The 56775-nt window shown below is 69.1% G+C and carries 53 protein-coding genes, 1 tRNA gene and 1 pseudogene (1 of these 55 only partly in view); 6 read left to right on the plus strand and 49 right to left on the minus strand.

The window, feature by feature from the left end; genetic code table 11:
• The 3 genes from AC3EUJ_RS26690 to AC3EUJ_RS26700 form a co-directional block, all read right to left on the minus strand.
• Window positions 1-1696 (minus strand): P-loop NTPase family protein (locus AC3EUJ_RS26690; RefSeq protein WP_488180969.1); only part of this gene is annotated, 1696 nt, incomplete at its 3' end.
• A gap of 221 nt (window positions 1697-1917) precedes the next feature.
• A complete protein-coding gene (locus AC3EUJ_RS26695; protein WP_431965619.1) occupies window positions 1918-2241 on the minus strand; it encodes an STAS domain-containing protein in 324 nt (107 codons plus the stop codon).
• A gap of 189 nt (window positions 2242-2430) precedes the next feature.
• Entirely contained in the window at window positions 2431-3279 is an 849-nt protein-coding gene (locus AC3EUJ_RS26700) for a 3-hydroxyacyl-CoA dehydrogenase family protein (protein ID WP_431965621.1), read from the minus strand.
• A 242-nt stretch (window positions 3280-3521) separates the two neighbouring features.
• On the opposite strand from AC3EUJ_RS26700, the gene AC3EUJ_RS26705 reads away from it, so the two are divergent.
• On the plus strand, window positions 3522-4094 hold the full coding sequence (locus AC3EUJ_RS26705) for a cob(I)yrinic acid a,c-diamide adenosyltransferase (protein ID WP_431965623.1): 573 nt from the start codon (window positions 3522-3524) through the stop codon (window positions 4092-4094).
• Window positions 4095-4104: 10 nt separating this feature from the next.
• Here AC3EUJ_RS26705 and AC3EUJ_RS26710 read toward each other — a convergent pair whose 3' ends face one another.
• A complete protein-coding gene (locus AC3EUJ_RS26710; RefSeq protein ID WP_431965625.1) occupies window positions 4105-4656 on the minus strand; it encodes a hypothetical protein in 552 nt (183 codons plus the stop codon).
• 135 nt (window positions 4657-4791) lie between these two features.
• Between AC3EUJ_RS26710 and AC3EUJ_RS26715 the strand changes: the two genes are divergently transcribed.
• Both AC3EUJ_RS26715 and AC3EUJ_RS26720 read left to right on the plus strand, forming a co-directional pair.
• Window positions 4792-5994, plus strand: a complete 1203-nt coding sequence (locus AC3EUJ_RS26715; RefSeq protein ID WP_431965627.1) for a sensor histidine kinase — start codon at window positions 4792-4794, stop codon at window positions 5992-5994.
• The gene (locus AC3EUJ_RS26720) at window positions 5991-6641 is read left to right on the plus strand and encodes a response regulator (RefSeq protein WP_431965629.1); all 651 of its coding nucleotides are present in this window, start codon (window positions 5991-5993) and stop codon (window positions 6639-6641) included. The genes AC3EUJ_RS26715 and AC3EUJ_RS26720 overlap by 4 nt, the downstream gene beginning before the upstream one ends.
• A gap of 11 nt (window positions 6642-6652) precedes the next feature.
• Here AC3EUJ_RS26720 and AC3EUJ_RS26725 read toward each other — a convergent pair whose 3' ends face one another.
• The 25 genes from AC3EUJ_RS26725 to AC3EUJ_RS26845 form a co-directional block, all read right to left on the minus strand.
• Complete coding sequence (locus AC3EUJ_RS26725) at window positions 6653-7099, minus strand: DUF2550 domain-containing protein (protein WP_431965631.1); 447 nt, start codon at window positions 7097-7099, stop codon at window positions 6653-6655.
• Between the two features lie 99 nt (window positions 7100-7198).
• Window positions 7199-7579 carry a F0F1 ATP synthase subunit epsilon gene (locus AC3EUJ_RS26730; protein WP_431965726.1) on the minus strand — a complete coding sequence of 127 codons (381 nt, stop codon included), beginning with the start codon at window positions 7577-7579 and terminating at the stop codon, window positions 7199-7201.
• A gap of 123 nt (window positions 7580-7702) precedes the next feature.
• Window positions 7703-9145, minus strand: a complete 1443-nt coding sequence (gene atpD / locus AC3EUJ_RS26735; protein WP_431965633.1) for a F0F1 ATP synthase subunit beta — start codon at window positions 9143-9145, stop codon at window positions 7703-7705.
• Window positions 9146-9147: 2 nt separating this feature from the next.
• A complete protein-coding gene (locus AC3EUJ_RS26740; protein WP_431965635.1) occupies window positions 9148-10065 on the minus strand; it encodes a F0F1 ATP synthase subunit gamma in 918 nt (305 codons plus the stop codon).
• 2 nt (window positions 10066-10067) lie between these two features.
• Window positions 10068-11639 (minus strand): F0F1 ATP synthase subunit alpha, encoded by a 1572-nt coding sequence (atpA, locus tag AC3EUJ_RS26745; protein ID WP_431965637.1) that lies wholly within the window; start codon window positions 11637-11639, stop codon window positions 10068-10070.
• Between the two features lie 89 nt (window positions 11640-11728).
• Window positions 11729-12544 carry a F0F1 ATP synthase subunit delta gene (locus AC3EUJ_RS26750; RefSeq protein ID WP_431965639.1) on the minus strand — a complete coding sequence of 272 codons (816 nt, stop codon included), beginning with the start codon at window positions 12542-12544 and terminating at the stop codon, window positions 11729-11731.
• Window positions 12541-13086: a F0F1 ATP synthase subunit B gene (locus tag AC3EUJ_RS26755; protein WP_431965641.1), complete on the minus strand. Its 546-nt coding sequence runs from the start codon at window positions 13084-13086 to the stop codon at window positions 12541-12543. The genes AC3EUJ_RS26750 and AC3EUJ_RS26755 overlap by 4 nt, the downstream gene beginning before the upstream one ends.
• Before the next feature lie 43 nt (window positions 13087-13129).
• Window positions 13130-13372, minus strand: coding sequence for an ATP synthase F0 subunit C (gene atpE / locus AC3EUJ_RS26760; protein WP_018563527.1), 243 nt, complete (start codon window positions 13370-13372; stop codon window positions 13130-13132).
• Between the two features lie 78 nt (window positions 13373-13450).
• Window positions 13451-14281 (minus strand): F0F1 ATP synthase subunit A, encoded by an 831-nt coding sequence (atpB, locus tag AC3EUJ_RS26765; protein ID WP_431965728.1) that lies wholly within the window; start codon window positions 14279-14281, stop codon window positions 13451-13453.
• A gap of 210 nt (window positions 14282-14491) precedes the next feature.
• Window positions 14492-14905, minus strand: coding sequence for a Cg1360 family ATP-synthase-associated protein (locus AC3EUJ_RS26770; protein ID WP_431965643.1), 414 nt, complete (start codon window positions 14903-14905; stop codon window positions 14492-14494).
• A gap of 255 nt (window positions 14906-15160) precedes the next feature.
• A complete protein-coding gene (locus tag AC3EUJ_RS26775) occupies window positions 15161-16468 on the minus strand; it encodes an MraY family glycosyltransferase (protein WP_431965645.1) in 1308 nt (435 codons plus the stop codon).
• Between the two features lie 118 nt (window positions 16469-16586).
• Window positions 16587-17888, minus strand: a complete 1302-nt coding sequence (locus tag AC3EUJ_RS26780; protein WP_431965647.1) for a serine hydroxymethyltransferase — start codon at window positions 17886-17888, stop codon at window positions 16587-16589.
• A gap of 131 nt (window positions 17889-18019) precedes the next feature.
• On the minus strand, window positions 18020-18652 hold the full coding sequence (locus tag AC3EUJ_RS26785; protein ID WP_319136372.1) for an arsenate reductase/protein-tyrosine-phosphatase family protein: 633 nt from the start codon (window positions 18650-18652) through the stop codon (window positions 18020-18022).
• Window positions 18649-19296 (minus strand): L-threonylcarbamoyladenylate synthase, encoded by a 648-nt coding sequence (locus AC3EUJ_RS26790; protein WP_431965649.1) that lies wholly within the window; start codon window positions 19294-19296, stop codon window positions 18649-18651. Before AC3EUJ_RS26790 ends, AC3EUJ_RS26785 begins: the two co-directional genes overlap by 4 nt.
• A gap of 31 nt (window positions 19297-19327) precedes the next feature.
• Window positions 19328-20173 carry a peptide chain release factor N(5)-glutamine methyltransferase gene (gene prmC / locus AC3EUJ_RS26795; RefSeq protein WP_431965651.1) on the minus strand — a complete coding sequence of 282 codons (846 nt, stop codon included), beginning with the start codon at window positions 20171-20173 and terminating at the stop codon, window positions 19328-19330.
• Window positions 20174-20189: 16 nt separating this feature from the next.
• Window positions 20190-21269 (minus strand): peptide chain release factor 1, encoded by a 1080-nt coding sequence (prfA, locus tag AC3EUJ_RS26800; RefSeq protein ID WP_431965653.1) that lies wholly within the window; start codon window positions 21267-21269, stop codon window positions 20190-20192.
• 115 nt (window positions 21270-21384) lie between these two features.
• Window positions 21385-21609, minus strand: coding sequence for a 50S ribosomal protein L31 (gene rpmE / locus AC3EUJ_RS26805; protein WP_431965655.1), 225 nt, complete (start codon window positions 21607-21609; stop codon window positions 21385-21387).
• Between the two features lie 123 nt (window positions 21610-21732).
• A complete protein-coding gene (locus tag AC3EUJ_RS26810) occupies window positions 21733-22857 on the minus strand; it encodes an LCP family protein (RefSeq protein ID WP_431965657.1) in 1125 nt (374 codons plus the stop codon).
• Window positions 22858-23113: 256 nt separating this feature from the next.
• The gene (gene rho, locus AC3EUJ_RS26815; protein WP_431965659.1) at window positions 23114-25042 is read right to left on the minus strand and encodes a transcription termination factor Rho; all 1929 of its coding nucleotides are present in this window, start codon (window positions 25040-25042) and stop codon (window positions 23114-23116) included.
• Window positions 25043-25439: 397 nt separating this feature from the next.
• Entirely contained in the window at window positions 25440-26363 is a 924-nt protein-coding gene (thrB, locus tag AC3EUJ_RS26820) for a homoserine kinase (RefSeq protein ID WP_431965661.1), read from the minus strand.
• 261 nt (window positions 26364-26624) lie between these two features.
• Window positions 26625-27713 (minus strand): threonine synthase, encoded by a 1089-nt coding sequence (gene thrC, locus AC3EUJ_RS26825; protein WP_431965663.1) that lies wholly within the window; start codon window positions 27711-27713, stop codon window positions 26625-26627.
• A gap of 7 nt (window positions 27714-27720) precedes the next feature.
• Window positions 27721-29013 (minus strand): homoserine dehydrogenase, encoded by a 1293-nt coding sequence (locus AC3EUJ_RS26830; protein ID WP_431965665.1) that lies wholly within the window; start codon window positions 29011-29013, stop codon window positions 27721-27723.
• 126 nt (window positions 29014-29139) lie between these two features.
• Entirely contained in the window at window positions 29140-30531 is a 1392-nt protein-coding gene (lysA, locus tag AC3EUJ_RS26835; RefSeq protein WP_431965667.1) for a diaminopimelate decarboxylase, read from the minus strand.
• A gap of 19 nt (window positions 30532-30550) precedes the next feature.
• The gene (gene nrtL / locus AC3EUJ_RS26840; protein ID WP_431965669.1) at window positions 30551-31534 is read right to left on the minus strand and encodes an ArgS-related anticodon-binding protein NrtL; all 984 of its coding nucleotides are present in this window, start codon (window positions 31532-31534) and stop codon (window positions 30551-30553) included.
• Window positions 31535-31600: 66 nt separating this feature from the next.
• A complete protein-coding gene (locus tag AC3EUJ_RS26845; protein WP_431965671.1) occupies window positions 31601-32077 on the minus strand; it encodes a response regulator in 477 nt (158 codons plus the stop codon).
• Window positions 32078-32283: 206 nt separating this feature from the next.
• Here AC3EUJ_RS26845 and AC3EUJ_RS26850 point away from each other — a divergent pair.
• Window positions 32284-32355: transfer RNA gene (locus AC3EUJ_RS26850), tRNA-Arg, on the plus strand.
• A gap of 562 nt (window positions 32356-32917) precedes the next feature.
• Here AC3EUJ_RS26850 and AC3EUJ_RS26855 read toward each other — a convergent pair.
• From AC3EUJ_RS26855 to AC3EUJ_RS26925, 15 genes and pseudogenes are all read right to left on the minus strand, one after another.
• Window positions 32918-33076 carry a hypothetical protein gene (locus AC3EUJ_RS26855; RefSeq protein ID WP_431965673.1) on the minus strand — a complete coding sequence of 53 codons (159 nt, stop codon included), beginning with the start codon at window positions 33074-33076 and terminating at the stop codon, window positions 32918-32920.
• Window positions 33077-33172: 96 nt separating this feature from the next.
• Entirely contained in the window at window positions 33173-35539 is a 2367-nt protein-coding gene (locus tag AC3EUJ_RS26860) for an N-6 DNA methylase (RefSeq protein WP_431965675.1), read from the minus strand.
• 404 nt (window positions 35540-35943) lie between these two features.
• Window positions 35944-37316, minus strand: a pseudogene (locus tag AC3EUJ_RS26865) (site-specific integrase).
• Window positions 37313-37486 carry a helix-turn-helix transcriptional regulator gene (locus tag AC3EUJ_RS26870; protein ID WP_026251821.1) on the minus strand — a complete coding sequence of 58 codons (174 nt, stop codon included), beginning with the start codon at window positions 37484-37486 and terminating at the stop codon, window positions 37313-37315. The pseudogene AC3EUJ_RS26865 and the gene AC3EUJ_RS26870 overlap by 4 nt, the downstream one beginning before the upstream one ends.
• Window positions 37487-37506: 20 nt before the next feature.
• A complete protein-coding gene (locus AC3EUJ_RS26875; protein ID WP_431965677.1) occupies window positions 37507-38961 on the minus strand; it encodes a replication initiator in 1455 nt (484 codons plus the stop codon).
• Entirely contained in the window at window positions 38958-39239 is a 282-nt protein-coding gene (locus AC3EUJ_RS26880) for a SpdD protein (protein ID WP_431965679.1), read from the minus strand. The genes AC3EUJ_RS26875 and AC3EUJ_RS26880 overlap by 4 nt, the downstream gene beginning before the upstream one ends.
• A gap of 14 nt (window positions 39240-39253) precedes the next feature.
• Complete coding sequence (locus AC3EUJ_RS26885; protein WP_431965681.1) at window positions 39254-39448, minus strand: hypothetical protein; 195 nt, start codon at window positions 39446-39448, stop codon at window positions 39254-39256.
• 9 nt (window positions 39449-39457) lie between these two features.
• Window positions 39458-39649, minus strand: a complete 192-nt coding sequence (locus AC3EUJ_RS26890; protein ID WP_431965683.1) for a mobile element transfer protein — start codon at window positions 39647-39649, stop codon at window positions 39458-39460.
• Window positions 39649-39834, minus strand: a complete 186-nt coding sequence (locus AC3EUJ_RS26895; RefSeq protein WP_319138528.1) for a hypothetical protein — start codon at window positions 39832-39834, stop codon at window positions 39649-39651. Before AC3EUJ_RS26895 ends, AC3EUJ_RS26890 begins: the two co-directional genes overlap by 1 nt.
• A gap of 16 nt (window positions 39835-39850) precedes the next feature.
• A complete protein-coding gene (locus AC3EUJ_RS26900) occupies window positions 39851-40474 on the minus strand; it encodes a DUF2637 domain-containing protein (RefSeq protein ID WP_431965685.1) in 624 nt (207 codons plus the stop codon).
• 82 nt (window positions 40475-40556) lie between these two features.
• A complete protein-coding gene (locus AC3EUJ_RS26905; protein WP_431965687.1) occupies window positions 40557-41930 on the minus strand; it encodes an FtsK/SpoIIIE domain-containing protein in 1374 nt (457 codons plus the stop codon).
• A 5-nt stretch (window positions 41931-41935) separates the two neighbouring features.
• Window positions 41936-42289 (minus strand): SCO3933 family regulatory protein, encoded by a 354-nt coding sequence (locus AC3EUJ_RS26910; protein ID WP_431965689.1) that lies wholly within the window; start codon window positions 42287-42289, stop codon window positions 41936-41938.
• Between the two features lie 137 nt (window positions 42290-42426).
• Window positions 42427-43155: a GntR family transcriptional regulator gene (locus tag AC3EUJ_RS26915; RefSeq protein ID WP_431965691.1), complete on the minus strand. Its 729-nt coding sequence runs from the start codon at window positions 43153-43155 to the stop codon at window positions 42427-42429.
• 101 nt (window positions 43156-43256) lie between these two features.
• Complete coding sequence (locus AC3EUJ_RS26920; protein WP_431965692.1) at window positions 43257-43703, minus strand: ATP-binding protein; 447 nt, start codon at window positions 43701-43703, stop codon at window positions 43257-43259.
• A 279-nt stretch (window positions 43704-43982) separates the two neighbouring features.
• Window positions 43983-44723, minus strand: a complete 741-nt coding sequence (locus AC3EUJ_RS26925) for a GntR family transcriptional regulator (RefSeq protein ID WP_431965694.1) — start codon at window positions 44721-44723, stop codon at window positions 43983-43985.
• A gap of 94 nt (window positions 44724-44817) precedes the next feature.
• Here AC3EUJ_RS26925 and AC3EUJ_RS26930 point away from each other — a divergent pair, with 94 nt between their 5' ends.
• Entirely contained in the window at window positions 44818-45903 is a 1086-nt protein-coding gene (locus tag AC3EUJ_RS26930; RefSeq protein ID WP_431965730.1) for a DUF1152 domain-containing protein, read from the plus strand.
• Window positions 45904-46412: 509 nt separating this feature from the next.
• Window positions 46413-47435 carry an IS110 family transposase gene (locus AC3EUJ_RS26935; protein ID WP_431965696.1) on the plus strand — a complete coding sequence of 341 codons (1023 nt, stop codon included), beginning with the start codon at window positions 46413-46415 and terminating at the stop codon, window positions 47433-47435.
• A 307-nt stretch (window positions 47436-47742) separates the two neighbouring features.
• On the opposite strand, the gene AC3EUJ_RS26940 is transcribed toward AC3EUJ_RS26935, so the two are convergent.
• From AC3EUJ_RS26940 to AC3EUJ_RS26960, 5 genes are all read right to left on the minus strand, one after another.
• The gene (locus AC3EUJ_RS26940; RefSeq protein WP_431965698.1) at window positions 47743-50007 is read right to left on the minus strand and encodes a hypothetical protein; all 2265 of its coding nucleotides are present in this window, start codon (window positions 50005-50007) and stop codon (window positions 47743-47745) included.
• Between the two features lie 313 nt (window positions 50008-50320).
• Complete coding sequence (locus AC3EUJ_RS26945) at window positions 50321-52861, minus strand: DEAD/DEAH box helicase family protein (protein ID WP_431965700.1); 2541 nt, start codon at window positions 52859-52861, stop codon at window positions 50321-50323.
• Window positions 52861-54957 (minus strand): site-specific DNA-methyltransferase, encoded by a 2097-nt coding sequence (locus tag AC3EUJ_RS26950; protein WP_431965702.1) that lies wholly within the window; start codon window positions 54955-54957, stop codon window positions 52861-52863. Before AC3EUJ_RS26950 ends, AC3EUJ_RS26945 begins: the two co-directional genes overlap by 1 nt.
• Window positions 54958-55639: 682 nt before the next feature.
• On the minus strand, window positions 55640-55960 hold the full coding sequence (locus tag AC3EUJ_RS26955; protein ID WP_431965704.1) for a hypothetical protein: 321 nt from the start codon (window positions 55958-55960) through the stop codon (window positions 55640-55642).
• Window positions 55957-56775: the 3' portion of a DUF4132 domain-containing protein gene (locus AC3EUJ_RS26960; RefSeq protein ID WP_431965706.1), read on the minus strand. Its footprint extends 1686 nt past the window's final position; 819 of the gene's 2505 nt are visible here — the last part of the coding sequence; the start codon falls outside the window, past its right edge; the stop codon is at window positions 55957-55959. Before AC3EUJ_RS26960 ends, AC3EUJ_RS26955 begins: the two co-directional genes overlap by 4 nt.

Below are 56775 nucleotides of genomic sequence, written 5' to 3' on the forward strand. Positions count from 1 at the left end.
CGCTGCGGGCCCGGTCCAGGTTGCCGAGGCACAACGCCAGGACGCCGAGTTCGTGCAGGAAGTACGCCTCCTCGGCCACCTCCCCGGCGAGCCGGGCGGCCTCCTGGCCGACGCGCAGCGCGCGCTCCCACGCGCTCCAGTGCATGGCGGCGGCGAGGACGGGCGCCACCGTACGGGCCAGGAGCACGGCGGCGCTCGTGTGCCCGCCGTCGCGGGCGGCGCTCAGGGCGGCCAGGATGGCCTCCGCCTCGGCCGCGACGCGCCGCGGGGTGACCGAGGGGTGCCCGGCCCACCAGGCGTAGTGCTGGGCGGCGGCCAGCGCCTGCGGGGAGCCCTCGGTGGCGGCCTCGGCGGCCAGTCCGTCCGCGAGGGCCAGTTGCCGGCCCACGCCCGCCGCGAGGCGGTGGTGTGCGGCTACGGGGACGGCGAGCCCGACGGCCACGATCTCGCCGAGCGCGGCGTCGCCGTGGGTGTCGCCGACGAGTGCCGGCAGGTGCGACTGGTGCGGGCACTCGCCGCCCAGGGCCACCGCGAAGCGCAGCGCCTCCTGTGCCGAGGTGCCCAGGCGGGAGGCGAGCAGGGCGGCGGGCGCGGCGCTCTCGGCGAGCGAGGGCAGCGGCACGTGCGAGGCCGACGCGCCCGGCTCGGCGTCGAAGGGCGCGTCGACGGGGAGTTCGTCCGCCGGGTCCACGTCGCCCCACACGGACTCGTCGGCCGCGAGGATCTCCGCCCCGAGCGCGTCGCGCTGCCGCAGCAGGGCACCGGCCTGGACGAAGCGCAGCGGCAGGCCCTCGGACTCGAACCACAGGTCGGCCGCCCAGGCGGTCTCCTCCTCCACCAGGGGGCGGCCCGCGGAGAGCTCCAGCAGTTCCAGGCAGGCGACCCGGGTCAGTCCGGGGAGGAAGACCTCCTCCACCAGGGAGTCGGTGGCGGGGGCCGGCACGTCGGGCGTGGCGGACAGCACGAAGGCGCACTCCGGCGCCGCCGCGAGCAGCTCCTCCAGGGATGCGCCGCCGAACTCCAGGTCGTCCAGGACGACGACCGCGCCGACGTCGCGCAGCAGCTCCAGCAGACGGCCGCGGCCGGGGCGGTAGTCCTCGGTGTCGTAGACGGTGCCGAAGAGCTCCTGGAGCAGGTCGCCGGGGGTCCGCCGGTAGCCGGAGAGCCGGATCACGCCGTCGGGGGCGAGGCCCTCGCAGGCCTCGGCGACCGCGTCGAGCAGCACGCTGCGGCCGGCGCCGGAGGGCCCGGTGACGCGCACCGAGCGGCCCCGGGACAGCAGCCGCACCAGGCGCTCGCGCTCCTCCTCGCGCTCCAGCAGCGGGAGATGGGGCATGTGCGGTCCCGGCGGCACCGTCGGCCGGGCGGCGGCGGTCAGCGTGGCGCGCTCCTCCGCCGCGCGCCGGACGGGCGCGGGCAGGTCGCCCGGGGCGAGGGAGCTGACCTCGCTGCCGTCGACGGGGTTGAGGGTCAGCCTGCAGTCACCCACGACGAGTTCGACGACGCGTGGCGCGTCGCCGTCCGCCGTGCCCGCCCCGACCTCGAGGGCGAGCGGGTCGCGCGGCGGACGGCCGCCGCGCGGGGCCGGCGCGGTGCCGTCCTCCGCGCCCGCGGCCGGCGTGGCGTCGGCAAAGCTCGTGGAGTCCTGTTGTGCGCCGTACTCGTCACCGGTCATGTCGGGTCCGTGTGGGTCCATTAGTCTCCGCCCCCATGTGCGTCGCAGCGGGGCCCCACCGGGCCCGCGGTTCCGCCGTTGGACCGGTCCGGCTCCCCTCCTCGGCGTACGGGGTTGAGGCACGCCGGAACCGAACCCTAAACCTTCCCACAGTATGTGCGAAGCCCAGGGCGGCCATGCCGCCCTTGCGTCCGAATCTGTCCGGGGTTGCCGCTTCCGTATCGGCGCGCCCGGTGGGTGCGCTAGGTCCGCGGCAGTGCTTCTGCCGCGATACCCCCCTCGATGACCAGGATGCGGTGCAGCCGCGTGGCGACCAGAAGTCGCTGCATCTGCGCGGGCACGCCCCGCAGGACGAGACGCCGGTCCGCGCGGCCGCAGCGGCGGTGCGCCCCCATGATGACGCCCAGGCCGGTCGCGTCCCAGGAGTCGAGTTCGGTCAGGTCGAGCACGAGATCTCCGTGGCCGCCGTCCACCGCGCCGTGCAGGACCTTGCGGGCGTCCGCCGCGGTGCGGACGTCGAGGCGGCCCCCGACGACCAGCTCGGCGTGATCGCCCCTGATGTGCATTACGCCTCCCCGTGGAGTGAATGGGTGGAACTGCCGTGGTTCTACGTAACTGACGGTCCGTCGTACGAAGAGGTTGCCGTCTGTGAGCGAACCGATACCGAATTCACCCTTGCGAGTGACAGAAGGCGTCCGAGGGGCCCAGCCCGCCGGTCATCAGCACCGGGCCGGACCCGCCGGGTTGACGTACCGTCAGTACCGGTAGAAGCCCTCGCCGCTCTTGCGGCCGAGCGCGCCCGCGTCGACCATGCGCCGCATGAGCTCCGGCGGGGCGAACTTCTCGTCCTGGGACTCGGTGTAGATGTTGTCGGCGGCGTGCAGCAGGATGTCGACACCCGTGAGGTCGGCGGTCGCCAGCGGGCCCATCGCGTGACCGAAACCGAGCTTGCAGGCGACGTCGATGTCCTCGGCCGTGGCGACGCCCGACTCGTAGAGCTTGGTGGCCTCGACGACGAGCGCCGCGATCAGCCGGGTGGTGACGAAGCCGGCCACGTCCCGGTTGACGACGATGGTCGTCTTGCCGATCTCCTCGGCGAAGGCCCTGGCGCGCGCCAGGGTCTCGTCGCTGGTCTTGTAGCCGCGGACCAGCTCGCACAGCTGCATGAGCGGGACCGGCGAGAAGAAGTGGGTGCCGACCACGCTCTCCGGGCGCTCGGTCACCGCCGCGATCTTGGTGATCGGGATGGCGGAGGTGTTGGAGGCCAGTACCGCGTCCGCCTTGGTGATCTTGTCGAGGGCGCGGAAGATCTCCTGCTTGACCTCGATCTTCTCGAAGACGGCCTCGACGACGATGTCGGCGTCGGCGGCCGCGTCCAGGTCGGTGGTGGTGGTGATGCGCGCGAGCGCGGCGGCCGCGTCCTCGGCCGCGAGCTTGCCCTTGGCGACGAACTTCTCGTAGGACGCCTCGATACCGCCCCTGCCGCGGGCCAGCGCCTCGTCCGTGATGTCACGCAGGACGACCTCGTAACCCGCCTGTGCGGACACCTGCGCGATGCCGGAGCCCATCAGGCCGGCTCCGATGACGGCGAGCTTCTTCGCCACGGCACACACCTATCTTCTCGATGCTGTTGCCGGGACCTTAACGTCGCTTCACAGCGGAGCGCAGCAGGAAGAGAGGCGGGTCACCCTGTGTCCTTCGTCGCACAGTTGGGAGCCCCGGCGCCCAGTTGCTGCCCCGCCGCGTCCAGTTTGACCGGTACCGCCCCCGGAGTCGGCTTCCGGCTCCCCCGCCACGGCACCGCCACGGGGCGCGTCCCGGGCGCGGCCGAGACTACGCTCGGCACATGGTCAATCTGACGCGCATCTACACGCGGACCGGGGACGACGGCACCACCGCCCTCGGCGACATGAGCCGCACGGCCAAGACCGACAGCCGCATCTCGGCCTACGCGGACGCCAACGAGGCGAACGCGGCGATCGGCGTGGCACTCGCGCTCGGCGCGCTCCCGCAGGAGGTCGCGACCGTCCTCGTACGGGTCCAGAACGACCTCTTCGACGTCGGCGCCGACCTCGCGACGCCCGTCGTCCCCGACCCCAAGTACCCGCCGCTGCGCGTCGAGCAGTCCTATGTGGACCGGCTGGAGGCGGACTGCGACCGCTTCCTGGAGGAGCTGGAGAAGCTGCGCAGCTTCATCCTGCCCGGCGGCGCCCCGGGCGCCGCGCTGCTCCACCAGGCGTGCACGGTGGTCCGCCGCGCCGAGCGGTCCACGTGGGCCGCGCTGGAGGAGCATGGCGAGACGATGAACCCGCTCACCTCCACCTACCTCAACCGGCTGTCCGACCTGCTGTTCATCCTGGCCCGCACGGCCAACAAGGAGGTCGGCGACGTGCTGTGGGTGCCCGGCGAGAACCGCTGACCCCGCCCGCTCACTCGCGGGGCCGGGCGGCCGGCTCCCGCTTGGGCCACAGCGTGTAGCTCGCCGCGACGACGGCGTGGATCCCGGCCGTCGCCACCATCCGCACCTGCCACTCCCGCAGGGCCGCCGTGCGTCCGGCGTCCGCGACGAGCCGGACGGCGAGTCGCAGCAGGGCGGCGGCGACGGCCGCGGACACCGCGGTACGGCCGAGCAGCCGCCACTCGTGCACGGCCCGGGCCCTGCCGTACCGCGGCGCGGGCGGCGGCTTGGGCCCGCCCGAGAAGCGGTGCGCGAAGCGGGCGTCGGCCCGGCGGACGACCGAGTGGCCGTAGCCGGCCGAGAAGCCGACGTACACGGCGGCCAGAGCGTGCCGGGCACCGGCCGTACCACCCTCGCGCAGGTCGGCCGCGGCGACGGCCAGCAGCACCACGTCCACCAGGGGCACGCACACCAGCAGCGCCGCTCCGGCCCGGGGCCGGCGCAGCAGGTAGCGCACGGCGAGCCCGGCGCCGAGCAGCACCCAGAAGGCGATCTCGCACCCGATGATCAGGGTCACCAGCATGCGGCAAGGCTCCCCCACCGCCTTGGCGGAGTGCGTCGTCCGCGCTGACGAGACCCGGCTGCATCCTTCGGTGTACCCGGCGGCTCCGACCACCGGCCGACGTGCACCGCCCGCGCCGCGTGCTGGGATGGCCCCATGACGACCACCGCCGCCCGCCGCCCGCACCGCGACGACGTGCTGATCGCCGCTTCCGGGCTCGCGGGCGGCCTGGCGATGTGGGCGTTCGGGCTCTACACCCACTCCGGGAACCACCCGGCGGGCGACCGCCCCTGGCTGCCGCTGCTCCCCCTGGTGGTCATGGCCGGATGCGAACTGCTGCGGCGGACCGCGCCCCGCGTCGCGATCGTCGTCGGCGCACTCACCGTCTGCGCGGACTTCGTGATCGGTTCGCTGCTGGTGACCGTGCTGATGTTCACCGACCTGGTGTACGCCGCCGTCCTGTACGGGCCGAAGCGGCTGAGCCGGGTCGTGCCGGTCGTCAGCGTGCTCACCACGGCCGCGCTCACCGCCACCGCCGTGGCGGTGCAGCCGGTCGCCGAGTCCCTGCTGATCGGTGTGGTCGGCGCCCTGGTCTCGGTGGCCCCCGCCTCGACGGGCGTGATCGTGCGCCGGCACCGCGACGAGGCCGCCGCCGAACGGCTGCGCGCGGAGCAGACCGCGCTCCTCGCCGAGCTGGACCGCCGGGAGGCGGTGGGCCGCGAGCGGGCCCGGATGGCCCGCGAACTGCACGACATGGTGGCGGGCCACCTGTCCGCGATCGCCATCCACTCCACCGCCGCGCTGTCCCTGGACCGCCACGAGGGCCCGGCCCGCGACGCGCTCACGGTGATCCGGGAGAACAGCGTGGAGGGCCTGTCGGAGATGCGCCGGCTGATCGGGCTGCTGCGCGACTCGGCCGGCGAGGACGGCGAGCCGGCGCCCGTTCCGCGGCTGGCCGGCCTGGACGCGCTCCTGGAGCAGATGCGCGCGGCGGCCCCGCACTCTGACTTCGTGCTGCGCGACGAGCGCCCCGGGGGCGCCGGCGCGCTCCCCGCGCCGGTGGAGCTGGCGGCCTACCGGATCGTGCAGGAGTCCCTGACCAACGTCCTGAAGCACGCGGCGCCCGGCGAGGTGCCCGTCATGCTGGCGCAGGACGGCAGGGCGCTGACGGTGACCGTGGCGAGCCCCTGCCGCAGCGGCGCCGCGGGGGACCGGCCCGGCCCCCGGGCTCCCGGCTCCGGCAGCGGGCTGATCGGGATGCGGGAACGCACGGAGCTGCTCGGGGGCACCTTCGAGGCGGGCCGGGAGGGAACGACATGGCGGGTGAGGGCGGTACTGCCCATGGAGGGGAGCGCATGATCCGGGTGGTGGTCGCCGAGGACCAGTCCGCGGTACGGGCGGGGCTGGTGCTCATCCTGAGGTCGGTGCCCGACATCGAGGTGGTCGGTGAGGCGGCCGACGGGGAGGCCGCGGTCCGCGCCGCCCGCGAGCTGCGACCCGACGTGATCCTCATGGACCTGCAGATGCCGCGGATGGACGGGGTGTCCGCGACCCGGGAGATCGTCGCGCAGGGGCTGGCCGACGTCCTCGTCCTCACCACCTTCGACCTGGACGAGTACGTCTTCGGGGCGCTGCGCGCGGGCGCCGCCGGTTTCCTGCTCAAGGACACCGAGGCGGACCGGCTGATCGAGGGCGTCCGGCTGGTGGCCCGCGGCGAGGGGATGATCGCGCCCGCCGTGACCCGCAGGCTGATCGGCGAGTTCGCCCGCCCCCGGCCTCGTCCCGCCTCCGATCACGCGGCGCTGGGAACGCTGACGCCGCGGGAGCGGGAGGTGCTGGCCTGCGTGGGCCAGGGCCTGTCCAACGCGGAGATCGCGGCCCGGCTGGAGATGGCGGAGGCCACGGCGAAGACCCACGTCAGCCGCATGCTGGCCAAACTGGAGCTGCGCAGCCGCGTGCAGGCCGCGGTTCTGGCGCAGGAGTTGGGGCTGACCGCGGGGCCGTAGCGCCGTCGCCGTCAGGCGACGTTGACCCTCTGCCCGGGAGGAGCGGCCTCGAGCCAGGCGAGGAAGCCGGTGAGCGCGTCGTCGCTCATGGCGAGTTCCAGACGGGTGCCGCGGTGCTCGCAGACCAGGATGACGGCGTCGGAGAGGAGCGCCAGCTCCTCCTGGCCTTCGGGGAGGCGGCGGTTCAGCACCTCGATGGCGGAGCGCTCCAGCACCCGGCGCGGCCGGGGAGCGTAGGAGAAGACCCGGAACCACTCGATCCGGTCACCGCTGTAGCGGGCCACGCCGTACGCCCAGCCCTTGCCGGAGGGTTCGTCGGTGCCGGTGGGCGGCATCCGCAGACTGCAGTCGAACGTGCCGCCGGGCCGCTGGATCAGCCGGCGTCGCAGCCCGAAGACGAACAGCCCCAGCAGCGCCACCGCCACCAGGGCCCCGCACACCTGAAAAGCGAGGATCACTCCCACCGACCTCCTCGCTCCACATCACGAATGGGGTTACTGCAGCCGCGGGACACCCTCACGGGCCTCCCGCGGCTCATGGCCCAGTGGGCCGGATGCTCAGCGCGACCCGCTGGTCGCGGCGATCAGCCGGACCTCGGCCCGGCGCTCACCGGCGGCGTCGGCCTCGGCCTTCGCGCGCTCCAGAGCCCGCTCCGCACGCTGGACGTCGATCTCGTCCGCGAGCTCGGCGATCTCCGCGAGCACCGACAGCTTGTTGTCCGAGAAGGAGACGAAGCCGCCGTGCACCGCGGCGACGACGGTGCCGCCCTCGCTGGTGCGGATCGTCACCGGACCGGACTGGAGCACGCCCAGGAGCGGCTCGTGGTTCGGCATGACGCCGATGTCGCCGGACTCGGTGCGTGCGACGACAAGTGTGGCCTCGCCGGACCAGACACTGCGGTCCGCTGCGACCAGCTCGACGTGCAGCTCAGCCAAGATGGCTCCTCGGGTCGGCACCCACCGCCGTCCGGCGGGTGCATGAAACAAAGGATAACGGGGGTGCGGCAAGGGGGCGGACACAGGGTCCGCCCCCTGCCACGGTGAGCCGTCAGGCGACGGGCGTCAGCTGACGCCGAGCTCGCGGGCGTTGCGCTCGAGGTCCTCGATGCCGCCGCACATGAAGAACGCCTGCTCAGGGAAGTGGTCGTACTTGCCGTCGGCGATGGCGTTGAACGCGGCGATCGACTCGTCCAGCGGGACGTCGGAGCCGTCGATACCGGTGAACTGCTTCGCCGCGTGGGTGTTCTGCGACAGGAAGCGCTCGATACGGCGGGCGCGGTGGACGGTGAGCTTGTCCTCCTCGCCCAGCTCGTCGATACCGAGGATCGCGATGATGTCCTGGAGGTCCTTGTACTTCTGCAGGATCCCCTTGACGCGCATGGCGCACGCGTAGTGGTCCTCCGCGATGTAGCGCGGGTCCAGGATGCGGGACGTCGAGTCCAGCGGGTCCACCGCCGGGTAGATGCCCTTCTCCGAGATCGGACGCGACAGAACGGTCGTCGCGTCCAGGTGGGCGAAGGTGGTCGCCGGCGCCGGGTCGGTCAGGTCGTCCGCGGGGACGTAGATCGCCTGCATCGAGGTGATCGAGTGACCACGGGTCGAGGTGATGCGCTCCTGGAGGAGGCCCATCTCGTCCGCCAGGTTCGGCTGGTAGCCCACCGCGGAGGGCATGCGGCCGAGCAGCGTGGAGACCTCGGAGCCGGCCTGGGTGAAGCGGAAGATGTTGTCGATGAAGAACAGCACGTCCTGCTTCTGCACATCGCGGAAGTACTCCGCCATGGTCAGACCGGCAAGCGCCACGCGCAGACGGGTGCCCGGGGGCTCGTCCATCTGGCCGAAGACCAGCGCGGTCTTGTCCAGGACGCCGGACTCCTCCATCTCCTGGATCAGGTCGTTGCCCTCACGGGTGCGCTCGCCGACGCCGGCGAACACGGAAACGCCCTCGTGCAGCTTCGCCACACGCATGATCATTTCCTGGATGAGGACGGTCTTGCCGACACCGGCACCACCGAACAGACCGATCTTGCCGCCCTTGACGTACGGGGTCAGCAGGTCGACGACCTTCAGGCCGGTCTCGAACATCTCGGTCTTGGACTCGAGGTCCTCGAACCTCGGGGCCTTGCGGTGGATCGCCCAGCGCTCGCCGACGTTGGCGTTCTCCTCGGGGACGTTCAGCACCTCGCCGAGGGTGTTGAACACCTTGCCCTTGGTGAAGTCGCCGACCGGGACGGTGATGCCGTCGCCGGTGTCGGTCACCGGGGCCTGGCGGACCAGGCCGTCGGTGGGCTGCATGGAGATGGCGCGGACCAGGCCGTCACCCAGGTGCTGGGCGACCTCGAGGGTCAGCGTCTTCTTCTTGCCGGCCTCGGCCGGGTCGGCGACCTCGACGGTGAGGGCGTTGTAGATCTCCGGCATGGCGTCGACGGGGAACTCCACGTCGACGACCGGGCCGATGACCCGGGCGACGCGGCCCGTGGCAGCGGCCGTCTCAACAGTGGTGGTCATGATTAGTCACTCCCCGCAGACGCGTCGGCCAGGGCGCTGGAGCCACCGACGATCTCGCTGATTTCCTGGGTGATTTCGGCCTGGCGGGCCTGGTTGGCAAGCCGCGTGAGCGTCCTGATGAGCTCCTCGGCGTTGTCGGTCGCCGACTTCATCGCGCGGCGGCGGGCGGCGTGCTCGGAAGCGGCACCCTGCAGCAGCGCGTTGTAGATCCGGCTCTCGACGTACCGCGGCAGCAGCGCGTCCAGGACGCCCTCAGCCGACGGCTCGAAGTCGTACAGGGGGAGGATCTCCCCCTCCTTGCGGGCCTCGCCACCGGTCGCGTCGGCGAGCGAGAGCGGCAGCAGCCGCTTCTCCACCGGCGCCTGCGTCAGCATCGACACGAACTCCGTGAAGACGATGTGCAGCTCGTCCACGCCGCCGTCCGCGGTGTCCTTGAGGACCGCCGCGATCAGCGGGTCGGCGACCGACTTGGCGTCCGCGTAGGTCGGCTTGTCGGTGAACCCGGTCCACGAGTCCGCGACCGGGCGCTCACGGAAGCCGTAGTACGCCACGCCCTTGCGGCCGACGATGTAGTGGACGACCTCCTTCCCCTCCGCGCGCAGCTGCTCGGTCAGCCGGTCCGCCGCCTTGATGGCGTTGGACGAGTAGCCGCCGGCCAGACCGCGGTCGCTCGTGACGAGCAGCACCGCGGCACGCGTCGGGTTCTCGGTCTCCGTGGTCAGCGGGTGGTTCGTGTTGGAACCGGTCGCGACCGCAGCCACCGCGCGGGTGAGCTCATCGGCGTACGGGGACGAGGCGTGGACCTGGCGCTGGGCCTTGACGATCCGGGACGCGGAGATCATCTCCATCGCCTTCGTGATCTTCTTGGTCGCGGTGACGGACTTGATGCGGCGCTTGTATACCCGAAGCTGGGCGCCCATGCTCAGCCCTCACCCAGCAGCTTGCCGTCCGAGGTCTCGAACTGCTTCTTGAACTCCGCCACCGCGTCGGTCAGGGCCTCGACGGTGTCGTCGCCGAGCTTGCCGGTCTCGGCGATGCTCAGCAGGAGGTCCTTCTTCTCGCGACGGAGGTAGTCCAGCAGCTCGCGCTCGAAGCGGCGGATGTCCTCGACGGGCACGTCGTCCAGCTTGCCGGTGGTGCCGGCCCAGATCGAGACGACCTGGTCCTCGATCGGGAACGGCGCGTACTGGCCCTGCTTCAGCAGCTCGACCATGCGCTTGCCGCGCTCCAGCTGCGCCTTGGAGGCCGCGTCCAGGTCGGAACCGAAGGCGGCGAACGCCTCCAGCTCGCGGTACTGGGCGAGGTCCACGCGCAGGCGGCCGGCGACCGACTTCATGGCCTTGATCTGCGCCGAGCCACCGACTCGGGAGACCGAGATACCGACGTTCAGCGCCGGGCGCTGGCCCGCGTTGAACAGGTCGGACTCCAGGAAGCACTGGCCGTCGGTGATGGAGATGACGTTGGTCGGGATGAACGCCGAGACGTCGTTGGCCTTGGTCTCGACGACCGGCAGACCGGTCATCGAGCCGGCACCCAGCTCGTCGGAGAGCTTGGCGCAGCGCTCCAGCAGGCGGGAGTGCAGGTAGAAGACGTCACCCGGGTAGGCCTCACGGCCCGGCGGGCGGCGCAGCAGCAGGGAGACGGCGCGGTAGGCGTCGGCCTGCTTGGACAGGTCGTCGAAGACGATCAGGACGTGCTTGCCGTCGTACATCCAGTGCTGGCCGATGGCCGAGCCGGTGTACGGGGCGAGGTACTTGAAGCCGGCCGGGTCGGACGCCGGGGCCGCCACGATCGTGGTGTACTCCAGGGCGCCGGCCTCCTCCAGCGCGGCGCGCACGCCGGCGATGGTGGAGCCCTTCTGGCCGATGGCGACGTAGATGCAGCGGACCTGCTTCTTGGGGTCGCCGGAACGCCAGTTGTCGCGCTGGTTGATGATCGTGTCGATCGCCAGGGCGGTCTTGCCCGTCTGGCGGTCGCCGATGATCAGCTGACGCTGACCGCGACCGATCGGGGTCATCGCGTCGACGGCCTTGAGGCCGGTCTGCATCGGCTCGTGCACGGACTTACGGGCCATGACGCCGGGAGCCTGGAGCTCCAGGGCGCGGCGGCCGTCGGTCTCGATCTCGCCGAGGCCGTCGATCGGGTTGCCGAGCGGGTCGACGACGCGACCCAGGTATCCCTCGCCGACCGCGACCGAGAGCACCTCACCGGTGCGCTGCACCGGCTGGCCCTCCTCGATGCCGCTGAACTCGCCGAGGACGATCGCACCGATCTCGCGCTCCTCGAGGTTGAGGGCGAGACCGAGGGTGCCGTCCTCGAACTTCAGCAGCTCGTTCGCCATGACCGAGGGCAGACCCTCGACCTTGGCGATACCGTCGCCGGCCAGGCTGACCGTTCCGACCTCCTCGCGCGAGGCCGCGTCCGGCTTGTACGACTGGACGAAGTTCTCCAGCGCGTCCCGGATCTCCTCCGGCCGGATCGTGAGCTCCGCCATCTGGGTTCCCTGCTCTCCTTGTTGGGCCCGAAGTATTCGCTACGGCCCAACTCGGGCCGCTGATACTGCTCTTTGAGTTGGTGGCTGGTTCAGCCGGCCATCCGCCGGCTCGCCTCTTCGAGGCGGTCCGCGATGGTCCCGTCGATGACCTCGTCGCCGACCCGAACCGAGATGCCGCCGCGGACCGCGGGGTCCACGTCGAGGTTCAGGTGCACCTGCCGGCCGTAGATCTTGGCCAGCGCGGCGCCGAGGCGCTGCTTCTGCCGGTCGCTCAGCGGTACCGCCGAGACCACGACCGCAACCGTGCGGTTACGCCGCGTCGCCGCCAGCTTGGACAGGGCGTCGATCCCTGCCTCCAGGCTACGGCCTCGCGGGTGGGTCACGAGACGGATCACGATCCGCTCGGTGACCTGGTTGGCGCGGCCGCCCAGCAGCGAGTGCAGCAGGGCCGCCTTGGCCTGGGTCCCCGCGGCGCGGTCGGTCAGCGCCGCCCGCAGCTCGCTGCTGCCGGAGACGATGCGGCCGAAGCGGAACAGCTCGTCCTCGACGTCGTCGAGGACGCCCGCACGCTCCGCGGCGATCAGGTCGGCGCTGTAGGACAGCTCCTCCAGCGCGTCGGCCAGATCACGCGACTGCGACCAGCGGCTGCGGACCATGCCCGAGACCAGGTCGGACGTCTCGCCGCCGATCTGCCCGCCGAGGACCGCCTGCGCCAGGCCCGCCTTGGCCTCACCCGGCTGGGCCGGGTCGGTCAAGGCGCGGCGCAGCGAACCCTCGCGGTCGAGCAGCCCCGTGACGGCGGCCAGCTCCTCGGCGAGCTTCGCCGCGTCGGCGGACGTGTTGTCCGCCAGCGCGTCGAGGCGCTCGCGCGCGGTGGCCAGTGCCTCGCGGCTCGCTCCGTTCATCGCGCGGCCTCGGCCTTCTCCTCGAGCTCGTCGAGGAAGCGGTCGATCACGCGGCTCTGGCGGACGGTGTCCTCGAGGGACTCACCGACGATCTTGCCGGCCAGGTCGGTGGCGAGCTTGCCCACGTCCTGGCGCAGGGCGTGCGCGGCGGACCTGCGGTCGGCCTCGATCTGGGCGTGGCCGGCCGCGATGATCTCCTCGCGCTGCCGCTGGCCTTCCGCACGCATCTCGGCGATGAGCGCGGCGCCCTGCTCCTGCGCCTCCTGGCGCAGACGCGCGGCCTCGTGACGGGCCTCGGCGAGCGAGTCCTTGTACTCCTCGAGGGTCCGCTGAGCCTCGGCCTGTGCGGCCTCGGCCTTCTCCATGCCGCCCTCGATGGCCTCGCGACGCTCGTCCAGAACCTTATTGATGTTCGGGAGCAGCTTCTTGGCGAGGAAGAAGAAGACGATGGCGAAGGCGATGAGACCGATGACGAGCTCTGGGATCGGCGGGATGAGGGGGTTCTCCGCCTCCTCGGCCGCCAGCTGTGCCAGGGCGTTCACATCAGTGCCTTCCGTCGAAAGGGGTTGTCTCGTCAGCCCGGACTCAGGAGGTCGGGTAGACGAACGGCATGACCAGACCGATCAGCGCGAGCGCCTCACAGAAGGCGAAGCCGAGGATCTGGTTGGCGCGGATCAGGCCGGCGGCCTCGGGCTGGCGGGCCAGCGCCTGCGTACCGTTGCCGAAGATGATGCCGATGCCGACGCCGGGGCCGATGGCCGCGAGGCCGTAGCCGATGGAGCCCAGGTTGCCGAGGATCTGGGTGGCGGCGAGGTTCACAGCGGACATGCTGTTTCTTCCTTCTCTTTCACGGACCGGTGGGGGTTGGCCACCGGACAATCGGGGGGCTGTGCGTCGTGCGGGTGCTCAGTGGTGCTCGGCGAGCGCGCCCTGGACGTAGGAGCAGGCCAGCAGCACGAAGACGTACGCCTGGACGGCCTGGATGAAAAGCTCGAAGGCGGTCATGACGATGACCATCACGAACGAGACACCGGCGTAGGCGATGCCGATCCCGTTGAGCAGGTACCAGCTGGCGATGGTGAACAGCAGCAGCAGGACGTGACCCGCGAACATGTTGGCGAACAGTCGCACCGCGTGGGTGAACGGCCGGACGATCACGTTGGAGAGGAACTCCAGGCCGACGACCATCGGCAGCACCGCGCCGAGGTTCTTGTCGTAGCCCGTGATGTTCTTCCAGCCGCCGACGAAGCCGTGCTTCTTGAAGGTCAGCGACATCCACGTGACGTAGACGATCGCGGCGAGCGCGGCCGGGTAGCTGATGATCGCCGTGACGGGGAACTGGGCGATCGGCACGATCGACCACAGATTCATGATCCAGACGAAGAAGAACAGCGCGACCATGAAGGGCACGTACTTCTCGCCGTCACGCTTGCCGATCGTCTCGTAGACGATCCCGCGGCGCACGAAGTCGTAGCCGGCCTCGGCGACCATCTGCAGCTTGCCGGGGACGATCTTCGGCTTGGCGAAGGCAGCCCAGAAGAAGCCGACGATCACGATGCTGCCCAGCAGCGCCAGCAGCATCGTCTTGTTGAAGTAGGCGCTGCTGTCCGCGTCGCCGATCAGCGGCTTGAAGAGGAAGGAGTGCAGGCCGGGGGCCGGGAAGCCGCACCCGTCGAAGATGTGGCAGTTCGTCTCGAAGGCGAGCGTCGTTACATCACTCACCGAGAGCTCCTTCAGCGTGGCGCATAGGTACGGCAACCTCTACGTGTCGGCGCGGCACGTGGCCACGGAACGGCACTGGACTGGTCTTACGGATGTGGGGGCGGCGGGTGGGCGCTGAGCCGAAGGGCTGTTGCGAAGGCATGACTGCCACCCGCGCCAGCTCTGCCGCAGTTGAGACCGGACGATAGCAAACGAGCGACAGCTCGCTCGCACCGGCCCCGCTGTTCACGGTGAGGTTCCGGCGGATCCGGGCTCCACGTACAGCATCTTGGTCTTCATATGAGCACGGGCCTGGGCGGCGATCCACACCAGGGTCGTACCGAGCAGGGTGAAGGCGAACACCTGGGTGTCGAACAGCGTCGTGTGCTTGAACACCGCCAGCACGATGGCGAGCAGCAGCAGCTGCACGGTGTAGAGCATCAGGCCCATCGCCTGGAACAGCGAGGGGTAGGAACGGGCGGTGCGCTGAAGCACCGTCAGACCGATTCCCATGAACGCGATCACCACCACCGCGCCGAATCCCGCGCCGATCGCGCCCTTGCCGCCCGCGAGCACGCTGGAGACAGCGACCGCGATCACCCCCGCGGCAGCGGCGGGCACGGCGCAGTTCAGGAGCGTTCGGACGTCGTTGGACTGCATGGCGGCAGCTCCTCCGGCGAGGTTGGGAGTACAGGGGTCGTCGAGGACGAGCGTAGCCCGGCGGCGGGGACATGCCTCACGCCGGAAGACCATCGCACTAGGGTCTTTCGGCTTGACTCCGGGTTCTCGTGAACGGTATCACAAACTATTTGATGAGGTCTTTACCCGGTTCGTGTGTGACCTGTCACACGGAAGGAGTGTTCCTCGCGGCGTCTTCCTGACGCCGCAACACGGGTGTGCTATCGAGCGGCCGACCTACGGGCGGCTGCCCGCGCCCCGGCCGGCGTCCACCAGGGACCGTGCGCTGAGCGCGGTCGCGCCGTTGACGCCGGGGGCCTCCCCCGCGGCGATCGTGGCCGCCGCGGCGGCGTGCGCCTCCCGCGCGGCCTCCACCCGGGTACGCCGGTAGCGCGGTGGGACGAACGCCTCGGCCCAGCGCGGGGCGCGGGGCCGGAAGCGCGGCAGGAGCAGGGCGATCAGCCCCATCCCGCTCAGGGTGACGATGCCCAGGACGATCCACAGGCTGGAGGAGTTCACCGAGAAGGCGACCGCGCCGAAGGAGATCAGCGCGGACCAGAAGTACATGATCCACACGGCCCGGCTGTGCGAGTGCCCGATGTCCAGCAGCCGGTGGTGCAGGTGACCGCGGTCGGCCGCGAACGGCGACTGCCCGTTCCAGGTACGGCGCACGATGGCCAGCACCAGGTCGGCCGCCGGGATCGCGATGAGCGTCAGCGGCAGCAGCAGCGGCATGAAGACCGGCACCATGGTGTGCGTGGTGTCCCGGGTCGAACCGGTGAGGTTGGTGATGGCGTCCGGGTCGGTCTGACCGGTGATGGAGATCGCGCCGGAGGCCAGCACCAGGCCGATCAGCATCGAGCCCGAGTCGCCCATGAAGATCCGCGCGGGGTGGAGGTTGTGCGGCAGGAAGCCCAGGCACATCCCGATGAGGATCGCGCTGAACAGCGTCGCGGGGGCGGCGGCCTCGATGCCGTAGCCGTACCAGATGCGGTAGGCGTACATGAAGAACGCGACCGCGGCGATGCACACCATTCCGGACGCGAGCCCGTCGAGTCCGTCGACGAAGTTCACCGCGTTGATCGTGATCACGACCAGGGCCACGGTCAGCAGGGTCGACTGCACCGGTGTGAGCGAGACGATGCCCTTGCCCGGGACCGGCAGCCACAGCACGGTCAGGCCCTGCAGCACCATCACGCCGGCCGCGATCATCTGCGCGCCCAGCTTGATCAGGGCGTCCACGCCCCACTTGTCGTCCAGCACGCCCAGCAGCCAGATCAGTCCGGCACCGGAGAGCAGTGCCCGCGGCTCGTTGGAGAGCTCGAAGACGCTCTTGAGGTTCGTCAGGTGGGCGGCCACCAGCAGGCCCGCGCACAGGCCGCCGAACATGGCGATGCCCCCGAGGCGTGGCGTGGGTTCTCGGTGGACGTCACGATCACGGATCTCGGGCATGGCGCCCGCCGCGATGGCGAACTTCCGTACCGGCCCCGTGAGGAGGTAGGTCACGGCAGCTGCCACGCAGAGGGTCAAGAGGTACTCGCGCACGGCCACACCCTATTCGCGTCCGGGTGGCGACTGTAAACACAGACGTAGACTCACAGCGGGTACCCAGGGTTGCACACGCCACTGCCGGCTTCGGCCCGGGCCCCCTGTGAAGCGCGTCTCAGCCGGGGTACGGCGGGAATGCCTCCACCAGTTCCGCGACCTCGGCCGCCAGTCCCCGCTCCTCCCGCAGCGCCCGCACGATCAGGTCCGCGACCTGCGGCATCTGCTTCTCGCGCATCCCCTGCGTGGTCACCGACGCGGTGCCCAGCCGGATGCCGGATCCGGCCGCGCAGGGCTGCGTGTCGTAGGGGAGCGTGTACTTGTCCAGCACGATCCCGGCGGCCGCGCACAGCCCCCGGGCGCGCATCCCGGTGACCCCCAGGGCCGACACGTCGGCGGCGATCAGGTGCGTGTCCGTGCCGCCGGTGGCGACGCGCAGGCCGTTCGCGGCGAGCGCGCCGGCCAGCGTGCGGGCGTTGGCGACGACCTGGTGGGCGTAGAGCGCGAACTCCGGCCGCGCCGCCTCGGCCAGGGCCGCTGCCTTCGCCGCGACGGCGTGCATGTGCGGGCCGCCCTGCGAGAAGGGGAACACCGCCCGGTCGATGCGCTGGGCCAGGTCCGCGCCGCACAGGATCATCCCGCCGCGCGGCCCGCGCAGCGTCTTGTGCGTGGTGGCGCACACCACGTCGGCGTACGGCACGGGGTTGGGCGCGGCGCCCCCGGCGACCAGGCCGAGCGTGTGCGCGGCGTCCACGATGAGGTACGCGCCGACGTCGTCCGCGATCTCCCGGAAGGCGGCGTAGTCGATGTGCCGTGGGTAGGCGATGCCTCCGCAGACGATCGCCTTCGGCCGGTTGCGGTGGGCCAGCGCCCGCACCTGCTCGTAGTCGATCAGGCCGCCCTCCTCGAAGGTCTCGCCCCGCGTCACCCCGTAGCCGACGATGTGGAACCAGCGGCCGGAGAAGTTCGACTCGGATCCGTGGGTGAGGTGGCCGCCGTGGGCCAGCGACATCGCCAGGACGGTGTCCCCGGGGACCAGGAGGGCCGCGTAGGCGGCCAGCACGGCGGAGGAGCCGGAGTAGGGCTGCACGTTCGCGTGCGGGGCCCCGAACAGCCGTGTGGCCCTTTCCACGGCCAGCCGCTCGGCCAGGTCCACCAGCTCGCACCCGGCGTGGTGGCGGTGACCGGGGTACCCCTCGGCGTACTTGTTGGCGAGCGGCGAGCCGAGGGCGGTCAGCACGGCCGGGGAGGTGAAGTTCTCGCCCGCGATCAACTGCAGGCACGAGGCCTGCCGCTGGGCCTCGCCGAGGAGGATGTCGGCCAGCTCGGGGTCATGGGCGCGCAGCTCGTCGAGGCCGGCGGCCCCGGCCGGGAGCGTGGGGGTGACTATGTCGGGTGAAGACGCTTCCGCGGTGGGCATGACGGCGCTCCCGGGGGCGGCGGCTGGGAAGGTTCTCACCTGCCACTGTCGCACCCTCCGGGACATTTCGCGCCGCTTTGTGCTCCACCGGGGGCCGCGTACCTCGTGGTGAGACCTTCCGCCGGGGGCGGTCAGGCGGTGGGCGCCGGAACCCCGGTGAGCGCGGTCAGGACGGGGTCCAGCGCGTCGTGGATCTCCTCACCGATGCTGCGGAAGAACGTCAGCGGGGCGCCGTACGGGTCGTACACCTCGTCGGCGTCGGCGGTGGGCGCCAGCAGCCACCCGCGCAGGGCGGCGGCAGCGCGCACCAGGGACCGCGCGCGCTCGGTCACGCTGCCCTCCGGCAGCGTCGCCGGGTCTATCGCCTTCACCAGGCGGGTGAACTCCTTGAGCGTGAAGGTGCGCAGACCCGCCGCGTGCCCCATGGAGATCACCTGGGCGCGGTGGTCGCGGGTCGCGGTCAGCACCAGGTCGGCGTCGATCACGTGGTCGTCCAGGAGCTCGCGCCCGAGGAAACCCGTCGGGTCGGCGGCGTACTCGGCGAGCACCGTGGCGGCGTGCGCCTCCATCGGCGCGCCCTCGTGCCCCCAGGTGCCGGCGCTCTCCACGACGATCCCGGCGGCGCCGTCACCGAGCCGCAGCGTCAGCTCGTGCCGGGTCAGCCGCTCGGCCATGGGCGAGCGGCAGACGTTGCCGGTGCAGACGTGGAGGATGCGGAACGGGCGCTCGCCGTGATCCCACTGCCCGGGTATGGGCGGTGTCAATTGCCGACCTCCAGGTCGGGTACGACCTCACGGAGCTGCTCCGCGCTGAGCGCGCCCGCCCGCAGCAGCACGGGCACCTTGCCGGTGACGTCCACGATCGAGGACGGCACGGCCGCGGGCGTCGGACCGCCGTCGAGGTAGACCGCGACGGAGTCGCCGAGCATCTCCTGCGCCGCGTCGCAGTCCTGCGGCGAGGGGTGACCGGTCAGGTTGGCGCTGGAGACGGCCATCGGGCCGGTCTCGGTCAGCAGTTCGATGGCGACCGGGTGCAGCGGCATGCGGACGGCGACGGTGCCACGCGTGTCCCCCAGGTCCCACTGGAGCGACGGCTGGTGACGGGCGACGAGGGTGAGCGCGCCCGGCCAGAAGGCGTCGACCAGCTCCCACGCCTGCTCGCTGAAGTCGGTGACCAGGCCGTGCAGGGTGTTCGGGGAGCCGACCAGCACCGGCGAGGGCATGGTGCGGCCCCGGCCCTTGGCCTCCAGCAGGTCGCCGACGGCCTCGGCGTTGAACGCGTCCGCGCCGATCCCGTAGACGGTGTCGGTGGGCAGCACCACGAGCTCGCCGCGGCGTACGGCGGACGCGGCCTCGCGCAGTCCGGCAACCCGGTCCGTCGCGTCCGAGCAGTCGTAACGCCGTGCCATCAGCAGACCTCCATGACGTGTGACGCCGTGGTCACGGCGTCGCCTTGCGGGCAGTGGTGAACCGGGGACGGTTGTTGAGGTCGGGGTGGTCGGCGGCGTCCGCCCAGCCGGCCTCCTCGGTGAAGATCCAGGGCACCTGGCCGCCCTGGGTGTCGGCGTGCTCGATGACGACGACCCCGCCGGGCCGCAGCAGCCGGTGCGCGGTGCGCTCGATGCCGCGGATGGTGTCCAGGCCGTCCTCACCGGAGAACAACGCCATCTCGGGGTCGTGGTCGCGGGCCTCGGGCGCCACGTGCTCCCATTCGGTGAGCGGGATGTACGGCGGGTTGGAGATCACCAGGTCCACCTGGCCGTTGAGGTCCTGGAAGGCCTCCAGGGCGTCTCCCTGGCGCAGGTCGACCTTGCTGCCCTCGACGTTCTTGCGGGACCACACCAGCGCCTGCTCGGACAGCTCCACCGCGTGCACCCGGCTGCGCGGCACCTCCTGCGCCAGAGCGAGCGCGATGGCGCCCGATCCGGTGCACAGGTCGACGATGCGCGGCTCGGCGACGTCCATGGCACGCACGGCGTCTATGGCCCACCCGACGACCGACTCGGTCTCCGGGCGCGGCACGAAGACCCCGGGGCCCACCTGGAGCTCCAGGTAGCGGAAGAACGCGCGGCCCGTGATGTGCTGCAGCGGCTCGCGGGCCTCGCGGCGGGCCACGGCCTCCCAGTAGCGCGCGTCGAAGTCGGCGTCGGCGACGGTGTGCAGCGCGCCGCGCTTGACCCCGTGCACGTACGCCGCGAGCTCCTCCGCGTCGAACCGCGGCGAGGGAACGCCGGCGTCGGCCAGCCGCTGGGTCGCCTGGGCGACCTCGGCGAGCAGCAGGTTCACGTTCTCCGCCTCCGGTTCAGCTTCCGTCGCCAGCGGCCGCCAGCTTGGCGGCCGAGTCGGCGTCGACGCAGGCCTGGATCACCGCGTCCAGGTCCCCGTCGAGGACCTGGTCCAAGTTGTACGCCTTGAAGCCGACGCGGTGGTCGGAGATGCGGTTCTCCGGGAAGTTGTACGTACGGATGCGCTCGCTGCGGTCCACGGTGCGCACCTGGCTGCGGCGGGCGTCGGACGCCTCGCGCTCCGCCTCCTCCTGGGCTGCGGCCAGCAGCCGGGAGCGCAGGATGCGCATCGCCTGCTCCTTGTTCTGCAGCTGGCTCTTCTCGTTCTGGCAGGAGACGACGATGCCGGTGGGCAGGTGGGTGATGCGCACCGCGGAGTCGGTGGTGTTGACCGACTGGCCGCCGGGGCCGGAGGAGCGGTACACGTCGATCCGCAGGTCGTTCGCGTTGACCTCGACCTCGACCTCCTCGGCCTCCGGGGTGACCAGCACGCCGGCGGCGGAGGTGTGGATGCGGCCCTGCGACTCGGTGGCCGGCACGCGCTGCACGCGGTGCACGCCGCCCTCGTACTTCAGCCGGGCCCACACGCCCTGGCCGGGCTCGGCGGTGCCCTTCATCTTCACCGCGACCTGGACGTCCTTGTAGCCGCCGAGGTCGGAGGCGTTGGCGTCGATGATCTCGGTCTTCCAGCCCAGGCGCTCGGCGTAGCGCAGGTACATGCGCAGCAGGTCACCCGCGAAGAGCGCGGACTCCTCGCCGCCCTCGCCGGCCTTGACCTCGAGGATCACGTCCTTGTCGTCACTGGGGTCGCGCGGGACGAGCAGCAGCCGCAGCTTCTCGGTGAGCTCCTCGCGGTGCCGCTCCAGCTCCTTCACCTCGGCGGCGAAGTCCGGGTCGTCGGCCGCGAATTCACGAGCGGTCTCGACGTCCTCGCCGGTCTGCTTCCAGCCGCGGTAGGTGCCGATGATGGGGGTCAGTTCGGCATAGCGCTTGTTGAGCTTGCGCGCGTTGGCCTGGTCGGCGAAGACCGCCGGGTCGGCAAGCTTCTTCTCGAGGTCGGCGTACTCGCCGATCAGTTCCTCGACCGCCTCGAACATCAGGATCCCTGCTCGTGAAAAGGGGTGAACGCCGGTGTACCAGCATGGGACGACAAAGCGCCGGTCCGGCCGCCGGAGGGTATCCGGGCAGCCGTGGACCGGCGCTTTCGGGTCGCTACTTCTTGGCGGACCCGGCCGCCTTGCCGAAGCGGGCCTCGAAGCGGGCCACGCGGCCACCGGTGTCGAGGATCTTCTGCTTGCCCGTGTAGAACGGGTGGCACGCGGAGCACACGTCGGCGCGGATGACGCCCTCGGTGACGGTGCTACGGGTGGTGAACGAGTTGCCGCAGGTGCAGCTGACCTGCGTCTCCACGTACTCCGGGTGGATGTCGCGCTTCAAGGGATGCTCCTAGTGTTCGGGAGGGTCCCGGGTCGTGCAGCGGGCTTGCGTCACGTGAACCGGGGCCGACGTACCAGTCTGCCAGCACTGGCCGCATCTCCCAAAACCGGGGGCCCGGGTGATCTATTCCGGCCCGGCGGCGGGCGGCTGCGAGGAGCTCCTGACCACACCGTCCGTGTCGACGTCGTCACCCGCCGAGCCCTTGGTGGCGGACCTGGGGATCGGTTCGTCGGCCCGTAGCGCGGACCAGACCTGCTCCGCCTGGCCGGCGAGGGGCAGGACGCGGTTGGGGTCGGCGGGGTCGTAGCGCACCGGCATGGTGACCATGCCGATGTCCTTGGAGCCCAGGCCCTTCAGGCTCTCCCCCAGGCCGACCAGTTTCTTGACGGAGGCCAGCTCCGAGTCGGTGGTGACGGCTCCGGTCGCGGTGTCGGCGATCGTGTAGAGCCGGGTCGGCGAACTCAGCAGCCCGATGCTGTTCACCCGGTCCACCAGGGCCTTCAGGAAGGCCTGCTGCAGCCTTATCCGGCCCAGGTCGCTGCCGTCCCCCACCCCGTGCCGGGTACGGACCAGGCCGAGGGCCTGCTTGCCGTCGAGGTGGTGCGTGCCGGCCGGCAGGTGCAGATGGCTGCGGTTGTCGCTGATGGCCTGGCTGGTGGTGACGGTGACCCCGCCGAGGGCGTCGATGAGGTGCTGGAAGCCGGAGAAGTCGATCTCGATGTAGTGGTCCATGCGGATGCCGGTCATCGTCTCGGCCGTCTTGACCGCGCAGGCCGGGCCGCCGATCGCGTACGCCTCGTTGAACATCTCGCCCTGGCGGGGCGGGGCGGTGCCGCCGCCGGGCTCGGCACAGGCCGGGCGGTCGACGAGGGTGTCGCGGGGGATGCTGACCACGCTCGCCCGGTCGTGCCCCTGGTAGACGTGGACGATCATCGCGGTGTCGGAGCGGGCGGTGCCGTCGTCCTGGCCGCCGCCGGCCTTCTGGTTGCTGCCCGACCGGGAGTCGGAGCCGAGGACCAGGATGTCCATCGAGCCGTTGTCGACGTCGGCCGGCCGGTCGCCCCCGAGCAGGGCGTTGATGTCGATGCCCCTGATGTTGCCGTTGAGCTTGAGGTAGAGGCATCCGATGGCGGTGGTGGTGAGCAGCAGGAACGTCGCCACGACCCAGGCGGTGATCCGCAGGGCCCGTCGGCGGGGACTGCGCCGGCGTCGCCGGGCGGCCCTTCCGTCGTCCGCGTGGTCGGCCATCGGCTCCTCTGTCCTGATCGGCTCCTCATCACTGGGGTACCCCGTCCCGCACCTGATCAGGCACGGCAGGGGTGCCCGCACAGGGCAATGACAGCGGGTCCGGGGCCGCCCCGCCATCGGGACGCGCCGGACCCGTCGCAGGTGAGAGCCATCCGGTCGGTGTCGCGGTGGGCACGGAAGGCCGCGGACGACGGAAGGCCGGTCCCGTCACCGAAGTGACCGGACCGGCCTCCTGAGCCGTGCCGACGCCGGGGCGTCAGTCGTTGTTGCCACCCGGGGTGGTCTTGGCGATCTGCATCAGGAACTCGGCGTTGGACTTGGTCTGCTTCATCTTGTCCAGCAGCAGCTCGATCGCCTGCTGCGAGTCGAGCGCGTGCAGCACCCGGCGCAGCTTCCAGACGATGTTCAGCTCGTCCGGGGCCAGCAGGATCTCCTCCTTGCGGGTACCGGACGGGTCGACGTCGACCGCCGGGAAGATCCGCTTGTCGGCGAGCTTCCGGTCGAGCTTGAGCTCCATGTTGCCGGTGCCCTTGAACTCCTCGAAGATCACCTCGTCCATGCGCGAGCCGGTCTCGACCAGCGCGGTGGCCAGGATGGTCAGCGAACCGCCGTCCTCGATGTTGCGCGCGGCACCGAAGAAGCGCTTCGGCGGGTACAGCGCGGTCGAGTCGACACCACCGGACAGGATGCGGCCGGAGGCGGGCGCCGCGAGGTTGTACGCGCGGCCCAGACGGGTGATGGAGTCCAGCAGGACGACGACGTCGTGGCCCAGCTCCACCAGTCGCTTGGCGCGCTCGATGGCGAGCTCGGCGACGGTGGTGTGGTCCTCGGCGGGACGGTCGAAGGTCGAGGAGATGACCTCGCCCTTGACCGACCGCTGCATGTCGGTGACCTCTTCCGGACGCTCGTCGACGAGGACGACCATCAGGTGGCACTCGGGGTTGTTGCGGGTGATCGCGTTGGCGATGGCCTGCATGATGATCGTCTTACCGGTCTTCGGCGGGGCCACGATCAGGCCGCGCTGGCCCTTTCCGATCGGGGCGACCAGGTCGATGATCCGGGTGATCAGCTGGCCGGGCTCGTTCTCCAGCCGCAGCCGCTCCTGCGGGTACAGCGGGGTGAGCTTGCCGAACTCCGGGCGGCCGCGGCCGCTCTCCGGCGCCATGCCGTTGACGGAGTCCAGGCGCACCAGCGCGTTGAACTTCTCGCGGCGCTCGCCGTCCTTGGGCTGGCGGACGGCACCGGTGACGTGGTCGCCCTTGCGCAGGCCGTTCTTGCGGACCTGGGCGAGCGAGACGTACACGTCGTTCGGGCCGGGCAGGTAGCCGGAGGTCCGGATGAACGCGTAGTTGTCGAGGATGTCCAGGATGCCGGCGACCGGGATCAGGACGTCGTCCTCGGCGACCTGCGGCTCGCCCGCGAAGTCGTCGCGGCGGTTGCCACCGCGGCCGCGGCGGTCGCGGTAGCGGCCCCGGCGACGGCGGCCGCCGCCGTCGAACTCGTCGTCGTCCTGCTGGCCGCCGCCCTGGGGGCCGCCGCCCTGCTGCTGGCCCTGGCCGCCGCCCTGCTGCTGACGCTGCTGGCCGCCGTCCTCGCCGCCCTTGCGGCGGTCGCGCTGCCGGTCCCGCTGACGGTCGCGGCGGCTCTCGCGGCGCTCGTCGCCGCCCCTGGCGTCGCCGGACTTGCCCTCGGCGCTGTCCACGGCGGCCTCGGCGCGGCCCTCGGCGGGCTGCTCGGCCTTGGCGGACTCGGCCTTGGCCTTGGCCGCGGACGCGGTCTTCTCGCCGGCCGGCTGGCCGGGGATCTCGATCTGCTTCGGCTGCTGCTCGGCGCCCTGGTCCCCGGCTTCGGCGGATTCACCCGTACGGGCGCGGGAGGTGGCCCGGCGCTTGGGCTTCTCGGCGGCGGGCGCGCCCTCCGCGGCGGAGGCCTTGGCGCCGGCGCCGGACTGCGCGGCCTTGATGGTCTCGATGAGCTGGCTCTTGCGCATCCGCGCGGTGCCCTTGATACCGAGACCGGAGGCGAGCTGCTGCAGCTCGGCCAGGACCATGCCCTCAAGACCGGTACCCGCGCGACGGCGCCGCGCGGCGGGGGCAGTGGCAGCACCGGTGGCAGGCGCGGCAGCATCGGACGCGGCGACAGGGCTGTCTGCGCGTACGCCCATCAGATCGGTGGTGTCGCTCACGAAGGGTCCTTCCCTGGAGCGGACGTCGGCCTGTCTGGCTCGGCGACCGGTCGTGCTGTCCGGATCCGGTCCTTATCGCTTGCGCCGGACCCGGGGCGGTGGTCCGCCTGACGGCGGAGGAAATGATGTGGAACACAAAACACAGTTACCGGCGAGGTGAGAGTTCACTCTCGGGTGAAATGTCACCCGCGCCGTCTCCGGAGCGTGCTCGGCACTGCTCAGGCAGGCTGCCTATGCGGTGTGGGAGGCTCCCGGAAGAGTGGGCGGTCCCGATGCGGGACACAAGGCACCGGGACAACAGGTACAGCAGGCGGGTGCCTGAGTCCACGGGTGCAGCAATGAGATTAACACTACCGGATCCAACAAACATTCCCCCTCTCTACGACCGGCAATCGTGTCACTGCCCCACTGCGAGGGGCAGCACACTCGCCCCCGCCGCGTCGAGGGCCAGACGGTTCGCCGCCCATCCCTCGCCCGCCAGCCGGGAGACCTTGTCGGCGGTGCCCTCGTCCGCCAGCGCCAGCACCGTGGGCCCCGCACCCGAGATGACAGCAGGGACGCCCTCGGCGCGCAGCCGGTTCACCAGTGCCGTGCTCTCCGGCATCGCCGGCGCCCGGTACTCCTGGTGCAACCGGTCCTCGGTGGCGGGAAGCAGCAGGTCGGGGCGCCGGGTGAGGGCCTCGACGAGGAGCGCGGCGCGTCCCGCGTTGACCGCGGCGTCCACGTGCGGGACGGTGCGCGGCAGCAACCCCCGGGCGGTCTCGGTCAGCACCGGCCTGCCCGGCACGAAGACCACCGGAACGACCGAGTCGCAGGGGTCCATCCGGACCGCGTGGGCGGCCCCGCCCTCGGTCCAGGCCAGCGTGAAGCCGCCCAGGAGACAGGCGGCGACGTTGTCCGGGTGGCCCTCGATCTCGTTGGCCAGCTCCAGCAGCGCGGCGTCGTCGAGCTTGTCCTGCCCGCCTATCGTCACCGCGCGGGCGGCCATGATGCCGGCGCAGATGGCGGCGGAGGAGGAGCCCAGGCCGCGGCCGTGCGGGATGCGGTTGGCGCACACCACCTCCAGCCCGCGCGGCTGCCCGCCGAGGAGGTCGAAGGCGGTCCGCAGGGCGCGTACGACCAGGTGGTTCTCGTCGCGGGTGAGCGAGTCGGCGCCTTCGCCGGCGATGTCGACGTGCAGACCGGAGTCGGCCACCCGGACCACGACGTCGTCGTAGAGTCCGAGCGCCAGGCCGAAGGCGTCGAAGCCCGGTCCGAGGTTGGCGCTGGTCGCGGGGACGCGCACTCGGACGGCGGCGGCGCGGAAGGCTGGTCCGGCCATCGTTCGATGACTCTCCTTGCTTCAAGGGCGTTTCTGCCTCGCGATGCCGCGGCATCGTTGCCGTACGGCGGCGAGGACTTGAGGGACCGTACCAAGGGGATCCCGCGAGGAGGATGCCAATGGCATGGGCCAAGACGGCGTGCGGCGGCGCCGGTGTGAGGCAAGCCTATCGAAGGAAGGTTCTCCTGCGACATAGGGCGCACGGACAGCGCGTGATGCGTGTCGCGTGCGGTGCCGTGCGCCCCTGTCCTCGCGCGGCGGTCAGAGCAGCCCGAGCCGGTCGGCGGCCGCGTCGGCGTCCACCGGAACCGTGATGGGCTGGGGCGCGCCGGCGACCGCCCAGTCAGGGTCCTTCAGGCCGTTGCCGGTGACGGTGCAGACGATCCGCTGGCCCGGGTCGACCGCCCCCTGCTCGGCGGCCTTCAGCAGCCCCGCGACACTCGCGGCGGAGGCCGGCTCGACGAAGACCCCCTCCTGCGCGGCGAGCAGCCGGTAGGCCGCAAGGATCTGACGGTCGGTCACCGAGTCGATCAGCCCGCCGGATTCGTCCCGCGCCTCCTCGGCGAACTGCCAGGACGCCGGGTTGCCGATCCGGATCGCGGTGGCGATCGTCTGCGGCCGGCGCACCGGGTGGCCCAGCACGATCGGCGCGGCGCCGGAGGCCTGGAAGCCCCACATGCGCGGATCGCGCGTCGACACGCCGTCCCTGGAGTATTCGCGGTAACCCTTCCAGTACGCGGTGATGTTTCCGGCGTTGCCGACCGGCAGCACATGGATGTCCGGAGCGTCGCCGAGCGCGTCCACGATCTCGAAGGCGGCGGTCTTCTGACCCTCGATACGGGCCGGGTTCACCGAATTGACCAGCGCCACCGGGTACTTGCCGGACAGGCCGCGGGCGAGGTCCAGGCAGTCGTCGAAGTTGCCGTCCACCTGCAGGATCCGCGCCCCGTGCACCAGCGCCTGACCCATCTTGCCCAGCGCGATCTTGCCCTGCGGCACCAGGACGGCGCACACCATCCCGGCCCGCACCGCGTAGGCGGCGGCCGAGGCGGAGGTGTTGCCGGTGGAGGCGCAGATGACCGCCTGCGCGCCCTCCTCCTTGGCCTTGGAGATCGCCATGGTCATGCCGCGGTCCTTGAAGGAGCCGGTGGGGTTGGCGCCCTCCACCTTCAGGAAGACGTCGCAGCCCGTGCGCTCGGACAGCACCTGGGCGGGGACCAGCGGCGTGCCCCCCTCCAGCAGCGTGACCACGGGGGTCGCCGCGCCGACCGGGAGCCGGTCCCGGTACTCCTCGATGAGGCCGCGCCACTGGTGGGTGGCCGGCACGCGGCCGGCTGAGACTGCGTTCATCGCTGGGTTACTCCCCTTCCACACGCATGATGCTGGCGACGCCCCGGACGGTGTCGAGTTTCCGCAGCGCCTCGACGGTCGCCGCGAGCGCCGCGTCCGGCGCCCGGTGGGTGACGACGACCAGCGACGCCTCCCCGTCCTTCCCTTGCTGCCGCACCGTGTCGATCGACACCTGATGCTCCGCGAAGACCGTGGCCACCTGGGCCAGGACACCCGGTTTGTCCGCCACGTCCAGGCTGATGTGGTAGCGCGTCACCACGTCGCCCATCGGGCGCACGGTGAGCTGCGCGTACGCGGACTCCCCCGGTCCGGTCGTGCTCGCCAGCTTGTTGCGGCAGGTCGCCACCAGGTCGCCGAGCACCGCGGAGGCCGTCGGCGAGCCGCCCGCCCCGGGGCCGTAGAACATCAGCCGGCCGGCGGCCGCGGCCTCCACGAAGACCGCGTTGTACGCCTCGCGCACGCTGGCCAGCGGGTGCGTCAGGGGGATCATCGCCGGGTGGACGCGGGCGGTCACCGAACGGCCGTCGGCGCCGCGCTCGCAGATCGCGAGCAGCTTCACCGTGCAGCCCATCCGTTTGGCCGAGGCGATGTCGGCCGCGGTGACCTCGGTGATCCCCTCGCGGTGCACGTCGTCGATGGTCACCCGGCTGTGGAAGGCGATGCCGGCCAGGATCGCGGCCTTGGCGGCGGCGTCGAATCCCTCGACGTCTGCGGTGGGGTCGGCCTCGGCGTAGCCCAGGGCGGTGGCCTCGTCCAGCGCCTCGGAGTAGCCGGCGCCGGTGGTGTCCATCTTGTCGAGGATGAAGTTGGTCGTTCCGTTGACGATGCCCAGCACCCGGTCGACCCTGTCGCCGGCCAGCGACTCGCGCAGCGGGCGGATCAGCGGGATGGCACCGGCGACGGCGGCCTCGTAATAGAGGTCCACCCCCTGCTCGACGGCCGCGGCGTGCAGCGCGGCGCCGTCGGCGGCCAGCAGCGCCTTGTTGGCGGACACCACGCTGGCGCCGTGCTCGAAGGCGGTGGTGATCAGGGAGCGGGCGGGCTCGATGCCGCCGATCACCTCGACGACCACGTCGATGTCCCCGCGTTTGACCAGGGCGGTCGCGTCCGTGGTCAGCAGCTCCACGGGCACGCCCGCGCGCACCCGGTTGGGGCGCCGTACGGCGATCCCGGCGAGCTCCACCGGTGCGCCGATCCGCGCGGCGAGGTCGTCCGCGTGCGTCGTCATGATGCGCGCCACCTCTGAGCCGACCACACCACAGCCCAGCAGCGCCACCTTCAGCGGACGCGTACGCATCATCCGACCTCGCTTCGTGGTTCCAGCTCTTGCGAGCTTCTTGGACGGTCCCAGTCTCACGCACCGGATGGAAGTTTCCACGTGCTGTCCGGATCGCGAGACCGGTCTCCTTCTATGTGAGATTCCCCGTCAGCCGACGTCGAGACGCAGGAGATCCTCTTCCGTCTCGCGCCGGACGATCACCCGGGCCTCGCCGTCCTTGACGGCGACCACCGGGGGGCGCAGGGCGTGGTTGTAGTTGCTCGCCATCGACCGGCAGTACGCGCCCGTCGCCGGCACCGCCAGCAGGTCACCGGGCGCCAGGTCGGCGGGGAGGAAGGCGTCGCGCACCACGATGTCGCCCGACTCGCAGTGCTTGCCGACGACCCGGCTCAGCATCGGCTCGGCGTCGCTCGACCGCGACACCAGCGCCACGCTGTACTCGGCGTCGTACAACGCGGTGCGGATGTTGTCCGACATCCCGCCGTCCACGCTCACGTACGTCCGCAGGCCCTCCAGCGGCTTGACCGTGCCCACCTCGTAGAGGGTGAACGCCGTCGGGCCCACGATCGCCCGGCCCGGCTCGACCGACAGCCGCGGGACGGCGAGCTCCGCCCCCCGGCACTCGCGGGAGACGATCTCCCCCAGCGACTTGGCGATCTCGTGCGGCTCGCGCGGGTCGTCGTCCGGGGTGTACGCGATGCCCAGGCCCCCGCCGAGATCGATCTCGGGCAGCTCCACCCCGTGCTCGTCGCGGATCTGCCGCAGCAGGCCGATCACCCGGTGCGCCGCCACCTCGAAGCCGGAGGTGTCGAAGATCTGCGAGCCGATGTGCGAGTGGATGCCCACCAGTTCGAGCGAGTCCAGCCGCAGCACCCGGCGCACCGCCTCGGCCGCGTCCCCGCCGTTGAGTGAGAAACCGAACTTCTGGTCCTCGTGCGCGGTGGCGATGAACTCGTGGGTGTGCGCCTCGACGCCGACCGTGACACGGATCTGCACCCGCTGCCGCCGGCCCAGCTTCTGCGCGGTGTCCGCCACCCGGACGATCTCCTGGAAGGAGTCGAGCACGATCCGGCCCACCCCGGCCTCGACGGCCTGCCGGATCTCCCCGGTGGTCTTGTTGTTGCCGTGCAGCGCGATCCGGTCGGCCGGCATCCCCGCGGACAGCGCCACGGCCAGCTCTCCGCCGGAGCACACGTCGAGGTTGAGGCCCTCCTCGTGCAGCCAGCGCACCACCGCGCGGGACAGGAACGCCTTGCCCGCGTAGAAGACGTCGGCGTCCGCGCCGAAGGCCTCGCGCCAGGCACGGCAGCGTGCCCGGAAGTCGGCCTCGTCCAGGACGTAGGCGGGGGTGCCGAACTCCTCCGCGAGCTCGCGGACGTCCAGACCGCCGACGGTGGTGACGCCCTGGGCGTCCCGGGTGACGGTGCGGGCCCAGACCCGGGAGTCCAGGGCGTTCAGGTCGGCGGGCGGCGCCGCGTAGTGGCCCTCGGGGAGGACATCGGCGTAGCGGGGCCCGGCGGGGTGTGCGGAACGGCTCATCGTCTCGTGCTCTCTGCTCTCACAGGTGTCGGGGGGCGCTGATGCCGAGCAGGGTCAGGCCGTTGGCGAGCACGGTCCCGGCGGCGTCGGCAAGCGCCAGGCGGGCCCCGTGAACGGCCGAGGGTTTCTCCTCGCCCTTCGGCAGCGCCGGGCACTCGTCGTGGAAGCGCAGGAAGGCGTCGGCGGTGCGCTCCAGCAGCCGCGCCAGCCGGTCGGGCGCGCCGTGCCGGGCCGCGGCCTCCACGGTGCGGGGGAAGTCGGCGATCAGGCCGAGCAGTTCGGTCTCCGCGGGGTCCCGGCGGCCGGTCTCGGTGCCGGGTTCCAGGCCCAGGTCGTGGGCGCCTCGCAGCAGGGCCCGGCTCCGCGCGTGAGCGTACCGGACCCGGAACAGGGGGTTGGCCTCGCGCTGCGCCAGGTGCGCGGCGGGGTCGGTGCGGGGGGCGTCCTCGGCGGGCGGGCGCAGCAGGGCCCAGGCGGTGGCGTCGGCGCCGAGGGTGCGCAGCAGCTCGTCCGGCGACTGGCGTACGGGGTGCGGCCGGCGGGCGGGCGGCGCGATGCCGGTCGCCGCGTGGAGCCGGCGGAGGACGGCGGCGTAGGCGTCGGCGCGGGGCTCGCCGGTGGGCGCGGGTGCGGGGAGGTCGCCGGCCTGGTGCTCCCCGACGCCGTAGCGGTGGCCCTGCTCGCGCACGAGGTCGACGAGGGCCTCGTGGGACTCCCCCTGAAGGGTGATGTTGAGGAAGCCGGGTGCGGCGATGTCCACCCGGGCGATGCCGGGGGCGGCGGCGAGCCGGCGGCCGATGACGTCGGCGACGGCGAGCGGCGCGACGCCGGTCAGGGGGGCCAGTTGCAGGGCCACGTTGGTGGCGTAGTCCCCGCACCCGGGACGCGGCGGCCTGCGTACGACGACCCGCTCCGGCACCGGGCCCGCGAGGCTGAGCTCGTGGGCCTCCACGGCGCGACGCACCGTGGCGAGCACGGTGCGGGAGAGCTCAGCGGGGGTCACAAGCGCAAGCGTAGGCGAGGAGGGGGGTGCCGACGCGAACCGGTTTCACCCTTTGGTCACCCCTGGTCACCCGCGGTGCCGGGGGGTCGCGGCGGGCGCGCCTTCGTGTGGGGTGTCGGCGTCGACGCCGCCCAGGCGCCGTACGACACGGATGAGCTCGCCGGGCTCGAAGGGCTTGCCGAGGAAGGCGTCGACCCCGGCGGCGACGGCGCTCTCCACCTCGGCGTGGGTGCAGGCGCTGATCACGACGATCCGCACGTCACGGGTGCGGGGGTCCGAGCGGAGGCGGGCCGCCGTCCTTATCCCGTCCAGGCGCGGCATGACGACGTCCAGGGTCACCACATCCGGGCGCACCCGCTGCACCACGTCCAGGCACTCGGCACCATCAGCCGCGGTCACCACCTCGTAGCCCTCCAGCTCGAGGTTGACCCTGATCAGCTGCCGGATGACCTTGTTGTCGTCGACGACAAGCACCCGGCCGGACACGCCCGGCACACTCAGAGCGTAGGCGCGCCGGATCGGATGCGTCCGCGTTTTCCCCATTCCTTCCCCGACCGGGGGACCCGGCGGCGGTGCGCCGGACACGTGCCGCCGCCATGGGCTATGCCACGGGCACGTGGCGCGGGGCACGTCCGCCACCCCGTCCCCACGCTCTCCCCACCCACAACCCGCCTCCCCGGAAACCCTGTACACGGACACCCCTCCCAGGCTGGTAAGGTTTCACCCGTCGCCGCCACGGCGGACGACACGCCCCCGTAGCTCAGGGGATAGAGCAACGGCCTCCGGAGCCGTGTGCGCAGGTTCGAATCCTGCCGGGGGCACCTCGCACGAGGTGCCAAAAGGCCCCGCCACCAGCCAAGACGCTGAGTGCGGGGTCTTTGCGTATGCGCAGGCGTATGCCGCCGGAAGCGGGTCCAGGACGGGGTCTGTGGACTATCCGTGGACGGGATCTTGGAGCGTTCGCCGAGGTCAGGTACACATTCGACGAACAACCACCCCGCATCCGGCCACTACTCCGAGACTGCCGGCCGCTCCGCTCGCCACGTGTTCTCGTCGCGCAGTGCCGTTGACCACGTCCAAAATCCGGCAGCGGTTGTGCGGAGCACGTCGACCGGTGCTCGATACGGCATCGCTGGAACGGATTCGGCGAATACACGCCATATACAGTCGTCCGGCGGTCAGCCAGCACGCCCTACCAGTGCTCCGCCGGCACCGTGTGGGCGAGTGCCGCAATGTCCGACTCCAGCAGCATCCGATCCCGCCCAGGGCGTCAGCCGCCCTATACGGCCCGCTGCCCCCGGGGGCAGCGGGCGGACGGTTAGGAAAGCTGAGGGGAATGCGCGCGGCTCACTCCAGGGTGTACTGCGAGGCACGCCAGCTCGTTCACAGTTGACCGATTGCAGTCAGGACAAGCAAACAGAGGCCCATCGATGTGGCAAAAGCAGTGCCGCCGTAAAGGATTGCCTCGGCAAATCCGGCTCCGGTGCTGGCCTTCAGGATCCCAGCGATAAGGGCCACAACGAGCGAGAACAGCGCTGCCATGAGTAGCCACAAGTACCGCATTCCGGATCGCGGCTCGGACGAAGGTGCATTCACAGGAGTCTTCCTTCACGAAGGGACTGAAAGGAGAGGAGCACGTCATTCCGGGACCAGGACGCCGGTCAGCAGATGTGCGGCGAGTGTGCCGCGGTGATGCGTGGCGGCCTGAATAAGTTCACGATGCACGGTGATCTGTGCATCTACGGCAGCCAGCGCGGCGCTGATTCGCCGCTGGTGAGCAAGGGGCGGCAGCGGTACGGGCAGAAGTGCCAGCGTGGCGGCACTGAGGGAAGGCACGGCGGTACCGCGGGCGTACTCCTTGAGCCAGTGCACTGTCTCCGGCAGAGACAGGTAGGCGAGCAGGTAGCCGGGGAGGACAAGTGGCCCCCCATCCGGTTCGAGGGCACGCAGCCGCAGCAGGTTGGTGCTGAACAGCCAGCCGTCCTGCGCCTTCTCGACCATGGCTGGGGGCATCTGGGCGCCGGAACGCACGCACAGGATGTCTCCAGGGCTGAGACGGAACCTCGCCAGTGCGCGGGCGACATCTGCGGTTACCTTCTCCACGTCGCGATCGTCGATACGTCCTTCGCGCAGATGCTTGGGCATCACGACAGGTAGTTCACCGGCCGCGGAGCGAACCTCGGCCGGCACGCGTGAGTAGGACGGACCAGCCATGATGCTGACTAGATCTCCCAGCCGAACCCGACGCCAGTCATGAGGTAGCCCGTCATACGAGAGCACGACCGCTGACGACAATGGGCCGTACGAGAGTGCATCGACCGCGCAGTCCACGGCATTCGTTCGACGCCTTGCCGCATCGAGCGTCGCCTTCGTGGCTGCTGCCTCAGTCGCCGCATCAACCGGTGACGCTGTCGACATCCATCTATCCACATAGTCGGCGGGGCTGAGCGAGTAACCGGCAGCCCGCACCGCATACAGCGGAACAGCGATCGCGAGATGCCCAGCGCTCTGCCGACCGCGGCGGAATCCGGTCCCTCGCCGCCACGTCTGAACGGTTTTCGCGACGGCTCGAACGTGTTCGTCGGACAGGACTCGAGGTCCGCGAGTCGCCTTGTCGCCCAAGTCGCGGGCGTCCACGAACAGGATCTCGTCGCACACCGCTGCGGACCGCCGCATGAACCACATGCAAACGGACACCTGAGCCCCCGAAAAGAGCTGGGGCGGCAGCGCCACAATGCATTCGACGGCCCCGTCCTCCACCAGCCTGCGCCGAATCTCCTGCTCCCGGACGTCTGTGGAGGCGCCCGCGCTGACCGGCATCACCAGGCCTGCACGGCCCTCGTCCCTGAGCGACACCATGGCGTGCTGGAGCCAGGCGAAGGCAGGGCTACCGGGGGGAGGCGGTCCGTACGGCCAGTCGATGCCCTCACGCGGCCTCGGCACCGCCCCGCGAGCGTTGAAAGGCGGATTGGTCAGAATCAAGTCGGCCTGGTGGCTCTTGGGCCAGAGACGTTCGTTCCACGGAGCCATAGAGCCGGTCTCCAGCTCAACCGGGACTCCGTGCAGCGCGAGGTTCATTCCGGCCAGCCAAAGTGTGCCGCGCTGCGGGCTCTCACCACGCAAAGTCAGAGGCACGACACCACCGAGACGTTCAGCGGCTCCGTCAAGCATCTCGCCTGCGCGCATGTACGGGTCGTAGACGCGTTGTGCTGAGTCCTCGTCCCCTATGGCGGCGTCCCGCAGCAGCCGCACGACGGCACGTGGAGTGAAGAACTCTCCGCTGGGAAGCCCGGATCGGGACCCGAATTGATCCGCCAGCTGTCGGAACTCGTCGATCCCCAAGCCGTCGGTCAGGCAAATCACCTCGACGACATCCCCGTACTCCCGGGGCTCCAACTTGACGATGGCCGTCCGCATGCCCGGCGGAACGCCGCGCCGGCGCAGTTCCTCGTCGGCTGCGTCCCCGATCTCCTGCAACAACACCGCTGCGGCATCCCTGGATCGAACCCGCACCGTTCGCGGGAGCGACGCCGAGCGAGGGCTTCCGCTCACCTGAAGAAAGATGAGGGAGAGGACCAAGGCAAGGTAATCTGTCATCGATCCGCCGCCGCGCACGGCGTCTGCAATCGGCCCCAGCAGTTGGGTAAGTTGCCGGGCACGCTGTCCTTCGTCGCCCGACAGACTGCTGCCGTCTGACTCACCACTCCGCGCGGCCGCTCTCTGGCGAGCCTCGTCCGATGCAGCGAGATTCCGTCGCATACGGTCGGCATAGGTGAAACCGGGCGGCTCGTCACGTGCACGAGCACGCGGCGGGATCTGACGAGAGTCAAGCCAGTCGAGGACCGCCCGTAGACTGAACAGTTCCGTTTCGCCCGTCCTAACCGGCTCCGGATAATCCTCGTACCGGCGTTGCCAGTTGGTGACCGCTGGCCGCATCACTCCAGCCAGTTCGGCCAGTTCAGCTCTCGACAGCAAGCGTTCGTCGCTGAGCCCCACGCTGTCCATGAAAACCCCCTTACACCGTCCTGGTTGCTCTCGATGAGGGAACGGTAGAGAGGCGACATCAGGAGCGTCAACCAGCGCACCGACGGTGCGCAGCTTGCCAGACAGACGGGGCGCACCGGCCATGGATCCGACCTTCAGCGGCCAGTACGGCTCTCAACAGGCCTTCTTCCTTCCGCTGCCACCTTCGATCGTCGAATCGACAAGGAGTGAGAAGCACTGCTTGTTAAGGGGATACCCGAGAAGAAGTTACGCCTGTCTGCGGATCAAACTCACCGCAAGCCCAACTCGTGGCGGGCCTGTCGAGTTGCGGTGCCCCTCATTTCCGAGCGCATCGCAAGCCCGGTGGACACCGGGCTTGCGATGCGGATCCCGCCTGGCCAAGCGCGTGGGACAACGTCCCGTGATCACTCGTACTCGCGCAACAGATCCTCGATCCGGCGGTTCGCGACCTCCTGTCGGCCATCGATGCACTTGGCGTACCGACTCAGCAGTACCTCCACGCTGTTGCCCGCCCGTTCCGCGACCTCGGTGGGGTCCACGCCCGCGTTCAGCCACGTCGACAGCGCCGAGTGCCGCAGGTCGTACGGACGCCGGGCCAGGGGCGATGCGGCCACCACAGGCGGCAGCGCCAGCAGACGGGCCTCCTGCCAGGCTCGGTGATACGAGGACGATGAGACCACTCCTCCGCCCTCGCTGAAGAACAGCCGCCCATCGTCGGCGACCCCGAAGGTGTCGAGGTGTTCCCGGAAGATCGCCACGAGCTGCGGAGGGATCGGAACCCGCCGTACGTCCTCGGCCGGCCGGTTCTTCAGCCCGCGGTCGTCATGGCTCTCCCCCGAGTCGGTCCACTGCTTCCCGACACTCGGGCGCGTTCGGTGCAGCAGGCGGAGCCCCATCCGGTGGCGGGCAGGGTGAGATCAGTCTCGGCAAGCCCGACCGCTTCGGCGGGGCGCAGGCCCCCGAAGTACATCGCCGCGAACAGGCCGACAAGACGTCGACCACGGGCACGCCGGTAGCTGCCGATGTAGGACACGGCGCACAGTAGGGAGCGAGCCTGGTGAGGGTTGGCGACGACCCGAGGGTCCACTTCGCTGGAGACTTTGGGCTTCTGCCACCTCACGCCGGCGAGCGGATTCTCGGAGAACTCGCCAAGGTCGACCGCGTAATGCATGGCGTTGACGAGGGTCCGTCGCTTGCGACGCACGGTCTCGGCAGCTGCGGCAGTGCCGTCAAGCTTGAGCTTGAGGGAGTCGAGTACGGCGCGAGCGATCACGGGGTCACCGAGATCAGCGAGGGGGCGCGAGGCCTTGGCGACCCAGTGAAGGACATTTTCTATGTCCAGTGGGATTTCACGATCATTCGGCCCCGGGAGGACAAATGCCCAATTACGAAGGGCCTTCCTCAGCTCCTCGGCGGCCGGACGGCCCGGACGCTCGTCGAGGAGTGCCACGGTCACCGACGCCAGGGATTCATTAATGCTGACGCGAGTGTTCGGCGCTGCGTGCGGCCACTTCATGGCCAGGTACTTGAGCGCGAATTCGTACCAGGTCAGTGAGGTCTTCTTCTCCGACATCGACTCGGGGAGGCCGCTCTCGACGTCGAACTCCTCACCGTCGTGCGAGGCCCGCAGCAGTTTGGAGCGGTAGTGGTCGGCGAGTCCCTTCGTCCTGAACGTCTCGGAGAAAACCTGGCCAGCCACCGACCAGCGCACGTCGTATGACGGCGTCTTGTAGGGCCGCTTACGGACGCCCCAGATTTTGACCTGCAGAGACTTCATGCTGCGGTCCCTTCCAATTGCCGAAGCCAGGCAACGAAGTCGCTGCGCCACACTCGTAGCTCGCCGTTCGGCAGCTTGAAGGCGTCCGGGCCGTGGCCCAGTTCGCGCCAGCGATAGAAGGTGCGTCGGGACACCCCGCCGAGCTCGGCGAGGATCTGCGGGACGGTCATCAGCTCGTCGCGGCTGCCAGTCACGGTGTGGGTTCTCCTTCCGTTCCGAGAGCGGGTGCGAGTGAGGCCACGAGCCAGGCCTCGCCCGGGGTCAGCCCGGTGCCGGCGAAGACCCAGTGGGAAAGGACGAGCGTCGTCTCGTCGTGACGGTCGACGCCGAGCGCGGTCAGGGCCTCACTGCGTCGCCATTCGGCGCGGGCGTTGCGCAGGGCGCCGAGGGTGGTGGAGTAGCGGCGGGACTTGGTGGAGAAGTGACCGCGGAAGCCGAGCATGTGGGCCCAGGCGCGAAGCCTGAGCTCTTCGAGTTCGGGGCGTGCGCCGAGGGTCCAGGCAGTGCGGATCATGCGGCGTGCATGGTCGGAGATCCGCAGATGCCCCAGTTCGGCCAGCAGCCTCAGCGGGCGGTCGAGGGTGCCGGTGGCCGCCTCGGCGCCTTTGGTGGCGTACTTGGCGATGTAGGCCGCGACAGCGCGCTCGGTCAGCTCGGTGCCACCGTCGAAGTCCGCGCCGCGGATGGTGCGGACGTCGAGTTGGCGGCCGAATGCGAAGGAGTACGCACGGCCGCCGATCACCGGGCCGTCGACAGAGACTACAGCGGCCGCAGCCTGGATCGCGTCGGCGAGTAGCTCGGGGGTGGCCCAAGCGGGCGGTGGCGTGGAGCCGCCCTCTGGGCCGTCGAGGCGCATGACCGCGTGGAAGTGGACGGCGCCGCGCTTCTGGTACTCGGCCACCTTGGCAAAGGACAGCCGCGCGTGGTCGCGGAAGGCGCGTTGGGTCAGTCCGGCGCGCTTGGCGACCTCGCGGCGCAGGTAGATGGAGAAGCGCCGCCATAAGACTCCGGCGTGCGCGTTCCACAGCACGGCCGCTTCGTAGTCGTAGGTGTCCGGGTCGAGCGGTGTGCCGAGGACGTCGTCCTTCTGGTGGTGGAGCAGGCCGCATCGGCAGGGGCGTACTTCTCCGCGGCTGTCGGTGGGCCGGTTGTGGACGGGCCCGAAGCCAGGCGCGGTGAAGGTGGCAAACACCCGGGGGTGCGTGGCCACGTGCTCGGGGGTTCCCTTGCCGCCGCGCAGGCCCGCGGTGATCAGGTGGTAGGTGTCGCGGCGGTAGGTCTCCGCGCAGGCGGTGCATCGGGTGGCCCGACGGTTCTTGCACGGCACGAGGAGTCGGCCGGCGGGGAGCGTCGTCGAGTCGATGTGGTGCAGGACGGGTCCGATCTCGCCGGTTGCCGGGTCGACTCGGTGTTCCGTTCGGTAGCCGTCGAGTCGTACCGGTCGTGCGCAGCCGCCGAGCCCGGACAGCTGTCGGGCGAGGGCGGGGAGGGTGCCGAGGGAGGCGAGTTGCCCGAGCTCGGCTACTGGGGGTGTTGCGGGGCGGGTGATGATGTCCTCTGTCCTTTCGGCTTCGGTCGTGAGGGGCTGGGCCTGCCGGGGCGGTCGGATGCTTGGCGGCGTGTTGCCGCCCCGGCGGGTCGTCATCGTTCGGTGGTTGTGTTGAACAGGGAGCGCAGGACCAGGGCAGCGATGGCCACGGCCACGGCGGTGAGGGCGACGGTGGCCAGCAGCGCGGTCAGGACGATGCCGACGACGACCAGGGCCACGACGAGGCCGGCCCCGGCACTCACGTAGGGCGTGACGGTGCGGGCAGGCGCCTGTGTCACCGCGTGGGCTGTCGAGTGACGGCAGGAGCAGGCCTGCGCGTGGTCGTCCCGGACCGCCGGGGTGTCGGGCATGACGGGGAGCTTGGGGCGGAGCATGGGTGGTTCTCCTCTCAGTCGTGGGTGCCGTTGACGATCTCGACCCCGGAGCGGGTGCCGGAGTCGATGGCGGGGGCGAGGAAGGTGTCGGCGAGGTAGAAGCCGAAGAGGGCGATCACTACGGCGACCCACATCCGGACGCCGAGGAACTTGATCGCGGCCCAGGCGACGACGCCCAGGACGGCGACGAGCGGCAGGGTGACGGTCACGGTGCCTCCTCAGCGGGCCGAGCAGCGGTGGGTGCGGGCGGCGAGTTCTGCGGCGGGGCGGCTGTCGTAGTCGGTGGAGAAGCCGCAGCGCGGGACGGTGCACGCGGCGGTGTGCTTGGTGCGGCCGCGTCCGTCGAAGTAGGTGGCGACCTGCACGGGACCGATGCGGCGGACGTTGCGGAACCGGCGATTGGCGGGCATCAAGAGGCCTCCTGGTGGCTGGTGAAGTCGTGGACGTGCTCGGTCAGCCAGCGGCGGATCTCGGCTCCCTCGGCGTAGTCGGCGGCGAGGATGACCGGCTCGGCAACGAGCACGGCTTCGGTGAACTGGTTCTGTCGGACGAGTTCTGCGGCGCGCTTGAGGGCGCGCAGGGTGGTCGGGCGCAAGGGCGTTTGCTCCAGGTCAGGTGAGTTGGGCGGCGATGGCTTCGGCGAGCGGGGCGGCGACGCCAAGCCGGGCGCGGAGTGTGGTCGCGTCGATGGCGGTTCCGGTCCGGGCCCGATGGTCGTCGGCGATCTTGCGGGCGTGTTGGACGAGGGCGGGCGGAATCTCCGCCTGCGGCCGGGCGGGAGGGTTTGCAGGGGGCGCGGGCAGTTCCGCCCGTGGTTCCGGCAGGAGCTCGGCGTCCGCGTCGTCGTGCGGTTCGTCGGCGGTGAAGGGCATCGGCGCCGTGTGGGCGAGCAGCGTGCCGCCGAGGAAGGCGACCGCCGGCCAGCCCGCGACGAGGATGCGCAGCCAGGCTGGCACCTCGGCCAGGTCGAGCAGTCCCGCGGTGGCGACGTTGGCGCCCAGTGAGGCGACCAGGGAGATCAGGAACCAGCACCAGCCGACCGCCCGGGAGCTCCCGGATCGCAACCGCCGCCAGGCCGCAACCAACAGGAGGTCGACGGAGATGGGGTAGGCCCAGGCCTTCCAGCCGTCCTGCCCGGCCGCCGCGGCGATGTCGTGCAGGTGGGCGAAGGACAGCGCGGCAGCGATGACCGCCTGAATCAGCACCGCATCGACTCGGGCCAGGTGAGCGCGCACGGCACGGCTCCTTCCGCTTTCGGGCAAGGCGGGGGTAGGGACGTGGCGCGAGGCGGTCACGCCGGCCGAGGGGTGGAACGGGTCAGTCGATAACCGGGCGGAGTCTCGGCGCCGGGTCCAGGTGCTTCGCCGGCAGGGACGGTACGTCCGGACGGAACGGCACAAGAGCGGGCACGTCCGGTGCGAGATCAGCCGTCTCACGGCAGATGGCAGCCGCTTCGGCGAGGGACAGGTACGGGGTGCGGATGCGGGACCAGCCGCCGGAGGTGTCACCGACGACGGCGAGACCGGGGCGTTCCGGTGCGATGGCGCACGCGGCTTCGACAGCCTCAGGGGCGATGTCGCCTAGCGCCATCTTCGCGGAGGCCTCATCGTTGACCCGGTGGCACACGCGGCCGGTGAGCTGGGCCCGGAGCATGGTGGCGCCCTTGCCCAGTTCGGCGCCTAAGCGCTGGCCGCAGACTTCCAGATAGATGCCTGCGGCGCGGCCGAGTTGGGCGAGCCGGATGAGATGCGTGACCATCTCGTCGCGCCGTTCCTCGTCCTTGCGGGTCGCGACAAGGAACAGTTCGGCCACCTCGTCAATGAACAGCACGATCGGGGGCGGGCGCCTCTCCTCGGGGAGACCCCAGATGTCCGACGTGATCTCCTCGCCGGACACGCCGGGGGCAATTCCCTGCCGGGCTTTGATCAGGTCGTAGCGGTCCTCCATCTCCTGGACGAGCGCCGGCAGGAGTTCCGCCGCCTGCGCCGGATCGGTCGCCAGAGCCGAGAGCCGAGCGGCAAAGGGCGCCAACTCCACTCCGCGCTTGCAGTCGATCCCCACAAGGACGACGGCCTGCCTGGCCAGTCCGGTGAAGAGGTTCCGGAGGAACATGGACTTACCCGACAACGTCGCGCCGAGGACGAGTTGGTGCGGCACGACGCGGTAGTCACGGACGCATGCTGTCGCGTCTTCCCTCAGCGCCACCGGGATCTTAAGGAAGTCGGCGTCCGTCTTCCGGGGCATCCGCACCTTCCGCAGCACGTCATAGCCGACCAGCCGCAGTTCAATGACGCCAGGCTTGATGTCCCGGACGTGGACCGCATGGACGCCCCAGGCGTGGCGCAGTCGCTCGGTAGAGGCGGCCACGTCTGCCGGCTCCTGCCCCGGGGCCAGGCGAAGCCGCATACGAAGGCCCGTCGATGTCGGGCGAACCAGCCCGCGGCTCGGCGGCACAGGACGCACCTCACGACGAGTGGTCGCCCTGATGGCCAAAGCCCGCCAGCGGGACGGCTCGACCGTCAGGCCGCATGCCTCCATGGTGGAGGAGTACGAGGCCAGCAGCCGGGCCACCGATAACGGCAGCCCGACCGTGGACCAGTACGCCGCCGGATGCGCGTGCCGGGCGTAGGCCGCGCCACCTATCGCAGCGAGCGGCCCACCCACCTCCACGAGCGTCAGCAGGTCGGACACCGGTGTCAGGCCTCCTGTCCGGCCGTCGCGAACACGCCGGGCGCCACGGCAAGGGCTCGGTAGGCGATGCCGTGGCGGCTCTGCCCGTTGAAGACGCTCTCCCACGGCCGAGCCACCAGACCGGGCAGCGCGACCGGCGAGCCCACAGGCAGCCCCTCGGTCACCCCGCTCTCCGGCACGGTTACCTGGATCAGCGAGGACTCCCCCTCATCGATGTAGACGACGCCCACGGTCATCAGGACCTCGCCGCTTACGGCGTCCTTGGCGATCTCGCCGGTCTGCCGGTCCCGGATCTTGGGCGAAGGTGACTCGGTCAGCAGGATCGTCGCCGCCGAGGTCTCGACACGGATCACACGCACAACAGATCTCCTTTGTCGGGTCACATCAACCCGTCACCTGACAGGTTGACTTAGCAAGTTCGAAACTAGGGACGCCAGATTGACTGGTCAAGTGGAGTTGGAGGGCCGGAAGATCGCAACTGATGCCTAGCAGCAGGTCAGTTGAGCCGATAGGTATCTTCAAGTTCCTGCCGGTCGGCGGGGAGCAGAACATCGACGATCTGCAACGCCCTCCCGGAGGCATCACGCGCCACCACCAGAACGCCAAGTACGGGGTCCCCCGCGGTCAGCCCCAGCAGGCCCGCATCCTCGTCGCCCGCAAGACGCGCCGAGACGCGCTCGGTGACGTGATCGAAGCGCACCTTTTTGCGCGCTTCGAGATGCGCTCGCGGGCTCTCAGCCAGAGGTTCGGAGCTGCCGAGCTCAGTCCCCTCGACCAGGCCGGCCGGGAAGTAGGAAGAGGCGAGCTCCACGGGCTCACCGTCCTCCTCGACCAGAAGGCGGCGCACGAGCGCTTTGGCTCCCGGCGGCAGGCCGAGCAAGGACGCGACTTGGCGCGGGACCTGGACTTCCCCCACCTCGACGAGGCGCCCCGGAATCCGCGACTCGTCCCGCTCCAAGGCTTCGTGTCCTCGGCGGTCACGCTGCTCGACGGCCTCCGGACGGCCACGCACGATCGTCCCGAAGCCCTGCCGGGACTCCAGCCAGCCGTCCCGCTTGAGCAGTTCGAGGGCCCGGACAACAGTCGGCCGCGACATCCCGAATGCCTGCACGAGTTGGTTCTCGCTCGGCACCAGCGATCCCGGCGGGTAGGTGCCGTCCTCGATCCGACCTTGGATCGTCTGCGCGAGCCGCACGTACTTTGGTGCAGCCACTTCGTACGCCACGGGCGCCGCCTAGTCGGGATCGGTCAAGTCAACTGGTCAACCAGCGTACCCAGCTGGCTGACACGCACGCTAGCTGGCTGACGAGCCAGACCGCAGCCCGCTCACGACGGCCAGGCGTCGGCCATCTCGAACGACACGACCGTCCCGCCGAAGCGGCTCGGGCCGGCACGCCAGGAGTCCGACAAGGCATCGACCAGGCCCAGCCCACGCCCATGGGCCTCATTGGCCGCCGGGTACCGCAACCGGACGCTCGCGGGGAAGCCCGGGTTGTGCACGTCAATCCGCAGGGACTTCCCGTCCCGTCGCCACTCCACCCGCACGAGCCATTCCTCCTCGGCTCGCCCGTAGAGGATCGCGTTCGTCACGAGCTCCGAGATCATCAACACACAGTCGTCGATCGAACAGGCCACTTCGTGCTTGCCGATGAAGTGCCTGAACCAGCGACGAGCCCGGCACACCGACTCAGGCAGCGGGTACAGGGTCATCGAGCCGAGCACTTCGCCGTCGTCAGCGCCGTGGTCAGGGCGCCCCTTGCTGATGCCATCCATCCGTGGTTACTCCTTGCCGGTCCCGTCGCAGTCAAGGCAGCGCCGCTTGGAGACGGCGCGGGGGCGCCCATTGGCGACGGATAACGCCAATGACGTCCGCGAGCGGACGAACTTCCAGCCCCGACCGCGGCACCCCCGGCAGGCGGACCTCCGGTCCTGTAACGGCCTTTCACCGCTCACACCGCGCCCCTTCCTTCGAAGTGGCCTTAGCCACTTCGTGGATAGTGGCATTAGCCACTTAGGTCAGGCAAGGGGTTCGGGACACTTGGCCCGAATCGATCAGGTCAGCGGGTAACCCTGTTCGAACGCCCACCGGTTGGGCGGGTAGGTGGCCTCGGCGAACTCCAACGGCCGGTCCTGCAGGTCATAGACCACGTGGTGCACGATCAGGACAGCCGATCCAGCCTCCAGGCCGAGGTCCGCCGCCTCCTCCTCCGTCGCGGTGCGGGCGCTCATGCGGTCCTCCGCATAGCTCCCCTGGCGCCCCGTCATCTGCTCCACGTACAGCAGCGTGCCCTCCTGGATACGCTCGGGGTCCATGAGCCTGGGGGCCCGTTGAGCCATGTCCGGCGCGAACCAGGACGTCGACAGGGTGATAGGCCCAGTCTGGTTACTGGTCACCCGCCGGCGATGCACAGCCCGACGCTCCTTCGCCAAGCCCAAGGCATCGGCAACGTAGTCCGGCGCATCAAGCCATCCCGCAGACGTGATCACCGCGTACTCGCCAGCCGTGTAGATCTTCCCAGTCTGCCGTGCCCGACCGTAGAGCTCCCGGGCCCGCCGGTTGACCTCCACGCCGCGCACGTACGTCCCGGACCCCTGCCGCTTCTCCACAAGGCCCTGATTGCTCAGCGCCTCCAGCGAGCGGGCAGCTGTCGGCCGCGAGACGTTCCAGTCCGTCGCCAACTGCCGCTCCGACGGCACCTCGTCCCCCGGCCTGAGGTCACCGCGCAAGATCTGATCGCGGATGTGGTGCGCGATCTGGAGGTACTTCGGCTGAGCCTCCTCGATCTGCGGCATCACAGCCTCCCATCCCCATCAAGTGGCTATTACCTCTGGCCACTATAGGGTGAGTGGCCAATACCTGAACCCGTACGCTGGCCACGTGACGCGGTTGATCCTGGCAGCCGGAGGAGGGGGCGACGCTGTCGCCGCCGCAATGTTGGACGCGGCCTTGTATGGCGCTGAGGACCCGGCGGTGATCCTCAGCTACGCCTGGGACCGCCTGATCGTCGACCCGTTGCCGGGGCCCCGCAGTCCGGCCGACTTCAACGGCCTGCGCCAGCTGACGCCAAGCGTGTACGCCGTCCCCGCAGATGCCGAGCCCGTTGCTCCCGCCGGCTCCACACTCCCCCGCTTGGCCGCCGAACTGCCTCACACCCTGGCGCTAATCGACCCTCGCGGCGGCGCCGTTGGCCTGGCCCAGCAACTCGAAGAACTCATCGCCGAACTCTCCCCAGAGTCCGTTGACCTCCTGGACGTGGGCGGCGACATCCTCGCTCGCGGCGATGAGCCCACGCTCAAGAGCCCTCTCGCCGACGCCCTCACCCTGGCTGCCTGCGCACAGCTCAAGGCTCCCGTGCGACTCCTCATTGCTGGTCCGGGTCTAGACGGAGAGATCCCTGCCGGGGACCTCCAAGACAGCCTTGGACGCACAGTCCATACATTCACGGCCAACCAAGTGACGCCGGTAGGCACGGTTCTGGAGTGGCACCCCTCCGAGGCGACCGCGATGCTCGCCGCCGCAGCACGAGGTGTCCGCGGCCTCTGCGAAATCCGAGACGCCGGCCTCCCCGTCCCACTGACCGACGAGAGCCCGACGGTCCACGAGGTGGACATCGATGACGCACTCCATCGCAACAGACTGGCCCGCGCCCTCGTATCAACGAGCACTCTCGAAGAAGCCGAGCAGCACAGCCGTGAGATCTGCGGATACTCCGAGATCGACTACGAGCGGAACAAGGCCCTGTGGCTATCGGGGCGTGACCAGGCCGAGCTCAATCCCACCACGGTCCTAACAGAGCTGACCCGCTTCGAAGCTGGGGCTCGCAGCCACGGGATCACCCACACGACGTTCCGGCGCCTGACGGAAGCCCTCGATCTACCCGGGGCTCAGCGCGAAGAATTGCGCGCGCTCCTGATCGCCAAGCGCCCCGGACAGTACACAGCCCCCCTGTGGAGCATCGCAGCCTCCTCCTGAGTTACAACCTTCTTCACGGGTTCAAGGCGCTCCCGCCGCGCAGAGCGCGGCGGCGCGCGGCCCGGCGTCTCGGGCCGACGCTCCTAATGGGGACGTAAGGCGTTGGGGATGACCAGCACGTGGTGAGCCGTATCCGCTCCTGAGGCGCTGACCTCTAAAGACAGAGCCGGTCCCGTGTGCTGTTCGTCCCCAGCATCCGCCGGGGACGCGTGGCCCGGCGGGGCCCGGGCCACGCTCCTGCCTCCGTCCCGCTCGGCCCGACCCCGCCAGCCACGCGACCAGGGGCATCGGATTCGTTAGCGTCGTGGACCAGGCCGCCCGCAGGGATCACCTCTCACCGCTTCGGGAACCACCGAGTTCCCCCGCAGACCGAGGGCCCCGCGGGTCGCCGGGGATCGCGAACGGCTGATCGGATGACGGGCCGCATGAGCCCTTCCATTAGGGAGCCGCGCACCCCTGCACGGCTGTGACCAGCACCCATACGCCGCCAACACGGAGGAGGGAAACCCATGCCCGGCGTGTTCTGCGGGATCGACTGGGCCAGCGACCACCACGACGTGGCCTTGATCGACCAGGACGGAGCGCTGTTAGCCAAGCTCCGCATCGACGACAACGCCGCCGGCCTGGCGCACTTGCTGGATCTGCTGGCTGACCACGGCGACACCCCACAGTCCCCGATCCCGGTGGCCATCGAGACATCCCACGGCCTGCTGGTGTCCTGCCTGCGAGCCACCGGCCGACCCATCTACGCCATCAACCCGCTCACCGCCGCCCGCTACCGCGACCGATACGCCCTGACCCGCAAGAAGTCCGACCACCTGGACGCCAAGGTCCTGGCCAACATCCTGCGCACCGACCCCGCCGAGCACCGGCCCCTGCCCGCAGACAGCGAGCTCGCCCAGGCCATCGCCATCCTGGCCCGCGCCCAGCAAGACGCCGTCTGGGACCGCACCCAAGCAGGCAACAAACTCCGCTCCCACCTGCGGGAATACTTCCCCGGCTTCCTCACGGTGTTCGTTCACTTCCGCGAGGGCATCACCTCACCGGTCACCCGCACTCTGCTGGCCGCCGCCCCCACCCCCACCGAGGCCGCCCGCCTGTCCCGCACCCAGCTGCGGGCCCTGCTCATCAAGGCCGGCCGTCAACGCGAGATCGCCCCCGAAGTCGAACGTCTCCACCAGCTGCTGCGCGAACCCCAGATGCAGCAACCGCCGCTGGTCGAACAGGCCATGGGCGCCAAGACCCAAGCACTGCTGCGGCAGTTCAACGCGGCCTGCACCAGCGCCGACGAACTCGAAACCGCCACCGTCACAGCGTTCGAGACGCACCCGGACGCCGAGATCATCACCAGCTTCCCCGGCCTCGGCGCCCTCACCGGCGCCCGAGCCCACTACGACCGCCGCCGAGCCACCGAAGAACGCCACACCGCCGCCCAACGCAACCTCTTCAACCGCATGCTCGGCTGCCTCCACCACTGCCTGACCACGCGAATCCCCTACAACGAAGAGATCGCCTTCCCCACCGTGGCTTGACAGATCAACCGCATCGGATGTCTGTCTGCGCCCCGCTACGGCCCGGCCGCCGGCCGCCCGCCAAACGGCGAGGGATTACCGAGGGAAAACCCGCTGTGCCTGGGCCGGTCGGCTCCGCGGCTTTAGCCACCTCCCCGGTCCGGGACCCGCGCCGAGCAAGACCAGGGGGCCACTCGGACACATTGCGGGCATGGTCAAGCCTGCCCGAGTTGCCAACCAGCGTACGGCCCCCCGATCATGCTCGGCCCCAGCCCAGGCAGGCCACCGGCCAAACCCGCTCCGCCAATACAAAGCCGGCGCGGGGGCCTTACGCCTGCCCGTTCAGCATTGCCTGGTTTTCTGCAGCAAAATCCACTCCCTGAATCTTGCCACTCTCCCCAAGAGCTGTGTATTGCCTCGCAAAGTCACTCTTAAGTTTATCCAAAGATTTAGCGATCTCTGCAGAACGACGGGCTTCGTCAAGATTTACCGCCTCGGCGACGGAGTCCATGATCTGGTTGAAAGTCTCAAGTTTCATGCGGCGAGCGAGCTTGATTCCGAGCAAGCTAGGGAACACCGATTTGAAGGTTTGACGAGCATCCGCAGCACTGGGTGCCAAGGTGAGAAAGTTGAGGAGAAAGTCTGGCCGCATCACGTAGCGCGCACGATGTTCCCTGACGATTCCCCTGGTATATTTCAGAATCGCCGTCTCAGAAGTCAACCACCACGTCGCATAGCCGAACTCGGAAACGCTGGATGTCTCTTTCTTCGCAGCGCGATGACCATAGACAGCCAACGCCAATAGTGCATCGTTGCGGGCTAGGCGGGGATCCCGCTTGGCCTCCTCAAGTTGCACCGCCAAAGCTTCAACCTCGCCCAAATCGACGAGACTTTCAAGGTCCTCGACCGACTCAAACGCGAGCGAAAACTTCGCCTGCAAATACCGCCTAATGTCGTCGAAGGCGGCGGGCTTATGCAAATCGGCGTAAGTGCAGAATTGTTTAACAAAGGCTGGCCAGCTCTGAGGCCTCCGCCACCCGAGGTCTTGATTTATCCGCGCATACAGGTAGCATCTGAGCATTATGTGCGGCGCGTTTCTGGCGACCTCATAGTTCATATACTCGTCGATGTCAGCAATGTGGTTCCGATACTCGAAGTCGCAGACACGGAGGTGATGAACCACCTCTTCGAGCACCGGGTCGGTCAAAATTAGCTTCGCTCCTAGCTTGCCGGCCATCAATAGGGTATTGGCAGTCATCCGATCGGGCTCGTCGAGGTAGTGTTCACTTAGGGCTCGTACAATCTGATCCGACCCCACATAGAGATGAAACTCCCCTGTCATCTCCTGAAAGAAGTCGACCAGTTTAGGCTCTGTGTTCAGGGTGAATAGGAGAGCGTAGGTTCGCGATAGCCGCTGAAGGTACCTCCGCTCAACTTCACTAGAGTTATAGAGGACGCCCCGCAGGAGAGCGAAAGCGCCGTCACCAACATTCACAGAGTCACGCCCCGTCAGACCGTATTCCTTCAGTGCTACGGCGAGACAATCCGTGATGGTTCCATAGTCGGAATTATCATTCGCATGCAAAAACGCCGCGAACTCCAACCCATTCCGTTCAAAGGAAAGCTGCAACGTGCGGAGCGCTACTTCTACGGCTTGCCGCCCACGAACCTTACCTAGGCCCTTGATTCCTTCCTTTCGCAGCCTGTCCTCGAAGCTGGAAATAACCTCCAATCGCAATGTCTCGTCGGCTGTATTTTCCTCCTCGATTCGCTGACGAGTTTCAAATGGAAGGCAAAAGACATCGTCCTTCCGATGCCAGTTCACTGCCCTGCCCCCGTGAAATTTCTTATCTGACATCACCTCAAGACGACGGCGCAACCGGGGCTTCACCAAGGCCGTAACACTTGGCAGAGACTGCGCAATCACTTGTTCTACTTTTTCGCTATGGTAGAGGATTCCGGCATCGGGATCGGTGCCCTCCAGAGCCCACAGCGCAAGCGCATCGACAACTGAGTCTACGAGCTTCTCATTTCCAGAACGGCGTTCAAGCTCCTGCGAAAGGAACACGAATGCTGCAGGGTTCTTAACGTGCTTCGATGCCTCAATGAGCCTAGACGAGCCAATGCGCTTGAGAAAATCTGTATAGCTCCGGAGATGCTCATCAAATGCAGCTCGACCCGCTACATCGTCATTGACGTGCGCAACAATGTAGCCACCATCACGAATGTATACCGTAACATCAAGCTCCGCCGTCAACTCCCGTTCAACTCGATCACTATATTTGATTGTCTTTGAGGTTAGATAGAACAGAACCTTGGGGTCTCTACCAAACTCTCGCAGGCGCGCCATCGTCCGCCTGATTTTACTCTCTGCATCAATCTCAACGCTTGCCTGATAGTAGGTTTCAGGCCTCCCCTTCTCTTCGAAAATTGCTCCGTCGCGGGCATCCGCACCGCCGTCTTTGATTCCCCCCAGCGGTACGAAGTCTGCCCCGATTAGCGATGAATAGAAGGACATAGCAAATCGCTCAAAGGGGAATCCCTCGGCCTTGTCCAGTGCGATGCGCACTACGTCCTCGGGGATGCGTTCCATCGCTACGAGCCCTTCCTCCCACTGCTGTTGGTGACCAAGGTACCCTGCGCGCTGCCTCCATCTGAGTCCCGATCTACAGGAGTCGCCTGACGATTCGCCGGCTCAGGGTCAGACCAGCCGCCGGCAGCCCAATCCCAACCGGGAGTACGCAGGGTCGCTGCGCATCAAGCAAGCCCATGCGCCTCTCAATGCCCCAGCTGAGCCTAGTGCGTACCCTGCCAGTCCGGCACTCGTGCCGAGTAACACACAAGTGCCGGCGTCCAGTCCGCCACGGCTGCCGTGGACTCAAACCGCACTTCTGACATCACGGGCCTTAGACGCAGAATTTCTTCAGTCGCCCCCAAAGCCCAGCCGCGTCCTCGACGTCTTGCTCACCGGCGAGAAGGTAATTCCACGTGACCCCGCGAACCTGCGGGGATGAGTTGGCAGTATTAGCCCATTTCTTCGCTGCGCGCCGTTTGGCCTGGACTTCTGCAGAGGACATGTCCTTGTCGCTCTTGGTCTCTACGAGCCAGCCAAGGCGTTTTCCTTCGATCTCCTCGATGACGACGAAGTCCGGGTTATAGTTCCGGCCGTCCGTGGTCCAATGGATCTCCACATCATTGATGTGGAGGCGTGCCCAGACCACGACGGAGCTGCTGCTATCAATCAGACCGGCCGCCTGGAACTCAGGAGAGCTGTCGAACCAGGCGTGGCTATACAGGTTCTTCTGCCATCCGTTGAACGCCAGATTCTTGTCGAACGTCCCGTCTGCATGTCCGGCTTCCTGTTTCCGCTGCGCCTTACGCGTCTTGTCGATCGGCAGCCATTCGACATCGTCGGTATACATAATCTGGGTCGGGTTGAAGTCCCGGAGGGTCTTGCTGATCTGCCGGGTAAGTCGCTGTCCACATACCTCGACGAAGGCCGACAAGCATTCTTGAGCCTCGTCACCCATGGCCTCGATGACGCAGTCGACGATCCTCTCTGCGGCCCCGAGTTCGTTCTTACGATTCGGCACGTCCTTGGCCGACATGACGCGGCGGATGAGTGCCTTGCGGGTCTCCGAAAGCGGAATGTCCAGAGGCAGGGCAGCCCTTATCGAGTCTCGGGCAGTCTCCGCGCGGACCTGGGCCTTTTGCCAGTTGTGGCTCGCAGACAGCTTGGTGCGGCGCAGCTCCTCGGAGTGCTCGGTAACCAGAGCCCGTCCAAGGCGTTCAAACGGTCCATAGTCCTCCGGATCAATATCGTTCAGGCTCACTGTTGTCGGCTGGGCTACGGACACGAGTCGCGGAATCACGATCGGCTCCCGGTCCGGCAACGGCGAATACTCAATGACAGCGCCGGACTGCGCGTCCTTCTTCGCCTGGCGTGCCCGGCTCTCCTGGTCCACGATCCCGACAACGGAAGCTGCGGCTGCCGACGCGAGATCGCCCGGCTCTGACGACAACAAGAACTCTTCGCTTGTCGCAGGATCTCCAGTCTGGGCCGTTACAGAAGGCCGTGGAGCCGGAATGACCGGGCCCGGCGCCGGAATGGCCTTCTGGCGAACCTCCAAGCTGCCGTCGGCCGCTCGCCGTAGCTGCGCGTAGGTGCCGTAGTCGATGAACGCTTCGTTGAGAACACTGCGCTTCTTCAGTAGGTCGCCGTACTTCTCGTGGGCCAGGACCTCGAGAGTGTCGAGGAACTCCACCTGTGTATAGCGTCCGAAGGGGAGCCGCATGCCGCGGCCAAGGGTCTGCTCGGTGAGCACTGTGGAGACGGAGGCACGCATGGATGCGATGACGTAAACGTTCTTGACATCCCAGCCCTCCTTCAGCATTCCTATGCTGATGATGATTCGCACGGGCGATTCGGGTTCCTCCACCGCCTGCAGGTCAGCGAGGGCTTTCTCCTTTTCTTCGCCTTTCAGCTTCGAGTGCACAAGCAAGGTCGTACCGGCCCAGGCGCCGGCATCGAAGGAGCTAGAGTCGAGGACGTCCTGATACTCCTTGGCTTCTTCGATGGAACCGGCGATGACTAGCATCACTGGGTTAACGCGCGGTAGTTCATGCTCGGTGCAGTACGCGTCGGCCGCTGCGCTCTTGTACCGCAGAAGGTTAACTCCATCTAGGAGCTTGGTCTCCGTGTCGGTGCGGTCGTCTCGGCGCGCGACCATCACCGGGGTTTTGACCAGTTGGTCCGCGATGGCAGCAGCGAGCGGATATCTGAATGCGACCAGGTTTTCGTCGGCCTTGACTGGTGTCGCGGTCAGGCCGACCACGAGTTCCGGCTTGAGGTCGGTGATTGTCCGGGAGAACGCCGGTCCACGGTAGCAGTGGTGCTCATCCGCGAGGATTACCAGGTCCTCGAGAAGGGCGAGGCGTTCGAAGAACGAGGCGCCTAGGTTCTCGGAGTGGACATGGGTGGCGCGTCCCTCGCCCGTGGACGTAGTCAGCGCCTGAACGGTGAAGATGTACAGCTTGGTGACACTCGCGTCATCCATGGCGACCCTGGTGGCCGGCGAGTTGAAATTGTCGGCGGTCACGACGTACGGGGCCGAGCGCATCACGGGTCGCAGTGACTTGCGATTGCCGGGCGTGAAGTTCTGTACCGACTTATCGCGGATAGTGCGGCCGGGTGCCAGCAGAAGGAAGTTTCGTGCCGGACTCTCGGCGCCCGCCAGGTATTCCATTAGCCCGGCCATCACATAGGTCTTTCCGACACCGGTCGCCGAATCGACGATGCATTCAAAGGGGCCGGAGCTCTCCTGGACATCGTAATGATCAGAGGCCCGGAGGATCACGGACTCGATGGCCTTGCGGTTGGGTTCACGCAGGTCGAGACGGTGTGCTACCTCGTCGAGGAGATCAGCCTGGAATCGCAGCTCCCCCATCAGACTCTCTCCCTCTTGGCCCCTGCCGCAGCAGAGTCGCTCGTCTCCGTGGTCGTACGGGGTCGCGGTACGGCTCGGCCAGCCCCAAACGGGGCCTTCAAGGCGGTCGTGCGCCGGTAGTTGTCCAAGACCTTGTCCGGGATAAGTTCGATTTTGGAGCCGGGTCGGTCAACCTTCAGTGTCTCGGTTGCGTCGTTGTCAATCTGGGTAGCCCAGATCTCGACAACCTCGCCCTCGGGCAGCCGGTCAAGGACAGACGCGATGGTCCCTGTCCCGACCATCCCGTCGATCACGAGATAGCGGGTACGGCCCTGGCGGCCGGCGAAGATGTCTTCGGGTTCGTAGGGCACGGACAGTTGAGCGCACATCACCTCGGCCAGCGCCCCCTGGGTTGCCCAGTCGGCGAGCACGACGATCCCAGCGACCTCCTCGAACATGGACTCCCCGACACGCAGGTGCGTGAAGCTGCCGCCTCCATGCCAGTTCAGGGTCGTGACGTTCTTGGTCTTGGTAGCGGCCTTCAATGCCTGGATGGTCTTCTCGTCGAGGTTGACCGAGCTCGCCTTGACCACTTTGTTGAGCACCCGGTTGAACTCCTGCGCATTCTCCGGAGAGACCCCTTCGGGTAGCTCCATGTCGTCTTCGTCGTCACCAGCGACCGCGGCCATTCGCTCGGTGATGCTGGTGACGCCTCCGGGATCCTCTCCGTTGACTACCTTCGTCAGGCGAGGAAGCAGGAATCGGCTCACGTTAGAGGCGAGCAGCTCGCAGGTCACCCATCGGCGTCCCATCTTGTGGGCAACCGCCGCTGTCGTGCCGGATCCACCGAAGCAGTCCAGCACGATGTCCCCAGGGAGCGACCCGATATGAACAATGCGGGCGATCAACTGCTCCGGCTTGGGGGTGGCGAACGGGTGCTCCTCCGGGAAGAGATTTCTAATTTCGTTCTTCCCGCGGAGATTGCCGCCGACCTCGCTGCCGAGCCACAAGGTTTCCGGTACCCGACCGTTGTCCTCGAGGTGCTTCTTGCGTCGGAGTCGCTCCCGAAGGCCGAGCATGACCAGATCCGGCCAATGACCGGCGTCAAACCGTGCCCGGGCCTTCGCCGCGGCCTCGTCGAGCGGCACGGACAGCGCGATCGCGGGAACACCCGGTTTCACCTTGTCCGGGGTGGTTCCGCATATTCGGGCCCGTTCCGCCTCGTCGCCAATGTCGCGAAGCTCATACGGGGCATACTCGGACATTTGCTCGAGCATCCATGACTGTGCCTTGCCCCAACAGCGGCCCGGCGGCGGATACATCCGCTTCCCGGTGATCGGGTGCTCGATCGCGTAGACCATCGGCTGGTGCGTAGCGGCGCCACCTGCCGTTGCGTCACCGTCGCTCCAGGGGATCGGGTCTCCATCTCGGGACTGGAAGCGGGACGTGTTCGAGATGGCAAGCCTCGGCATGCGATTCGGCATCCAGGATTCGCTCTTGCGGTACACAAGGATGGTGTCCTGTGACGTCGAGAGTCCCTTGGTGTCGTTCCGGGGCGAGTCAGCCTTCTGCCAGGCGACTTCGGCGACGAAATTGTGCTCACCCAGCTCCTCATCCAAGACCACGCGGCACCGGTGGGACTCCGTATGGTCCAGATGGACCCACACGGAGCCGTCCTCGGCCAGCAGCGGCCTGATCTGACGGATGCGGTCTCTGAGAAGGGTGAGCCAGATCGAGTGCGCGATGCTGTCCTCGTACTGCGAGAATGCCTGACCGGTGTTGAACGGCGGGTCGATGTAGACCAGCTTCACCTTGCCGAGATACCGGTCGGCGTAGGCCGGGATCTTCGCCAGGGCGTCGAGAACATGCATGGCGTCGCCGGTGACGAGGAGATTGTCTTGGGTCGGCTCCGGCAGTGCTGCCGGCCGCTCCAGGGGCGTGGGGGCCGCGAACCGACTGACCTCGTGGAGCAACCGGACCTCGGAGACGCGGTAGTCCGACGAGTCGACGAATGAGTAGTCATACCTGCCGTCGCCCGTGGACAGGAGAGTCTTGTCCTTGTTCGTCCAGGTCAGTTCCAGTCGCCCGTGGCGACGGGCCGTCAATTTTGTTGCCATGCAGCGTCCTTGAGGATCGAGTCGTGAGCTCATCCTGACGCAAAGATCGCGATGGGTATATAGGAATCATCGTGTCCTCTGGAAGGTCTCCTGTCGGATCCGAGTGACCTGCCTGCTCGCGTCAAACGTGACTCCGCGCTCAGGCACGTACCGCATGGGAACACCGCCGGGACGTTCCTGAGGCTCATCGGCGCCGTTCGAACCGGACGTCGGCGAGTGGCCTGCGGCCGGTGGCGAGCTGGTCGAGACGGGCAGGCTCGAATCGGCCGTCGGTAAGACCGCTCGTTCCCCGCTGAACGCGGTGCGCGGTGCACGGTGCTGCAAGACTCGGACCGCCTACCGGGAGGCGACGAAGAGGTCCGCCTACGACCGGAGCTCGGATGGGCTTGATCCGCGACGCCTACGCGCTGTACAGCGGCGCCCGCACGACAACGCAGATACCACTGAACACTTCACCTGGCCGTGGGACTGCCGTAGCCGCTGGAACCACAACTGCCGAACTACCTCGCGTAGGCAGTCGCCCTCAACCGTCTGGGGTCGGCGCGGACCATCTGTGGACTAGGAATTGTTCACAAGGCCAGGGGACACAGGTGACCTGCGGGGATCCTGAACAACGCAGGGCCCTCCGGAGCCGTGTGCGCGGTCCAGGGGCGGGCGGGGTGGCGGGTTCGGGGCGTGGGGGTCAGCCGCCGGCCAGGGGGATGAGGCGGAGGAAGGTCAGCGTCGGGGTGGTGGTGAGGTCGATGACTTCGTCCAAGTCGTCGATCTGGTGGGTGGGGGTCAGGATGAAGAACGCGTTGGAGAGGAAGGCGCGTTCGGCGAGGCTCGCTTGGGTGCGCCAGTCGGCCGGCTCGGCGTTCGCCGGATGGGCGAGGGATGCCTCTTCGCGGGCGCGGAGGTGGAGGAGGGCGCGGGCCGTCATCCGGTCCGGGAGGCCCGTGAGCCGTAGGACTGTGCGGGGTTTGTCGCCGGCCGTCTCGTCCCGGAAGGTCACGCCGCTCATCGCGTGGCTCGCTTGATCTGGCGCAGGATCGTCGGGTCGCTGATCGCGGAGTCCGCGGCCAGCAGGGCGGCCTTGGACAGGATCAGCGCCAGCCGCTCGTCCTCGAAGGGCAGGAAGAGCTTGCGGTCGGCCTTGCGGCGGGCGGGGACGATGCAGAGGTAGGCGTCGTCCGGTGCCATCAGGACGTTGGCCGAGCCCAGGTGGATCCGGTACGTCGTGAGGTCGCCTCGGACGGTCAGGTAGCGGCCGCCGAGGGAGCAGCGGTCGGCGATCTTCAGGCGCGGCAGGATGCGCTGCAGAGCCTCCCGGCGGATCTCCGCATTCGCCGTCAGCTCGCCGAACGACGCGGTCCGCCAGTACTCGGCGTAGCGGTCCTCGCCCCGGTCGGTCCACGTGGGGTCGGCCGCGATCGAGGTGACGCCGACGAAGAGGTCGACGTCGCGCATCGCCTCGCTGAAGACCAGGGGCGGTACCTCGGCCAGCGGCGCCTCGCGCCAGCGCCGGCCGTCGCGGCGCTCGAACCGGACCTGGTCGGTCGCGGCGTGGTCGGGGGCGTGGCCGGTGTTGTCGTCGGCCGGTTCGTGGTGGAAGCAGGCGCGCCATCCGCCGTCCCCGAACTCCCCGCGGGCCAGCCCGTCGTAACCGCCGTCGTGGTTGCCGAGGAAGTTGGCCTGCCAGCCGCGTTCCTTGAACAGCGCGTACAGCCGCGGGTAGTCCACGATGTGCGCGGCGAAGCGGTTGGAGTAGACGCCGGTCTCCTCCTCCGCCGGGGTCGGCAGGTAGATCTCCCGGAACGCCTGCTTGAACGGCTGCCG

The sequence above is a fragment of the Actinacidiphila sp. bgisy160 genome, from assembly GCF_057707815.1.

What these genes read in the sequence shown, in the direction of transcription:
- AC3EUJ_RS26695 (WP_431965619.1), bottom strand. Translation starts at nt 2,241, where the DNA reads ATGCACATCAGGGGCGATCACGCCGAGCTGGTCGTCGGGGGCCGCCTC.
- AC3EUJ_RS26705 (WP_431965623.1), top strand. Translation starts at nt 3,522, where the DNA reads ATGGTCAATCTGACGCGCATCTACACGCGGACCGGGGACGACGGCACC.
- AC3EUJ_RS26710 (WP_431965625.1), bottom strand. Translation starts at nt 4,656, where the DNA reads ATGCTGGTGACCCTGATCATCGGGTGCGAGATCGCCTTCTGGGTGCTG.
- AC3EUJ_RS26715 (WP_431965627.1), top strand. Translation starts at nt 4,792, where the DNA reads ATGACGACCACCGCCGCCCGCCGCCCGCACCGCGACGACGTGCTGATC.
- AC3EUJ_RS26720 (WP_431965629.1), top strand. Translation starts at nt 5,991, where the DNA reads ATGATCCGGGTGGTGGTCGCCGAGGACCAGTCCGCGGTACGGGCGGGG.
- atpD (WP_431965633.1), bottom strand. Translation starts at nt 9,145, where the DNA reads ATGACCACCACTGTTGAGACGGCCGCTGCCACGGGCCGCGTCGCCCGG.
- AC3EUJ_RS26740 (WP_431965635.1), bottom strand. Translation starts at nt 10,065, where the DNA reads ATGGGCGCCCAGCTTCGGGTATACAAGCGCCGCATCAAGTCCGTCACC.
- atpA (WP_431965637.1), bottom strand. Translation starts at nt 11,639, where the DNA reads ATGGCGGAGCTCACGATCCGGCCGGAGGAGATCCGGGACGCGCTGGAG.
- AC3EUJ_RS26750 (WP_431965639.1), bottom strand. Translation starts at nt 12,544, where the DNA reads ATGAACGGAGCGAGCCGCGAGGCACTGGCCACCGCGCGCGAGCGCCTC.
- atpE (WP_018563527.1), bottom strand. Translation starts at nt 13,372, where the DNA reads ATGTCCGCTGTGAACCTCGCCGCCACCCAGATCCTCGGCAACCTGGGC.
- AC3EUJ_RS26770 (WP_431965643.1), bottom strand. Translation starts at nt 14,905, where the DNA reads ATGCAGTCCAACGACGTCCGAACGCTCCTGAACTGCGCCGTGCCCGCC.
- AC3EUJ_RS26780 (WP_431965647.1), bottom strand. Translation starts at nt 17,888, where the DNA reads ATGCCCACCGCGGAAGCGTCTTCACCCGACATAGTCACCCCCACGCTC.
- AC3EUJ_RS26790 (WP_431965649.1), bottom strand. Translation starts at nt 19,296, where the DNA reads ATGGCACGGCGTTACGACTGCTCGGACGCGACGGACCGGGTTGCCGGA.
- prfA (WP_431965653.1), bottom strand. Translation starts at nt 21,269, where the DNA reads ATGTTCGAGGCGGTCGAGGAACTGATCGGCGAGTACGCCGACCTCGAG.
- AC3EUJ_RS26810 (WP_431965657.1), bottom strand. Translation starts at nt 22,857, where the DNA reads ATGGCCGACCACGCGGACGACGGAAGGGCCGCCCGGCGACGCCGGCGC.
- thrB (WP_431965661.1), bottom strand. Translation starts at nt 26,363, where the DNA reads ATGGCCGGACCAGCCTTCCGCGCCGCCGCCGTCCGAGTGCGCGTCCCC.
- thrC (WP_431965663.1), bottom strand. Translation starts at nt 27,713, where the DNA reads ATGAACGCAGTCTCAGCCGGCCGCGTGCCGGCCACCCACCAGTGGCGC.
- AC3EUJ_RS26830 (WP_431965665.1), bottom strand. Translation starts at nt 29,013, where the DNA reads ATGATGCGTACGCGTCCGCTGAAGGTGGCGCTGCTGGGCTGTGGTGTG.
- lysA (WP_431965667.1), bottom strand. Translation starts at nt 30,531, where the DNA reads ATGAGCCGTTCCGCACACCCCGCCGGGCCCCGCTACGCCGATGTCCTC.
- AC3EUJ_RS26845 (WP_431965671.1), bottom strand. Translation starts at nt 32,077, where the DNA reads ATGGGGAAAACGCGGACGCATCCGATCCGGCGCGCCTACGCTCTGAGT.
- AC3EUJ_RS26855 (WP_431965673.1), bottom strand. Translation starts at nt 33,076, where the DNA reads ATGGCAGCGCTGTTCTCGCTCGTTGTGGCCCTTATCGCTGGGATCCTG.
- AC3EUJ_RS26860 (WP_431965675.1), bottom strand. Translation starts at nt 35,539, where the DNA reads ATGGACAGCGTGGGGCTCAGCGACGAACGCTTGCTGTCGAGAGCTGAA.
- AC3EUJ_RS26870 (WP_026251821.1), bottom strand. Translation starts at nt 37,486, where the DNA reads ATGACCGTCCCGCAGATCCTCGCCGAGCTCGGCGGGGTGTCCCGACGC.
- AC3EUJ_RS26875 (WP_431965677.1), bottom strand. Translation starts at nt 38,961, where the DNA reads ATGACGACCCGCCGGGGCGGCAACACGCCGCCAAGCATCCGACCGCCC.
- AC3EUJ_RS26880 (WP_431965679.1), bottom strand. Translation starts at nt 39,239, where the DNA reads ATGCTCCGCCCCAAGCTCCCCGTCATGCCCGACACCCCGGCGGTCCGG.
- AC3EUJ_RS26890 (WP_431965683.1), bottom strand. Translation starts at nt 39,649, where the DNA reads ATGCCCGCCAATCGCCGGTTCCGCAACGTCCGCCGCATCGGTCCCGTG.
- AC3EUJ_RS26920 (WP_431965692.1), bottom strand. Translation starts at nt 43,703, where the DNA reads ATGGATGGCATCAGCAAGGGGCGCCCTGACCACGGCGCTGACGACGGC.
- AC3EUJ_RS26925 (WP_431965694.1), bottom strand. Translation starts at nt 44,723, where the DNA reads ATGCCGCAGATCGAGGAGGCTCAGCCGAAGTACCTCCAGATCGCGCAC.
- AC3EUJ_RS26935 (WP_431965696.1), top strand. Translation starts at nt 46,413, where the DNA reads ATGCCCGGCGTGTTCTGCGGGATCGACTGGGCCAGCGACCACCACGAC.
- AC3EUJ_RS26940 (WP_431965698.1), bottom strand. Translation starts at nt 50,007, where the DNA reads ATGGAACGCATCCCCGAGGACGTAGTGCGCATCGCACTGGACAAGGCC.
- AC3EUJ_RS26945 (WP_431965700.1), bottom strand. Translation starts at nt 52,861, where the DNA reads ATGGGGGAGCTGCGATTCCAGGCTGATCTCCTCGACGAGGTAGCACAC.
- AC3EUJ_RS26950 (WP_431965702.1), bottom strand. Translation starts at nt 54,957, where the DNA reads ATGGCAACAAAATTGACGGCCCGTCGCCACGGGCGACTGGAACTGACC.
- AC3EUJ_RS26955 (WP_431965704.1), bottom strand. Translation starts at nt 55,960, where the DNA reads ATGAGCGGCGTGACCTTCCGGGACGAGACGGCCGGCGACAAACCCCGC.